General features: G+C 67.3%; 38 protein-coding genes and 1 tRNA gene. 22 read left to right on the forward strand and 17 right to left on the reverse strand.

Annotation, left to right across the window (positions count from 1 at the left end; genetic code table 11):
* Positions 1-56 precede the first annotated feature (56 nt).
* Positions 57-917 (reverse strand): PHP domain-containing protein, encoded by an 861-nt coding sequence (locus MLE27_RS16055; RefSeq protein WP_243313322.1) that lies wholly within the window; start codon positions 915-917, stop codon positions 57-59.
* A 102-nt stretch (positions 918-1,019) separates the two neighbouring features.
* Between MLE27_RS16055 and MLE27_RS16060 the strand changes: the two genes are divergently transcribed.
* The 4 genes from MLE27_RS16060 to MLE27_RS16075 all read left to right on the forward strand — a co-directional run bounded on the left by MLE27_RS16060 (position 1,020) and on the right by MLE27_RS16075 (position 3,236).
* On the forward strand, positions 1,020-1,223 hold the full coding sequence (locus MLE27_RS16060; protein ID WP_243313325.1) for a Trm112 family protein: 204 nt from the start codon (positions 1,020-1,022) through the stop codon (positions 1,221-1,223).
* Between the two features lie 86 nt (positions 1,224-1,309).
* Positions 1,310-1,762, forward strand: a complete 453-nt coding sequence (locus tag MLE27_RS16065; RefSeq protein WP_243313328.1) for an Hsp20/alpha crystallin family protein — start codon at positions 1,310-1,312, stop codon at positions 1,760-1,762.
* 109 nt (positions 1,763-1,871) lie between these two features.
* Positions 1,872-2,726, forward strand: coding sequence for a zinc metalloprotease HtpX (gene htpX, locus MLE27_RS16070; protein ID WP_243313331.1), 855 nt, complete (start codon positions 1,872-1,874; stop codon positions 2,724-2,726).
* Positions 2,727-2,786: 60 nt separating this feature from the next.
* Complete coding sequence (locus MLE27_RS16075) at positions 2,787-3,236, forward strand: SRPBCC family protein (RefSeq protein ID WP_243313334.1); 450 nt, start codon at positions 2,787-2,789, stop codon at positions 3,234-3,236.
* A 77-nt stretch (positions 3,237-3,313) separates the two neighbouring features.
* On the opposite strand, the gene MLE27_RS16080 is transcribed toward MLE27_RS16075, so the two are convergent.
* From MLE27_RS16080 to MLE27_RS16095, 4 genes are all read right to left on the reverse strand, one after another.
* On the reverse strand, positions 3,314-3,943 hold the full coding sequence (locus MLE27_RS16080) for a tetratricopeptide repeat protein (RefSeq protein WP_243313336.1): 630 nt from the start codon (positions 3,941-3,943) through the stop codon (positions 3,314-3,316).
* Between the two features lie 33 nt (positions 3,944-3,976).
* Positions 3,977-4,330 (reverse strand): hypothetical protein, encoded by a 354-nt coding sequence (locus MLE27_RS16085; RefSeq protein WP_243313337.1) that lies wholly within the window; start codon positions 4,328-4,330, stop codon positions 3,977-3,979.
* A gap of 2 nt (positions 4,331-4,332) precedes the next feature.
* Positions 4,333-5,001 carry a YkgJ family cysteine cluster protein gene (locus MLE27_RS16090; RefSeq protein WP_243313339.1) on the reverse strand — a complete coding sequence of 223 codons (669 nt, stop codon included), beginning with the start codon at positions 4,999-5,001 and terminating at the stop codon, positions 4,333-4,335.
* Between the two features lie 128 nt (positions 5,002-5,129).
* Positions 5,130-5,318 carry a ferredoxin gene (locus MLE27_RS16095; RefSeq protein ID WP_243313341.1) on the reverse strand — a complete coding sequence of 63 codons (189 nt, stop codon included), beginning with the start codon at positions 5,316-5,318 and terminating at the stop codon, positions 5,130-5,132.
* A gap of 311 nt (positions 5,319-5,629) precedes the next feature.
* Here MLE27_RS16095 and MLE27_RS16100 point away from each other — a divergent pair, with 311 nt between their 5' ends.
* The 5 genes from MLE27_RS16100 to mltG all read left to right on the forward strand — a co-directional run bounded on the left by MLE27_RS16100 (position 5,630) and on the right by mltG (position 12,345).
* Complete coding sequence (locus MLE27_RS16100; protein WP_243313342.1) at positions 5,630-6,583, forward strand: glycosyltransferase family 2 protein; 954 nt, start codon at positions 5,630-5,632, stop codon at positions 6,581-6,583.
* 153 nt (positions 6,584-6,736) lie between these two features.
* Positions 6,737-6,934 carry a hypothetical protein gene (locus tag MLE27_RS16105; protein WP_243313344.1) on the forward strand — a complete coding sequence of 66 codons (198 nt, stop codon included), beginning with the start codon at positions 6,737-6,739 and terminating at the stop codon, positions 6,932-6,934.
* Positions 6,935-7,317: 383 nt separating this feature from the next.
* On the forward strand, positions 7,318-10,893 hold the full coding sequence (locus tag MLE27_RS16110) for an FAD-binding and (Fe-S)-binding domain-containing protein (protein ID WP_243313345.1): 3,576 nt from the start codon (positions 7,318-7,320) through the stop codon (positions 10,891-10,893).
* The gene (ruvX, locus tag MLE27_RS16115) at positions 10,893-11,327 is read left to right on the forward strand and encodes a Holliday junction resolvase RuvX (RefSeq protein WP_243313348.1); all 435 of its coding nucleotides are present in this window, start codon (positions 10,893-10,895) and stop codon (positions 11,325-11,327) included. Before MLE27_RS16110 ends, ruvX begins: the two co-directional genes overlap by 1 nt.
* Before the next feature lie 4 nt (positions 11,328-11,331).
* On the forward strand, positions 11,332-12,345 hold the full coding sequence (gene mltG / locus MLE27_RS16120; RefSeq protein ID WP_243313350.1) for an endolytic transglycosylase MltG: 1,014 nt from the start codon (positions 11,332-11,334) through the stop codon (positions 12,343-12,345).
* 720 nt (positions 12,346-13,065) lie between these two features.
* Here the strand turns inward: mltG and MLE27_RS16125 are convergent.
* Positions 13,066-14,505 (reverse strand): cation-efflux pump, encoded by a 1,440-nt coding sequence (locus tag MLE27_RS16125; RefSeq protein WP_243313352.1) that lies wholly within the window; start codon positions 14,503-14,505, stop codon positions 13,066-13,068.
* Between the two features lie 118 nt (positions 14,506-14,623).
* Here MLE27_RS16125 and MLE27_RS16130 point away from each other — a divergent pair, with 118 nt between their 5' ends.
* Positions 14,624-15,511, forward strand: a complete 888-nt coding sequence (locus MLE27_RS16130) for an AraC family transcriptional regulator (RefSeq protein WP_243313355.1) — start codon at positions 14,624-14,626, stop codon at positions 15,509-15,511.
* 118 nt (positions 15,512-15,629) lie between these two features.
* Here MLE27_RS16130 and MLE27_RS16135 read toward each other — a convergent pair whose 3' ends face one another.
* The 4 genes from MLE27_RS16135 to MLE27_RS16150 all read right to left on the reverse strand — a co-directional run bounded on the left by MLE27_RS16135 (position 15,630) and on the right by MLE27_RS16150 (position 19,476).
* Complete coding sequence (locus tag MLE27_RS16135; protein ID WP_243313357.1) at positions 15,630-16,142, reverse strand: hypothetical protein; 513 nt, start codon at positions 16,140-16,142, stop codon at positions 15,630-15,632.
* A gap of 1,106 nt (positions 16,143-17,248) precedes the next feature.
* The gene (gene trpS, locus MLE27_RS16140) at positions 17,249-18,244 is read right to left on the reverse strand and encodes a tryptophan--tRNA ligase (protein ID WP_243313360.1); all 996 of its coding nucleotides are present in this window, start codon (positions 18,242-18,244) and stop codon (positions 17,249-17,251) included.
* Between the two features lie 14 nt (positions 18,245-18,258).
* Positions 18,259-18,891 (reverse strand): site-2 protease family protein, encoded by a 633-nt coding sequence (locus tag MLE27_RS16145; RefSeq protein ID WP_243313361.1) that lies wholly within the window; start codon positions 18,889-18,891, stop codon positions 18,259-18,261.
* 207 nt (positions 18,892-19,098) lie between these two features.
* Positions 19,099-19,476 carry a response regulator gene (locus MLE27_RS16150; protein ID WP_243313363.1) on the reverse strand — a complete coding sequence of 126 codons (378 nt, stop codon included), beginning with the start codon at positions 19,474-19,476 and terminating at the stop codon, positions 19,099-19,101.
* A gap of 131 nt (positions 19,477-19,607) precedes the next feature.
* On the opposite strand from MLE27_RS16150, the gene MLE27_RS16155 reads away from it, so the two are divergent.
* The 3 genes from MLE27_RS16155 to MLE27_RS16165 are packed head-to-tail and all read left to right on the forward strand — an operon-like array spanning position 19,608 to position 21,338.
* Complete coding sequence (locus tag MLE27_RS16155; RefSeq protein WP_243313366.1) at positions 19,608-19,805, forward strand: hypothetical protein; 198 nt, start codon at positions 19,608-19,610, stop codon at positions 19,803-19,805.
* 4 nt (positions 19,806-19,809) lie between these two features.
* Positions 19,810-20,706, forward strand: a complete 897-nt coding sequence (locus MLE27_RS16160; RefSeq protein ID WP_243313368.1) for a TIGR00269 family protein — start codon at positions 19,810-19,812, stop codon at positions 20,704-20,706.
* Positions 20,703-21,338 (forward strand): hypothetical protein, encoded by a 636-nt coding sequence (locus MLE27_RS16165; protein ID WP_243313370.1) that lies wholly within the window; start codon positions 20,703-20,705, stop codon positions 21,336-21,338. The genes MLE27_RS16160 and MLE27_RS16165 overlap by 4 nt, the downstream gene beginning before the upstream one ends.
* On the opposite strand, the gene pgl is transcribed toward MLE27_RS16165, so the two are convergent.
* Complete coding sequence (pgl, locus tag MLE27_RS16170; RefSeq protein WP_243313372.1) at positions 21,318-22,022, reverse strand: 6-phosphogluconolactonase; 705 nt, start codon at positions 22,020-22,022, stop codon at positions 21,318-21,320. The two genes, MLE27_RS16165 and pgl, sit on opposite strands and share 21 nt — an antisense overlap.
* Positions 22,006-23,553 carry a glucose-6-phosphate dehydrogenase gene (gene zwf / locus MLE27_RS16175; protein ID WP_243313374.1) on the reverse strand — a complete coding sequence of 516 codons (1,548 nt, stop codon included), beginning with the start codon at positions 23,551-23,553 and terminating at the stop codon, positions 22,006-22,008. The genes pgl and zwf overlap by 17 nt, the downstream gene beginning before the upstream one ends.
* A gap of 161 nt (positions 23,554-23,714) precedes the next feature.
* Here zwf and MLE27_RS18060 point away from each other — a divergent pair, with 161 nt between their 5' ends.
* Both MLE27_RS18060 and MLE27_RS16180 read left to right on the forward strand, forming a co-directional pair.
* A complete protein-coding gene (locus tag MLE27_RS18060; protein WP_279355881.1) occupies positions 23,715-23,837 on the forward strand; it encodes a hypothetical protein in 123 nt (40 codons plus the stop codon).
* Positions 23,838-23,860: 23 nt separating this feature from the next.
* Positions 23,861-24,715 (forward strand): pirin family protein, encoded by an 855-nt coding sequence (locus tag MLE27_RS16180; RefSeq protein WP_243313376.1) that lies wholly within the window; start codon positions 23,861-23,863, stop codon positions 24,713-24,715.
* 43 nt (positions 24,716-24,758) lie between these two features.
* On the opposite strand, the gene MLE27_RS16185 is transcribed toward MLE27_RS16180, so the two are convergent.
* Both MLE27_RS16185 and murA read right to left on the reverse strand, forming a co-directional pair.
* Positions 24,759-27,203: a DNA internalization-related competence protein ComEC/Rec2 gene (locus tag MLE27_RS16185; protein ID WP_243313378.1), complete on the reverse strand. Its 2,445-nt coding sequence runs from the start codon at positions 27,201-27,203 to the stop codon at positions 24,759-24,761.
* The gene (gene murA / locus MLE27_RS16190; RefSeq protein ID WP_243313380.1) at positions 27,200-28,456 is read right to left on the reverse strand and encodes a UDP-N-acetylglucosamine 1-carboxyvinyltransferase; all 1,257 of its coding nucleotides are present in this window, start codon (positions 28,454-28,456) and stop codon (positions 27,200-27,202) included. Before murA ends, MLE27_RS16185 begins: the two co-directional genes overlap by 4 nt.
* Positions 28,457-28,650: 194 nt before the next feature.
* Between murA and MLE27_RS16195 the strand changes: the two genes are divergently transcribed.
* Positions 28,651-28,726: transfer RNA gene (locus MLE27_RS16195), tRNA-His, on the forward strand.
* Positions 28,727-28,829: 103 nt separating this feature from the next.
* Here MLE27_RS16195 and MLE27_RS16200 read toward each other — a convergent pair.
* The 3 genes from MLE27_RS16200 to MLE27_RS16210 all read right to left on the reverse strand — a co-directional run bounded on the left by MLE27_RS16200 (position 28,830) and on the right by MLE27_RS16210 (position 32,389).
* The gene (locus tag MLE27_RS16200) at positions 28,830-29,246 is read right to left on the reverse strand and encodes a carboxymuconolactone decarboxylase family protein (RefSeq protein WP_243313382.1); all 417 of its coding nucleotides are present in this window, start codon (positions 29,244-29,246) and stop codon (positions 28,830-28,832) included.
* A gap of 54 nt (positions 29,247-29,300) precedes the next feature.
* Entirely contained in the window at positions 29,301-30,758 is a 1,458-nt protein-coding gene (locus tag MLE27_RS16205; RefSeq protein ID WP_243313385.1) for an outer membrane homotrimeric porin, read from the reverse strand.
* Positions 30,759-30,934: 176 nt separating this feature from the next.
* Positions 30,935-32,389 carry an outer membrane homotrimeric porin gene (locus tag MLE27_RS16210; protein ID WP_243313387.1) on the reverse strand — a complete coding sequence of 485 codons (1,455 nt, stop codon included), beginning with the start codon at positions 32,387-32,389 and terminating at the stop codon, positions 30,935-30,937.
* A 243-nt stretch (positions 32,390-32,632) separates the two neighbouring features.
* Here MLE27_RS16210 and MLE27_RS16215 point away from each other — a divergent pair, with 243 nt between their 5' ends.
* The 6 genes from MLE27_RS16215 to selB all read left to right on the forward strand — a co-directional run bounded on the left by MLE27_RS16215 (position 32,633) and on the right by selB (position 42,942).
* Positions 32,633-33,790 (forward strand): acyltransferase family protein, encoded by a 1,158-nt coding sequence (locus MLE27_RS16215; RefSeq protein WP_243313389.1) that lies wholly within the window; start codon positions 32,633-32,635, stop codon positions 33,788-33,790.
* Between the two features lie 498 nt (positions 33,791-34,288).
* On the forward strand, positions 34,289-36,154 hold the full coding sequence (locus tag MLE27_RS16220; RefSeq protein WP_243313391.1) for a methyl-accepting chemotaxis protein: 1,866 nt from the start codon (positions 34,289-34,291) through the stop codon (positions 36,152-36,154).
* Positions 36,155-36,292: 138 nt separating this feature from the next.
* Entirely contained in the window at positions 36,293-37,660 is a 1,368-nt protein-coding gene (locus MLE27_RS16225; protein ID WP_243313393.1) for an L-serine ammonia-lyase, read from the forward strand.
* 400 nt (positions 37,661-38,060) lie between these two features.
* Positions 38,061-39,464, forward strand: coding sequence for an L-seryl-tRNA(Sec) selenium transferase (selA, locus tag MLE27_RS16230; RefSeq protein WP_243313395.1), 1,404 nt, complete (start codon positions 38,061-38,063; stop codon positions 39,462-39,464).
* Between the two features lie 58 nt (positions 39,465-39,522).
* A complete protein-coding gene (locus MLE27_RS16235; RefSeq protein ID WP_243313397.1) occupies positions 39,523-40,932 on the forward strand; it encodes an aminopeptidase in 1,410 nt (469 codons plus the stop codon).
* Between the two features lie 105 nt (positions 40,933-41,037).
* Complete coding sequence (gene selB, locus MLE27_RS16240; RefSeq protein ID WP_243313401.1) at positions 41,038-42,942, forward strand: selenocysteine-specific translation elongation factor; 1,905 nt, start codon at positions 41,038-41,040, stop codon at positions 42,940-42,942.
* Positions 42,943-43,020 lie beyond the last annotated feature (78 nt).

Raw genomic sequence — 43,020 nt, forward strand, 5'->3', positions numbered from 1 at the left:
CCACAGGGAGTTCCTCCCTTTGGAATCCCATTTAGGGTGCGGGGGAGGGCGGCCGTCTAGGTCCAGAGCCCCTTGGCCTCGCGCCGGGCCTTCAAGTCCTCCAGAACTTCATAGGGAACCCGCAGCGTCCCGCGCCCGGCTCCCAGCCTCACGCCGGGCTTGGCCCGGCCGTGGAAGTCCGACCCGCCGCACACGCCCATGTCCAGCCTGCGGGCCAGCTCGATGTATTCGCGGGTGCGGGTCTGGGAGTGGTCGGTGTAGTAGGCCTCCAGGGCGTCCACGCCGATTTCCTTGCAGGCGCGGACCAACTCCTCCAGGGGGCGGCCGCTCACGCCCAGCAGGTAGGGGTGGGCCAGGGCCACGGTGGCCCGGGCCTCGTGCAGGGAGGCAACGGCCACCTCCAGGGGCAGGCTCGGCTTGGGGGCGTAGGCCAGGCCCTGGCGGCCCAGGTATTTGCGGAAGGCGGCCTCGTAGCTCTTCACCGCGCCGCGCTCCACCAGGATGCGGGCCATGTGCGGCCTGCCCACCGTGCCCTGGGCCGAGTCCAGCAGCTGCTGGTAGTCGATGTCCATGCCCAGCGAGCGCAGCTTCTCCACCATGTACTGGTTGCGCGCCTCGCGCCCGCCCAGGATGCCCGCCAGCGCGGCGCGCAGGGCGTCCGCCTCGCGGTGGCGCACCCACAGCCCGAGCACGTGCATGGTGCGGCCCTGGAAACTGACGGAAAGCTCGCACCCGGGCACCACCTCCATGCCGGTTTCGGCCCCGGCCTCCAGGGCTTCGTCAAGACCGTCCATGGTGTCGTGGTCGGTGATGGCCAGCGCGCCGAGCCCGGCCTCGGCGGCCTTGCACACCAGCTCGCCCGGCGGGAACTCGCCGTCGGAGAAGCTGGTGTGGGTGTGCAGATCGATGGGGCCCATGAGCGGAGGCTAGGGGCAAAGAACCCGGGCGTCAACGCAAGCCTTGAGCGCGGGGCGAAGCTGGAGTATGAAGCGCGTACATCACACCGGAGGCATCGTACCATGTCCATTTCGCCCCAGCTGCTCGAAATCCTGGCCTGTCCCAAATGCAAGGGCGCGCTCGCCCCGGCCGCCCAGGGCGAAGGGCTGGCCTGCGCCCCTTGCGGCGTGGTCTACCCCATCCGCGAAGACATCCCCATCATGCTGGTGGAGGAAGCCGTGGAGCTCTCCAAATGGGAAGCCGGGGAGCGCCAGGCCAAGCCCTAGCTCCTTGACACAAATAGCCAAGTGCTTACCTCACCAGAATATCGCGCGGCCTCGTCCGGGGCCGCGGTCGAACGAGGTGAAACCGGATGGCCAAGCTGAACTGGAACCCCTGGATGGGTCTGGCCGACATGAAAGCCGAGCTGGACCACATCCTCAACGAATCCGCCCGCAAGGGGCGGGCCCCCAAGTCCGTGGCGGACAAGGCCTACTTCTGGGCTCCCTCCGCCGACGTGCTTGAGACGCCCCAGGCCTTCGTCATCACCGTGGAGCTGCCCGGCGTGGAGCGCGAGGACGTGGCCGTGGAGGTCAAGACGCGCACCCTCTGGGTCTACGGCGAGCGCCGCTTCGAGAAGATCTGCGAGGGCGAGGGCGTGTACCACTCCCTGGAGCGCTCCTACGGCCCGTTCGCCAGGCGCTTCGCCCTGCCCAAGGGCGTGGACCGCGCCGGTGTGGCCGCCGTCTTCAGGAACGGCCTACTCGAGATCACCCTGCCCAAGGAAAGGCAGGAAGCCCGCTGCCGCCGCATCCACATCGCATGACACCCCTGCCTCCATTGCGGCGTTGCCCCCAGGGGGAACGCCGCAGGCGCGCTCCGCGCGTCCCCTTTTGCAAGCCAAACAGACACATTCCCTCCAGGAGGAGAGAGCAATGACCAGCCAGATCAAGACAGCCCTGCTGCTGGGCGTCCTGACCGCCGTTCTCGTGCTCATGGGCTCGGCCATGGGCGGGCGAGGCGGCATGATCATCGCCTTCGGGCTCGCCCTCGTCATGAACGTGGGCAGCTACTGGTTCTCCGACAAGATCGTGCTGCGCATGTATCAGGCCCAGGAACTCACCGAGGCCGACGCCCCGGGCCTGTTCGACCTGGTGGGCCAACTGGCCCGCAACGCCGGGCTGCCCATGCCCAAGGTCTACCTGATCCCCCAGGAGCAGCCCAACGCCTTCGCCACGGGCCGCAACCCGGAGAACGCCGCCGTGGCCGTCACCGAGGGGCTCCTGCGCCTGGTGAGCCCGGACGAGCTGGCGGGCGTGCTGGCCCACGAGATGGGCCACATCAAGAACCGCGACATCCTGGTGCAGACCGTGGCCTCGGTCGTTGCCGGGGCCATCACCAGCCTTGCCAGCATGATAAAGTGGGGCGCCATCTTCGGCATGGGGCGTTCAAGCGACGACGAGGGCGGTGGCGGCGGCCTCGGGGCCATCTTCATGGCCATCCTGGCCCCCATCGCGGCCATGCTCATCCAGATGGCCATCTCGCGCTCCCGCGAGTACCTTGCGGACGAGACCGGCGCGAAGCTGGCGGGCAACCCCCTGCCCCTGGCAGGCGCGCTCAAGAAGCTCGACGACTACGCCCACGCCGTGCCCATGCAGGGGGCCAACCCGGCCACGGAGAGCATGTTCATCGTGAACCCGCTCAGCGGCGGGGGCATCTCCGGGCTGTTCTCCACCCACCCGCCCACCGAGGAGCGCATCCGCAGGCTGCGCGCCATGGCCGGGAGGTAAGTGCGAGGAGGGGGAGTGGCGGCGGTTCGCCGCCGAAGCCTTCCAGGAAAGGAGACTATCATGACCGAGACGTTCAAGCTCGAAATGACCAGGATCTTCAAGGCTGAACCGGGCAGGGTCTACGAGGCCTGGACCGGCGCGGACCAGCTCAAGCGCTGGCTCCTGCCCCACGACAGCTTCAAGGCGGAGGCCAAGGTGGAGGCCAAGCCCGGCGGGGAGTTCCGCCTGGACATGGCCGGGCGCATCGAGAACAACGACGTGTCCGGCTACGCCACCGGCGAGTACCGCGAGCTCGTCCCAGGGGAGAGGCTCGCCTTCACCTGGAACTGGCACAACAAGCTCACCGGCGAGGTGATGCCCGAGACCCTCGTCACCGTGACCTTCGCCGCAAAGGGCGGCGGCACGGAATTGGGCCTCGTCCACGACCGCTTCATCACACCCGGCCTGCGCGACGAGTACACCTACGGCTGGCTCAACTGCTTCAAGAACCTCGACGCGCTCCTGGGCTGAGCGGCCGGCAAAGCATGAAAAAAACGGGCTCCGCCGTGTGGCGGAGCCCGTTTTTGCTTTCGGATGGAAGGAAGGCGCTAGGCCTTCAGCGCGGCCTCGATGTCCGCGATGAGCCCGGGGTGCACTTCGAAGTTGCACTCCTGGGCGCGGGCCACGAACTCCTTGGCCTTGGCGGGTTCGCCCTTCTCCAGGTAGGCCAGGGCCAGGTTGTTCCAGGCCGGGCCGAACTTGGGGTGCAGCTCCACGGCGCGGCTGCTCATTTCGATGGATTCGTCGATCTCCCCGGCCATGAACAGGGCGCTGCCCAGGGTGCCGTAGGCCTGCACGAACTGGGAGTCCAGCTTGACGGCCTGGCGCAGGGCCTTGATGGCCTTCTCCACGTCGCCCATCTGCAGCAGGCAGAAGCCGATGTTGCCGTGCGGCACGGCGAAGCGGGCGCGGGCTTTGACCGCGGCGGTGTTGTAGCGCAGGCAGGCCTCGATGTCGCCATCGTTCATGGCCAGGCCGCCCAGCTGCACGTAGGCCTCGGCCATGGTGGGGGAGCGCTCGGCCGCCCGCACGAAGCAGGTCTTGGCGTCCTCGTAGCGGCGCTTGGAGATGTAGGCCACGCCCAGGTTGTAGTGGGAGGAGGCGCACTGGTCGTTCTTGCGCAGCTTCTCTTCCAGGCCTGCGATGTGGTCGTCGATGTTGTCGGCGTATTGGACCATTGGATCACCCCGATTGTGTGTTTCCGTGAAGGCCTAGAGGCCCTTGTCGTTTTCGAGGAGCTTGGAGTACCACAGCACGAAGTCGTACATGCCCCTGAAGCGCTCCGCGTTGTTGACCACCCCAACGCACATTTCCCAGGCCCCGGCGGAGTAGTCGGTGCCGGTGGCCGTGCCCGCGGGCACGCTCTTGATGAAGTCGTTCATCAGCTGCTGCGACGTGCGCTTGGTGGTGTCGATGCGCATGTCGATGGGCTCGAAGGGTTTCTGGAAGGGGTCCCAGTTGTCGTAGCCCAGCTTGTCGATGAACTTGCGCCTGCGCGGCGGGATGCTTTCGTAGATGGCGCGTTTCTGCGCCTCTTCCTCGGGGGTGAGGGGGCTTACCGCCACGATCAGTCCTCCTTGGTCTCCTTGAGGCCGAAGAATTCCTCGTCATAGCTGCTGAGCATGGCCATGGAGACGGGCACCAGCATCTCGCCCACGTAGGCTTCCTTGCTGCCCGCGCGCTCGGCCACGCGCCTGGAGAGTTCCAGCAGCCGCTCCTGCAGCTTGGCGATGTTCACCGCCGGGTACTTGCCGCCGGGCTCGAACCCGGACTTGCCGCACACGCGCAGCTTGCCGGCCACGTTGAGCGGCGCGCCGTAGAGGCGGCAGGTCACGGGGCGGGCGTCGTACATCTGGCAGCGGTTGTCGTCGGCGAGCAGGGCGCAGCGGATGCGCTCGCGCGCGAAATCCTCGATGATGCGCTCCTCGGGCACCCCGGCCTTCACGGCCTTCCAGGCCTTGTGCTTGAGGCGGTAGTGCTCGCGGTCGGAGCGGTTGGCAGCTTCGGTGAGCAGGTAGCGGGAGTCGCCCTTGGGGAAGCGCTTGTTGAACTGGGTGTTGAGGTACAGGGCCTCAACCAGGCTCACGTCGAATGGGGCGTGGCAGCAGTCGGCGCAGGCCACTTCGCAGCGCACCTGCTCGGGGCAGGCGGCCTTGACCTTGTCGAACACGGCGTCCACTTCGGCCACCAGTGCTTCGTAATCGGCGAAGATGTCGGAAAAGTCGGCTTCTATCACGTCGTCTCCCTGCCGCGTCGGCGGCAGCCAGTGATATAAGTTCGCCCCCGGCGGGGGCAAGAGCAAACAAGCAGGCGGGAGCGCGCCGCTAGGGCGCGCTCCCGCCTGAAAGAAAACCGGGGAAGGGACTATTCTTCCTCGACGGTGATGGCGTCCTGGTCGCAGACTTCGACGCAGGATTCGCAGCCCAGGCACTCTTCTTCGTTCACGACGACGGACTTGCCGTCCTGCAGCTCGTAAACCTCAACGGGGCACACGTCCACGCATTCGCCGTCGCCGGTGCACTTTTCTTCGTCAACAGTGACCTTGTAGCCCATGGTCGTAACCTCCACTCTCACGTTTGGTTTTTTTGGCCGTATTGGCGGGAACGCCACCCCAGGGGGTAAGTGCACCCGATTATCACAATAAAATCAGACGGTTGCAAAAGCAGGCCGACCGTCCCTATCGGATGCCAAAGCCTTAGCCTCGGAACGGAAGCCCTGTCAAGCACGCCGGGAGCCACTTTTTGGCCCCGCGCGGGAAGGGCTGAAATTTTTTTTCGTCCGCCCCTAAAGTCCGGCCCTGTTGATCCGATAAGATGGGCGGAGTCGCTTGGATTGCAACCTCTCGGCCAAGGATAGGCTGAAACATGAACAAGATAGTGCCATTGCGGGCGAACCGCGCCGCCGTCCGCCCGGTGCTGATGCTGCTCACGTCGCACAGGCTCGACTGCTTCCTCCTCAGCCTGCGCTGCCTGGAACGCTTCACCAACCTGGCCCGGTTCAAGAAGATCTACATCGTGGCCAACGCCGTCAGCCCGGACCACGCCGCCATCCTCAACCGCTTCATGCACACCCACGCGGGGGTTGAGGTCATCCATTGCTCCCCGCGCGGGCTCATGCCCGCCGTGAATACCGTTCAGAACGAGATTCTTGAGCGCCACCGCGACGACGTGGTGGTCAAGCTCGACGAGGACGTCTTCGTGACCCCGCGCTGGCTGGAGCACCTGCTGGAGGGATACCGCTTCCACTCCTTCAGCCGCGACGTGCCCCTGGTCAGCGCGCTGTGCCCCGTCTCCCCCCATGGGCTCTACGCCCTGGGCCGCCACCTCAAGACCGCCTACCCGGCCGAGCGCGCCATGTACGACGGCGGCCTTGTGGAGGAGAACTGGGTCTACCACCGCTGGATGTGGGAGAAGGTCGTGCGGGAGGACTTCGTGCAGAACTTCCTGGCCGGCGACCCCCAGCCCTATTTCTACTCCGGGTTCGCCAGCATCAACTGCGTGGTCTTCGACGCGCGCCTGATGGAGGCCGTGCTGCCCCTGCCCACGCAGCCCTTGCCGGGGCTCCCCGTCTCGGACGAGCAGGCCGTGAACATGGTGCTGGCCGCCAACAAGTGCAAAACCGCCGTGGTCAGCCGCGCGGTGGCGCACCACTACAGCTTCTCCCGCTGCGAGGAGTACCTGCGCTCCCACGTGCCCCTGGACGCCGTCTGGCACTACCTGCAGGAGGTCTGGCGCGAGGAGCAGATCATCGCCAAGGCGGGCGCCCTGCGCCGTTTCCGGCTCGCCCCCGTGCAGAACGGAGCAGCCGCCTCCAGCTGAGTTTCCGCCGCGCCGGGCGCAGTTCAGGCCCGATCCAAGACGTTTCGCGCCGGGGATGATTCCTCTGGCGCATTTTTCGTTTTCGGGCGTTGTCCTGGGGGCTGATTGCGGCTAATGTGGCGTAACTTCCCTCACCGACAACGGAGGCGCAGCATGACCGACAAGAAGCCCGAATGGATATGCCCCAAATGCAACGTGTCCAACGACCCCGACTTCACCCGCTGCCGCATCTGCGGCGAGCCCAACCCCGGCAACCCTCCCGGCGAGAAGAAGTGCGCCAAATGCGGCGCCCTGGCCGGCGAGCACACCTGTTGCCCCGTGTGCGGCAGCGACTACTTCCTGAACCTGTAGGAAGGCCTTCCGCCTGACCCCGAAGGGGCGCGAACGTACCGGGCCGGGCCGCAAAGCGGTTCCGGCCCTTGTTTGCGCCCATGGCCCGGGCTGGCTGCGGTTGTTCCCCGCCATTCCGCCATTCTCCCGGTTCCCGCGTTTTCTCCCGCGACACATCGCTGGGCTGCTGATTGCGCCCCACGGGCGGGGTTTCTTCCACGGCTGTCCGCAGGGCGACGGACTGCGCGGCCCGGATGGGCCATGATCCGCCCGGCCCTCTGTTTCCCGTTTGCACAAAATCATCAAAAAACCCCGTCGGCGGGGGCCAGGAAACGCCTTGCCAACCGCGCGGAGCGGTAATACATCTACGTGCCTTCCCACCTTTGATTGCAGGTAATCTCCCCATGCCAGAAAAGCAGCCACATATATCGATCCCGCTCAGCCGTTTGGTTCCCAGGGTTCTGGGCGTCGGCGAACGCGAATTCGGCACTTGGCCCGAGGACATCCAGGAGGTCGCAGTCTCGCTGGCCAGCGAGCTCTTCCTGGTGCGCTACAACCCCTTCATCGACCCCGCCGACGTGCGCGAATCCGTGGAGAAGCGCCTGGAACAGACGCAGACCATGCTCACGCCCGAGTATTTCCGCCTGCTGGCCGGGGCCATCAAGGCCTTCTGGAAGGATTTCGACGCGGACGAGCAGTTCCGGGCGGACCTCAAGAGCCGCGTCTCCGAGTTTCTGGACGACAAGGCCATCCTGGACGGGCCGCACAACATGGTGGAGTGCTCCACCGACGCCACGGACCTGCGCATGCAGCTGCCGCTGATGGTGCTGGCCCCCGACAGGACCGAGCACGTCCAGCGCATCATGGAGCTGGCGGGCGAGATGGGCTTCGCCATCATCCCGCGCGGGGGCGGCTCGGGCTGCACCGGCGGCGCGGTGCCCTCCCGGCTGCGCACCGTGGTGCTCTCGCTGACCAGGCTCAAGCAGGTGCTCTCCGTGGACGCCGACGCCCGCACCCTGTGCGTGCAGGCGGGCGTCATCACCTTGCAGGCCATCCAGGCCGCATCGCAGAAGGGCCTGCTGCTCACGGTGGACCCGGCCTCCAAGGCCTCGTCCTCCATCGGCGGCAACATCTCGGAGAACGCGGGCGGCCCCTACGCCTTCGAATACGGCACCACGCTCGACAACCTGCTCTCCTACAAGATGGTCACGCCGGACGCCCGCGTGGTTGAGATCAGGCGCGTGGATCACCCCCGCCACAAGATCCTCCCCACCGAGACGGCGCGCTTCGAGATCGTGGACCAGCGCGGCAAGGTGCTGGACACCGTGGAGCTCGACGGCGCGGAGATCCGCGGCCCGGGCCTCGGCAAGGACGTCTCCAACAAGTACCTGGGCGGCCTGCCCGGCATGCAGAAGGAGGGCGTGGACGGCGTCATCACCGAGGCCTGCTTCATCTGCTACGAGAAGCTCAGGCACTCCAAGGTGCTGGTGCTGGAGTTCTTCGGCCGCTCCATGCACAACGCCATGCTGACCATCCAGGGCGTCGTGGGCCTGCGCGACCGCATCCGCCAGGAGGGCGACCTGGTGAAGATCTCCGCCCTGGAGGAGTTCAACGCCAAGTACGTCAAGGCCATCGAATACTCCAAGAAGTCCACCCAGTACGAGGGCGACCCCATCAGCGTGCTCACGCTCCAGCTCGACGGCAACGACCTGCCCGCCCTGGAGAAGGCCGTGGAGGAGATCGTGGCCATCGCCAACCGGCACGAGGGCGTGGACGCCTTCGTGGCCCGCGACGAGAAGGAGGCCGAACTCTTCTGGGAGGACCGCCACAAGCTCTCCGCCATCGCCAAGCGCACTTCCGGCTTCAAGATCAACGAGGACGTGGTCATCCCCCTGGACGTGATCCCCGAGTTCGCGGACTTCCTGGAGGAGCTGAACCTGCTCTACCTGGCCAAGAGCTACCGCAAGGCCCTGCAGGAGGCCACGCGCCTGCCCGGCTTCCCGGATTCCGACGAGTTCATCTCCATGGAGATGCAGTTCGCGGCCGAGATCCTGCGGGGCATCCGCACCAAGGACGAGCTCAACGACCAGGAGCTCGAGGTCCAGAGCTACTACTTCTTCACGGACCTCAAGACCCGCTACCCCAAGCTCTACAACGAGATCGAGGCCATCTACCAGGACATGCTGGCCCGGCGCATCATCGTGGCCAACCACATGCACGCCGGCGACGGCAACTGCCACGTGAACCTGCCCGTGAACTCCAACGACCCCGAGATGCTGGCTCAGGCACACGAGGCCGCGGACAAGGTGTTCGAGAAGGTCATGGAGCTGGGCGGCGCGGTCTCGGGCGAGCACGGCATCGGCATCACCAAGATCGCCTTCCTGCCCGAGGACAAGATCGCGGCCCTGCGCGCCTACAAGCAGAAGGTGGACCCCAAGAACATCCTCAACCCGGGCAAGCTCGTGACCCGCGAGCTGGACGTGGAGCCCTACACCTTCTCCTTCAACCGGCTCATCCGCGACATCAAGAAGACCGCCCTGCCGGACAAGGACAAGCTCATCAACCTGCTCACCAACGTGCAGGTCTGCACCCGCTGCGGCAAGTGCAAGCAGGTCTGCCCCATGTACCACCCGGAGAGCGGGCTGATCTATCATCCGCGCAACAAGAACATCAGCCTGGGCGCGATCATCGAGGCCATCTACTACTCCCAGGTGCACCACGGCAGGCCGAGCGCCCGCCTGCTGGACAGCCTGCGCAAGATGACCGAGCGCTGCACCACCTGCGGCAAGTGCACCGGGGCCTGCCCGGTGAAGATCAAGACCTCCGGGGCCATCCTGGACATGCGCGCCTTCATCGAGGAGAAGGGCGCGGGCGGCCACCCCATCAAGTCCAAGGTGCTGCACTTCGTGGCCGAGAAGCCCGAGGAGCGCGCGCCCAGGATGGCCAAGGCCGCCGCCTGGGGCCAGGCCGTGGGCAACCATCTGGTGGGCCTGCTTCCCGGGCCGTGGCGCAGCCGCATCAATACTCCGCTGCTGCACGGATCCGGCCCGGTGACCGGCTTCAAGAACCTGGCCGACGCCCTGCAGCTGGAGAAGGGGGGCATCTTCATCCCCGAGAAGCCCATGGGCGAGGCCGTGTTCTACTTCCCGGGCTGCGGCGCGGCCCTGTTCTGGCGCACCATCGGCATGGCCTCCGTGCACCTGCTGCTGCGCGCCGGGGTGAGCGTCATCATCCCCGAGCGCCACATGTGCTGCGGCTACCCGCTGCTGTCCTCCGGCTACCAGGACGCCTACCGCAAGAACCGCGCCCGCAACATCGAGGGCATCGGCGAGCTGTTCGTCAAGGCCGCCAACGAGGGCGTGACGCCCCAGGCCGTGCTCACCGCCTGCGGCACCTGCCGCGAGACCCTGTCGGACTACGACATCGAGGTCATCGCGGGCGGCAAGATCCCGCACTTCGACGTGGTGCAGTTCCTCATGGAGCGCATGCCCGAGCGCAGCGACACCCGCTTCGCCGTGCCTTCGCGCCTGATCTACCACGCGGCCTGCCACGCCGAATGGCAGGGCGTGCCCCTGGCCAAGGCCCCCGAGATCTATCGCCAGGCCCTGGCCACCCTGACCGGCGCCAAGGTGGACATCTCGCCCGGGTGCTGCGCCGAATCGGGCCTTGGGGCCATGACCAGCCCGGACATCTACAACCGCATCCGCCAGCGCAAGCAGGAGCAGCTGACCAAGGACCTGGGCGACGCCCCGAGCGAATCCCAGCCCATCGTGGTGGGCTGCCCCTCCTGCAAGATCGGCATCAAGCGCTGCCTCTTGCGCATGGGCCGCAAGCAGAGCGTGTACCACGCCCTGGAGTACCTGGCCGCCATGGTGGACGGGCCCAAGTGGAAGCGCATGTTCCGCAAGGCCCTGACCCACGCCAAGGTGGAGGGGCGCAAGCGCGTGCTGAGCTTCGCGGGGGTCTCGGACAACCGCTGATGCGCACCCTCGGCATCGACTTCGGGCTCAAGCGCGTGGGCCTGGCCGTCACCGACCCGAACGGCTCCATGGCCTTCCCGCTGGAAACCATCCAGCGGGAGGGCCGCGACGAGCTGTTCGCCCGGCTGGTCTCCCTGGTGGAGCGCGAAGGCGTGGAGCGCGTGGTGGTGGGCTGGCCCGCCCCGGCCGAGGGCCGCGACAGCCTGACCGCGCGCCAGGCCGTGAACTTCGCCCGCAGCCTGGCCCGGCGCGTGGCCGCGCCCGTATTGCTCATGGACGAGACGCTCTCCAGCGAATCGGCCATGGACGACCTGCGCGCCGCCGGGGTGAAGCCCCACAAGCGCAAGGCCGTGCTGGACCAGCGCGCCGCCGTGCTGATTCTGGAATCCTTCCTGGCCGCGCCGGATTGCGCGCGCCCCGCTCAAGAGGTCTGACCCCATGCTGAGGCGCATCCTGGCCGTACTTGCGCTGTTCGTCCTTGCCGCCGCCGGTTACGTGGCCTGGCAGGGCCACCGTTTCCTGACCACCCAGCCCGAGACGCCGGGGCGCGACGTGCGCGTGCAGATCGAGCAGGGCATGGGCTTCGAGCAGATCGCGGGCATGCTGCACAAGGAGGGCGTGGTCACGGACCCGTTCGCCTTCAAGCTGCTGGCGCGCTATTCCGGGCAGGACGTGAAGCTCAAGGCGGGCGAGTACCAGCTGAACACGGGCCTGACGCCCCAGAAGGTGCTGGACCTGCTGGCGAGCGGGCAGGCCATCCTCTACAAGGTTTCAGTTCCCGAAGGTTTAACCCTGCGCCAGATAGCCAAGCTGGTGGAGCAGGCGGGCATGGGCTCGGCCGAGAGCTTCGTGAAGCTCGCGCGCGACCCGGAGATTTTGGTCAAATACGGGGTGCCAGCGCAGAGCGCCGAGGGCTTCCTCTTCCCGGAGACGTACCGCTTCACGCGCAAGCCCGGCAGCGACCCGAGACAGGTGGTGGAGGCCATGCTGGCCCAGTTCCAGAAGAATTTGCCCAAGGTCTGGCCCCAGGGCGCGCCTGACGGGAAAGCCCTGTTCGACGCCGTGACCCTGGCCTCGATCGTGGAGAAGGAGACCGGGCAGGCCGGGGAGCGCGGCAGGATTGCCGGGGTGTTCGCCAACCGCCTGGCCAAGAAGATGCTCCTGCAGACCGACCCGACCATCATCTACGGCCTTGGGGAGAAGTTCGACGGCAACATCAAGCGCTCCCACCTGGACGATCCCAAGAACCTCTACAACACCTATCAGCACCCGGGCCTGCCGCCCGGACCGATCTGCAACCCCGGGCTGGAATCGCTCAAGGCGGCGGCCAACCCCGAGGCGCACGACTACCTGTATTTCGTCTCGAAAAACGACGGCACGCACCAGTTCTCCAAGACCCTGGACGAGCACAACTCGGCCGTGGCGAAGTACCAGCTCCGGCGGGGGAAGTAGGCGGGCATTTTTTTGTGATTGAGTGTATCGAATTGCCCGCATGATGGGTTATTGGGTCGGAGTTCCGTGTAGTGTTGTGCCGCTATTCAATAGATTTCGCAGTCACGATTCTCCCAGATGTACACGATATTTGCTGTTGTTTTTGGGTGGTATTGCTTGTGGTATTTAGAGATAAGCATGTGAAGGATGTGTGGATTGTCAGTTGGTTCTGTTTCAAGGTGTGAGCAATACTTTATTTCATTGCGTATTGTAGCGATGTCACATCTGTCGATGTAAATAGTTAAATCTGGTGTCATGCGAAGTTGGGCAATGGTTTCCAGAGTGCATACCCCGTCTAGGACGAACCCACCGTTGAGTTTTTTAGCCTTTAGCACTGAGTCGCGTAGCCTATTCAGATTCAGAATCTCGTAGTATTTGTCCCCGTTGCAAAGCTGCTTGGAAACGTATGAGTCGACCTCGATCCAATCTAAGGAAAGCGAGCCGCATATTTTCCTTGCTAAAGTTGATTTTCTGCATCCATTCATTCCGTCAATGGTGATTGTTTTGCACCATTTGTACTGGCTCTTTATCAGGTAGATGACTTCATCAAAATCGTAGGATGTGTGTTGCATGTCGATAGTGTGTAAAATTTGTTGTTAGAGAATGATTTCAAAGGAACGAAGTTCCTTTGGCCGCCGGCGGCATCTCTCTCCTCCTGCCCCCTTTCCTGTCTTCCTCTCCCTAGTCGATCACCACGTCCTTCTCTTCTTCCGGCTCCACGTGGATTATCACGCGCCCGATGCCCTCCACCTCGGCGCGCACCATGTTCTCCAGCCGGGCTGTCATCTCGTGGGCCTGGCTGATGGAGGACTCCGGGGCCATGCGGCAGTGGAAGCTCACCGAGTAGGAGCCGCCTACCTTGTGCACGGCCACGCCGTGGCAGTCGCTGACGCCATGCGTGTCGGCCACCAGCTTCTCCACCTTTTCCCGGATGTCCTCCGACTGGTCCGCCTCGGCGTCGGTGCGCAGGTCGCCGCCGCCCACGGGCTCGATGTGGCTGGCGATGGTAAGCCCTGGGATGCGCGCGTGCACGGCGGCCTCCAGGTCGGTCACCAACTCGTGGGCGCGGTGCAGGCTGAGGTCGTCGGGCACCTCCACGTGCATCTCCAGGTGCGTGCCCGAGGGCGTCTGGTGGGCGCGCAGCCCGTGCACGCCCATGCCCTTGGAGGCGGCCACGCCGCGCACCGTCTCGAAAAGGTCCGTCTCCTCGCTGGCCACGGGGGTCAGGCGCACCAGCACGTCCGCCCCGGGCACCACCTGCTTCACGGCGTCCTCCACGCGGGCCCCGATGCGGTGGGCCTCCTCGAAGCTGGCCTGGCGCGAGATGTCCAGGGTGAGGTCCACGAAGGCCGACGGGCCGGAGAGCCGCGCCCGCACCTGTCCGGCCCCGCGCACCCCGGCGATGTCCAGCACGGCCTGGCGGATCTGGTCCGTGAGGCTCTCGGAGCCGCCGTCCAGCAGCACGTCGATGGCCTGGCGTCCGAGCCGGATGCTGACCCAGACCACGATGGCGCACACGCCCAGCGCGGCCACGGCGTCGGCGCGCTCCAGCAGGCCGCGCACGGGCGAGCCCTCGGGCAGCAGCCGCCCGGCCCAGACGCAGCCCAGACCGAAGATGACCACCGCCGAGGACCAGACGTCCGTGGAGAAGTGCAGGGCATCGGCCTCCAGGGCCTGGCTGTTGTGCTTCTCGGCCACGGCCTTGAGCATGCGCGAGCGGGTGACGTCGATGACGATGGACACGGCCATGACCCCGAAGCTCCACCAGGTGACCTCCACGGCCTCGGGCGCGCCGAAGAGCCGTACCAGGGCCTCGCGCACGATGTAGACGCAGGTGATGAGCAGCAGGAGCGTCTCCACCAGGGCGGAAAGGTTCTCGACCTTGCCGTGGCCGTAGGGGTGCTTGCGGTCCGCCGGGCGGCTGGACTGGCGCACCGCGTACCAGGTGACGCCCGCTGCCAGCAGGTCCAGCCCCGAGTGCGCCGCCTCGGAGAGGATGCCCAGGGAGTTGGTGAGCAGCCCCACGGCGATCTTCATGCCCGTGAGGAACAGCGCCGCCACGATGGAGGAGGTGGCCGCCGCGTGTTTCTCGCGGTCGGCTTCGCTTAAGGGAGCGTTCATGGCATTGCGGTACACCCGGGCGGGGTTTTGGGGAACCTGTGAGGCTGATTTTCAGAATTATACGGATGTGAGCAAAAATCGTCAGGCGGGGCGTGATGCTTCGTGCTAGACACCCCGCATGAACGATACGGCGCGCAACTACCGCCGGGCCATCCTCGTGGTGCTGGCCCACATCCAGGGCAACCTGGACGCCACGCTGAACCTGGACGTGCTGGCGGGCGTGTCGGGCTTCTCGCCCTTCCACTTCCACAGGATTTTCCTGGGCCTCACCGGGGAGACCTTGGGCGCGCACATCCGCCGCCTGCGCCTGACCCGCGCCGCCCACAGGCTGGAGTTCGGCGCGGCCAGCGTGACCGACATCGCCCTCGAGGCCGGGTACGAGGCCCCCGAGGCCTTCACCCGGGCCTTCAAGGCCCAGTACGGCGAGGCCCCCAGCCGCTTCAGGGAGTTCTCCCGCCGGCGCCGCAGGGAGCGCGTGGGGCAGTTCTTCCCCTTTCCCGAGGATTTCATCCGCCAACAGACAGGAGGCGAGACAATGGACGTGAGCATCATCCGCAAGGAGCCCCTGCGCGTGGCCTGCATCCGCGCCGTGGGGCCGTATATGGAGTCCTCCACGATGGCTTGGGAGCGCATGGTGGCCTGGGCCGGGCCGCGCGGGCTGTTCGGGCCGCAGACGCGCTTCATCGGCGTGGGCCACGACGACCCCGGGGCCACCGCGCCGGAGCTGCTGCGCTACGACGCCTGCGTCAGCGTGGGGCCGGAGGTGGAGGGCGACGCCGAGGCCTTCGTCACGGAGCTGCCCGGCGGGGAGTACGCCACGGTGGTGCACAAGGGGCCGTATACGGGGCTGGAGAAGACGTACATGTGGCTGTACGGGGTGTGGCTGCCCCAGTCCGGCCGGGTGAGCGCGGGCAGGCCCGGCTTCGAGGTGTACCTGAACACCCCGGATAGGACCCCGCCCGATGAGTTGCTGACCGAGATCAACGTCCCGCTGGAGCCGAAATAGGGCGAAGCGGGGGAGGGGGCGCGGCTCAGGCCGCGCCCTTCTGTTTTTGGCGATGCCGTTGTTCGTGCCGATGCGGACACCGTGGCGGGCGCACGGAGCAGCGTGCCCACTGTGATGCCTATGCCCGGCCCGCTGCCCGATCCTTTCGGCGCAAGTACCAAACCACCGATCTGTTCAGGAGGGCGATGGCCACGCCGAAAACGGCGGCGTAGATTAACGTGCCTGGTATTCCACGCAAGCTATATGCCATACTGGAGCTGAATGCTTCTACTTCAAGTTTGCCTCCAGTGTTTGTAGGAACTCCGAGTACTCTCAAAATATAATGCAGCCACAGAAAGCATTGTTCAGTTGGGTTAATAAGGATTCCCCAGATTGTCATGTGCACGGCAAGGTTGCCGACGTTTTGTCTCCCTGAGAATACTTTATAAAAATCAAGCAGCCCTATGGCGATAAGGGTAGCTACGAATATAATTCCTGGCCGGACCCACGTTAACACTTCAAAGTGCTTGGTAATGAATATATCAAATATTGCACCTATGAATACGATCACAAACAATATGGCTGCGCTGACGAAGAAGTAAGGCTTGTGGGAGCAAAGCCATTGAATGGTTTTGTTCGGCAAATTATTCATTGATCCACTCTTAGCAGGCAGGGGCCGGAGTTGAGGGCACCCTGCCTGCTTGTTTTGAATTCTCGGTTGTCAGTTCACCTCAGACACTTTCTTGGCCAATCTGTCTGGCGAGGGTAAATGGTGAGTCGCTACCTCATGCGTCTAATGATTGGCGTCACCCCCCTGATCACATCTTTCCGAGGGAAAACATTGAGCCGATCCGCACCCGGCGAAATGACGAATTCATCATCCACTGCTAGCGCCGTATGATGTTCGTTGTTTTCTCCACCATGCCAGACAACGATATCACCAGGTCGAACGTCTTTGTCGCTCCCAATGTACTCCAGGGCGTCTGGCCGATAGTTCGGGTCAGCCAGGTTTTTCACCGTGGGGTAATAGTGCGCCGGGCCGCTCTCACCGCTCATCCAACGTTTGGCCTGCGTGTACACCCCCCCGTAGTTCTGTTCTCTCGGGTATTGCCAGCCTAGGGGGTCTCCAGTGCCCCTGCGCGCTTTGTCCGGTGCCGGGCCAACTGTCCGAGGGCGTCACAGGGAGGAGCCGCCCGGCCAAGCCTCCCAGGGTGTTCCCTGAACCCATGGGGTTCCCCCATATCCCGGGGGCACTGGGCCTGCGATCCGGCCCCTGCGGATCATCAGGCTCCCAGAATGGCATGAGTTCGTTGCGGCCAGGGTTCCTGTCGTCGGCCATCCCGATTGGGGTTCCAAACCCGATCGGCAGTTGCCCTGGGATTTCCTCTTCATCGTTGCTGAGCATGTTGAGCAAGCTTGCCTCGAAAGCCATGTCCTCCTCCTGCGGCGGCGCTGCCGCCTGATGTTTTTCGGACATCATATGCAGGGGGCGGAAATTTTCACCCCATATAGGGCTATGTGGGGAGAAAATAGAATATTTTATCGTGAATATCAACGCGCAATCATATATCGCCAGCCGGTATTCGTCTTGACTTTCGGCGGCGCGCGGGCCTCGGTTCCGCCTGTGTTGGCGGATGCTCCACCATGAAACATCCCGGCTGCGCGCGGGCGCTGGCTTGGCTCGATATCGCCAGTAGGCCGCAAAAAAGCCCCCCGCCTCGCGGCGGGGGGCTTTGATTCAATCGTGGGGCGAACGCGCTAGAAGTTGAAGTTCAGCTTCTCGCGCAGTTCCTCGATGGTGGCGCGGGCGGCCACGCGGGCGCGCTCGTTGCCGTCGCGCAGGATGTCCCAGGCCAGGTCCGGGTTCTTGTCCAGCTCGGCGCGGCGCTGCTGGAAGGGCTCCAGGAAGGCGCAGAGGTTGTCCGCCATGATCTTCTTGCACTCGCCGCAGCCGATGCTGGCCTCACGGCAGCTCACGGCGATCTCCTCGCACTTCTGCGGGTCCGTGAAGAGCAGGTGGTAGGGGTAGAGGTTGCATTCGTTGGGTTCGCCGGGGTCCTTGAGGCGGGCGCGCTTCACGCAAGTGAGCATGGGCGTGATGCGCTTGCGCACCCCGGCCAGGTCCTCCCCGAGGGCGATGGCGTTGCCGTAGCTCTTGGACATCTTGCGCCCGTCCAGCCCGGGGAGCTTGGAGGCCTTGGTCAGCTTGGCCTCGGGCTCGGGGAAGATCTCGCCCCAGAGGTGGTTGGCGCGCCGGGCGATTTCGCGGGTCAGCTCCAGGTGGGGCAGCTGGTCGTGGCCCACGGGCACGCGGGTGGGCTTGTAGATCAATATGTCGGAGGCCATGAGCACCGGGTAGCCCAGGAAGCCGTAGGTGGAGAGGTCCTTGGTGCCGTCGAGCTGGTCTCGCACGTCCTTGTAGGTGGGGTTGCGCTCCAGCCAGCCCACGGGCGTTATCATGGAGAGCAGCAGGTGCAGCTCGGCGTGCTCCTTCACCTGGGACTGCTGGAACATGACCACCTTGGCGGGGTCGAGCCCGGCGGCAACCCAGTCCGTGACGAGGCTGGGCACGAAGCCCTTCACCTTCTGCGGCTCGGCGTACTCGGTGGTCAGGGCGTGCCAGTCGGCCACGAAGAAGAAGCACTCGTGGTCCTTGGCCAGTTCGACCCAACTGTCCAGGACGCCGAAATAATGCCCAAGGTGCAAAGGCCCGGTGGGGCGCATGCCGGATACGATGCGTTTGTTGACGGTCATGTTCGCTCGCTCGGTCAGATCAGAAGGTTGTAGAGGTAGGTAACCACGGGGGAAAGTATGCGCCCGAGCACCCCGCTCATGGCCAGCAGGAGCACGGCGATGAAGCCCCAGCGCTCGCGCAGGGCCAGCTCGTAGGCCAGGCGCTTGGGCAGCAGGCCCAGCAGGATGTGCCCGCCGTCCAGCGGGGGGATGGGCAGCAGGTTGAACACGCCCAGCGACAGGTTCACCTGCACGCTGGCCACGCACATGTAGAGCAGCGGCGTGAGCAGGTTGGCCTGCCAGAACGGGTCGCGCCAAGCGTGGAAGGCCGCCTCCAGCCCGCCCAGGGCCAGGGCCGAAACCCCGGCCAGCAGGAAGTTGGCCGCGGGCCCCGCGATGGAGACGATCACCATGCCGCTGCGCGGGTTGCGGAAATAGCGGGAGTCCACGGGCACGGGCTTGGCCCAGCCGATCATCTGGGTGATGACGAACACGAGCAGGCCCACAGGGTCCAGGTGCTTGAACGGGTTGAGCGTCAGCCTGCCCGCAAGCCTGGCCGTGGGATCGCCCAGGGCGGCTGCCGCAACCCCGTGCGAGACCTCGTGGAAAGTGACGGCCATGAGCATAGGCGGGGCGAAGATGGCCAATTTGAGAAGGAATTGGCCCATATCGGGAAACATGGCAGGGCGCTACCACGTTGCCCGGCCAAGGGCAAGCCGGGCCGGGCTCCGGGGACGGCGGTATGGCGGCTTGCGGACCATATTGCCCGCGGGGCCTGGCGGACAGGCGCGTGATGTGTGCTGGCTGGGAGCGGTCCCGCCGCCGGCGATGGGACCGGCGGCGGGCGCTGGGAACTGCGGAACGAGAAAGAGGGATCAGGCCCCGGCGGCGGCCTTGGCCATGGCCTGGGACACCTTGGACTTGAGCTCCGTGAGGTCCACCGACTTGACCACGTAGTAGTCGGCCGCGATGGACTTGAGGTCGTGCTGGAAGGAGTCGTAGGCCGTGGAGAGGATCACCGGGATCAGCTGGTCCTTGCCGCGAATCTCCTGCAGGAGGTCAAGCCCCGAGCGCGTGGGCCCGAGCTTGATGTCCAGCACGACCACCGCCGGTTTTTCGCGTTCCAGCACTGAAAGGATGGGCTCCTCCCCGTCGGAAGTGGCCACAACGTATCCGTCGCTTTCCAGTTCTTCCTGGTAGAGCATGCGGATATGCTTTTCGTCGTCCACGACGAGAACCTTCTTGGCACCCATGGAGACCTCCGGCGGCCGGCGCGTCGCGCGCACCGGCACATTAAAAATATGCTCAAAATCAGGGGGCCGGTCAATACGTTTCGGCGCCGGGCGGGCTTGCCCTCGGCCCCGGGCCGGGATAGAGGCCGCACATGGTTCGCGTACTCATTGAATCGACAGGCGAGCAGCGGGAGTTCCGGGCGCTCAAGTCCGTGACGCAGCTGCTCAACAGGCTGGGGCTCAAGTCCACCGAGGTTTTGGTGATCCGCGGCAGGGAGCTTCTCACCCCCGACCGCATGATAGGCCACGAGGGCGACATCCGCATCCGCCACGTGGTCTCCAGGGGGTAGCGCCGTGAAGTGCCGCCGCTGCAGCGAGCTGGCGCAGGTCCGCCTGCCCAGCCATCACACCGGGTTCTGCGCCTCCTGCTTCGAAACCTATTTCCTGCGCCAGGTGGAGCGGGGCATCCACGAGCACAAGCAGTTCTCCAAGGAGGACCGCCTGCTCCTGGCCGTCTCCGGCGGCAAGGACTCGCTGGGTCTGCTGCTGGCCCTGTCCAAGCTGGAGTACGACGTCACGGCCCTGCACATCGACCTGGGCATCCCCGTCTCCTCCCAGAGCGCGCGCTCCACGGTGGAGGCCTACTGCGCCGCGCATTCCATCAAGCTGCACGTGCTGGAGACCACGGAGAAGGGCCTGCCCATCCCCGAGGTCAAGAAGCGCGTGAACCGGCCCATCTGCTCGGTCTGCGGCAAGATCAAGCGCCATTGGTTCAACCGCTTCGCCTACGAGAACGGCTACAACGTGCTGGCCACGGGCCACAACCTGGACGACGAGGTGGCCCGCCTGTTCGCCAACACCCTGCGCTGGGACCAGGCCTATCTGGCCGGGCAGGGCCCCGTGAGCCCCGCCGAGGGCAGGTTCGTGCGCAAGGTCAAGCCCCTGTGCCGCCTGACCGAATACGAGACGGCCGTGTGGTGCTTCCTGAACGGCATCGAGCACGTGCTGGCCGCCTGCCCCTATTCCGCCGGGGCCAGCTTCACCGGGCACAAGAAGCTTCTGGCCGACCTGGAGGAGCGCAGCCCGGGCATGAAGATGCAGTTCTACGAACACTTCCTGCAGCGCGGCAAGCCCGCGTTCCAGGCGATCAGGGCCGAGGCCCCGCCGCTCAACGAGTGCGCCCGCTGCGGCTACCCCTCCTCCATGGAGGTCTGCGGCGTTTGCCGCATCAAGGAGCAGTTGGAGGCGTGAGCGCGAGCCAGGCCAGCCTGTGGGCGGCGCGCAGGCGCGCGGCCCTGATGCGCCCGGCGCGCTGGTTCGCGGCCGGGGCGGCCTGCCTGGTGCTGGTGGCCGGGGGCTGGCTGGCCTTCCGCGAGGCCCGGCTGCAGCGCCTGCCGGGGCAGACTGCCCAAGCCGTGGCCGCGCTGCGTGCCGAGCAGGCCATGCTGCGCCTGAAGCACCTGGCCCTAGCCGCCAACCTGGCAAAAGTGCTGAACAATTCGCTTCTGGCGGACATCACCGGGGAGCTCAGCACCGAGCAGCCCTGCGTGCTGGAGCCCAGGCTGGACCAGGCCGGCCCGGACTCCCCCTGCGCCGCCCGCTGGGACCGCGCCCTGGGCGTGATCTGGGCCAAGGCTTTCGGGCCTCAGGCCGGGCCGCCGCCGGACTGGCTGCGACGCGACCCCTGGGGCAGGCCTGTGCTGCTCAACGAGGGCGAGAGCGTCTGCCAGTCGCCCGTGGTGAACTGCGTCAATGACACCCTGCGCAGCGCCGGGCCGGACGGGGTGGTCAACACCGCCGACGACCTGGTGGCCAGCATCCCGGCCTTCCTGGGCCCCGAACTCCACAGACGCGCCGTGGAGTCAGCCCGCCAGAATCCATAGCAGCCGCCCGGCCGGGCGCACCAGCGATGCTGGGCAGTCCGGCCGCCTCCCGGCCGCAATATCCGAAGCAAGAGCCGCCTTGTCCGCCCCCGAAGCCAGGAAGAAGGCCAGCCGCGCCGCGTTCAGCACCGGCAGGGTCAGGCTGACGCGCGGGATGGGCGGGTCCGCCCCGGCGTAGGCCACGTCCACGGCCCAGAGCGTGTGCTCCTCAAGGGCTGGCTGGCCCGGGAACAGCGAGGCCGTGTGCCCGTCCCCGCCCAGGCCCAGGTGCAGGCAGTCGAACGCGGGCGGGCCGCCCGCGCCGAAGTGCGCTGTCAGTTCCTCCCGGTAGAGCCGCGCGGCCTGGTCCGCGCTGGCCGCCTCCCCCCTGATCCTGTGCACCCCGGCCGGGGCTTCCGGCAGCCGCGCCAGCAACGCGCCCCGCGCCGCGCCGTAGTTGCTGCGCGGGTCTTCCGGGGGCGTCATGCGTTCGTCCACCCAGAAGAGGTGCGTGGCGGCCCAGGGCAGGACCTGCCCGGCCAGCAGCTCGAAGTAGCGCTCGGGGGTGGAGCCGCCGGACACGGCCAGGGCGAACGCCCCGCGCGCGGCCACGGCCTCCCGCGCGGCCTGGGCCGTGAGTTGCGCTGCGCGCAGGCTGGCGGCCTCCAGATCGGCATGGCGCTCCATTTCAGGCGATGGGATCAAGCCCGATGTCCTTCCTGAACCCATGGTGCAGCTCCTGTGCCTCCCGCGGCCCCCAGCTCCCGGCGGGGTAGACGCGCAGGTGCGCGTTGGGGTCGTCGCAGCGCTCGCACATCTCAAGCACCGGGGTCAAAAAGCCCCAGCACAGCTCCACGGCGTCCTGGCTCCAGAAGAGCATGTGGTCGCCCAGCATGCAGTCCAGCAGCACCTTCTCGTAGGAGTCCAGCGGCGGCCCGGTGTAGCCCTGCTGGAAATCGAAGCTCATGGAGGCCGTGCGCAGGCAGAAGCGCGGCCCCGGGTTCTTGACCTGGAAGCTCAGGTTGATGGACTCCTGCGGGTAGGTCTCCATGACCAGCCTGTTGGCCGAGACGTGTTCGCCCAGCACCCGGCGGTAGATGGAGTGGGGCACCTCCTTGAACTTGACCACGATGCGCGTGAGCTTGCGCGCCAGGCGCTTGCCCGAGGTGATGTAGAAGGGCACGCCCTGCCAGCGCCAGTTGTCCACGTGGGCCTTGAGCATGGCGAAGGTGGGCGTGGTGGAGTTCGGGGCCACGTTCTTCTCCTCCCGGTAGCCGGGCAGCGCGCCCTCCTTGCCGGGGCCGTACTGCCCGAGCACCAGCTGGCCGAAGCCCACGGCCGGGTCGAAGGGCCGCAGGCACTTGTATACCTTCACCTTTTCGTCGAGCACCTCCCCCGCGTGGAACAGGGTGGGCGGCTCCATGGCGGCCAGGGCCAGCAGTTGCATCATGTGGTTCTGGAACATGTCGCGCAGCACGCCCGCCTGCTCGTAGTAGCCCGCGCGATGCTCCACGCCCAGGTCCTCGGCGGCCACGATGGAGACGTACTCCACGTAGTTGCGGTTCCACACCGGCTCGAACACGGCGTTGGCGAAGCGGAACAGCAGGATGTTCTGGATTGTCTCCTTGGCGAGGTAGTGGTCGATCCGGAAGATCTGCTCCTCGCGGAAATGGGCGTGCAGGGCCTCGTCCAGGGTGCGGGCCGAGGCCAGGTCGCTGCCGAAGGGCTTCTCCACCACCAGGCGGGTCCAGGCGTGCTCCACGCCGCGCCCAGAGAGCCCGGAGGCACCGAGCATCCCGGCCACGGTCTCGTAGAGCGTGGGCGGTATGGCCAGGTAGAACATGCGGTTGCCGGGCAGGCCCAGGCGTTCCTCCAGGCCGGTTATGAAGCGGGAGAGCTCCAGGTAGCCGCCCAGGGCGTCGTACTCCAGGGCCTGGTAGTGGATGCGCTGGGACAGCTCGCCCCAGTCCAGCTCCAGGAGGTGCCCGGAGCGGGCCAGGGCCTCGCGCATGGATTCGCGGAACTCCTCCGTGGCCATCCTGGAGCGGGCCGCGCCCACGATGGCGAAGTTGCGGGGCAGGTCGCCCACCTGGAACAGGCGGGCCAGGGCGGGAAAGAGCTTGCGGGCGGAGAGGTCGCCCGAGGCTCCGAATATGACGATCACGCAGTCCTCGGGGCGGGTGTCCATGCGGCACTCGCCCTGGGGTGCGCTTGTTGGCTTGGCGTTTTCTTCCACTGGGGATGCCTCCTGGGGGATGGCCCAGCATAGCCCAATTCGGCGGGCGTAGCCAGGGGCGGGGCGATGCGTCTTTTGCGTTGAACATTGCGCGGGAAGCGGCCATAGGAGGATGGGGGCCGGACATTCCCGGCCCGGCGGCCATCACAGGAGGGGACCCCATGAGCGGCGACGCAGACAAGCCCGCACAGGGCGAGACGCGCCAGGTGCACATCGGCTGGCTGGTGCTGTTCTGCCTGGCGGTGGCGCTGGCCTACGCCTTCATGCGCGGGGCTTTTTCCTGATCGGCAGCGAGGAGGAATCAATCATGAGAAGAAGCGTTCTGAAAATGTTCACGGGCCAGCCCGTCATCGAGGGGGCCGGGGTGCGCCTGCGCCGGGTGTTCGGCTCGACCGAGGTGCCCAACTTCGACCCCTTCCTGATGCTGGACGACTTCCGCGCCCACAAGGTGGAGGATTTCATCAAGGGCTTCCCCTGGCACCCGCACCGGGGCATCGAGACCATCACCTACGTGCTCTCCGGCGACGTGGAGCACGGCGACAGCATGGGCAACTCCGGGGTGATCGGCGCGGGCGACGTGCAGTGGATGACGGCTGGCAGCGGCATCATCCACCAGGAGATGCCCAAGGGCGACGAGACCGGCTCCATGCTGGGCTTCCAGCTCTGGGCCAACCTGCCCGCCGACCAGAAGATGATGCCCCCGCGCTACCGGGGCCTCACCGCGGCGGACATCCCCGAGGTGCGCCGCGCCGACGGCACCGTGGTCAAGGTCATCGCGGGCAAGGTTGACGGCGTGCACGGACCCATGCGCGACATCGTCATCGACCCCGAATACCTGGACTGCGCCGTGCCCCAAGGGGTGGAGTTCGTGCACCCCACGCCCAGGGGCCACAAGGCCTTCATCTATGTGATCGGGGGCAAGGGAACGGTTGAGGGCGCTGCGGTGGAGAACCGCATGCTAGCGCTCTTCGGCGACGGCGACGAGCTGGCAGTTACCGGCGGGGAGGGCGGCGTGCGCTTCCTGCTGCTCACGGGCGCGCCCCTGGGCGAGCCTGTGGCCTGGGGCGGCCCCATCGTCATGAACACCGAGGAGGAGCTTGAGCTTGCCTTCCGCGAGCTGCGCGACGGCACCTTCATCAAGCACAAGTCTACGGGGATTTAGGGGGATATAAGCGGGAATCCAGGCCGGGAATTTGGCCGGGGAGCTACTCCGGCCCGCAGGGGCGCGCGGTCTCCACGCGGGGCGCGGCCCCGGGGGAATCCCAGGTGAGGCGCACGGCCCCGCAGCGGTCCGTGCCGAACACACGCGCCCCGGCCTTGCCCAGCGCGTCCAGCACGGCCGGGGCCGGGAAGCCGTAGCTGTTGCCGGACCCGGCGCTGACCAGGGCCACGGAGGGCGACACGGCCTCGTAGAGCTCCGGCGAGAGGGACCTGACACTGCCGTGGTGTGGCGCCACCAGGGCGTCGGCCGTCAGCGCGCGCCCGCTCCCCGAGACGTGCCCCAAGATGTAGGCCAGAGCGTGCGGCCCGGCGTCCCCGGGCAGCAGGGCCAGGCCCCGGCCCTTCCAGGTCAGGCGCAGCACCAGCGAGCCTTCGTTGCCGTGCGCGGCTCCCGAGACAGGCGGATGGAGCACCTCCAGGCCCAAATTCTGACCCGGATTTTGGCCCAGGTCGTGAAATTCTCCCTCGCGCCACGTTTCCGGGGCGAGCCCGCTGGCGGCCATACCGGCCAGGAAATCCCCCGCTCGGGGCAGCTCCCCGTTGCCCGCCAGGAAACCCACCCTGAACGACCCCAACAGATAGGCGAAGCCGCCGGTGTGATCGCGGTCCGGATGGGACATGACGAGCCCCTCGACCCTTGGCGCGCGGCCCCAGGTCAGGGCCGGGGCCAGCACGGCCCGCCCCATGTCGAACGTGCCCGAGAGCGCGCCGCCTCCGTCGACCATATAACGCCCCCCGCCCGGAACCTCGATCAGCGCGGACTGACCCTGGCCCACGTCCAGAAGCGTCAGGCTCACGCGCTCGCGCTGTTGGTCCCAGGCGCGCCAAAGCGGCGGGGCGGCGAGCAGCAGCAGGCAGAGGCAGGCCCAGCCCGCGCGGGCCTTGCGCTCCAGGGAGGCGAAGGCCGAGGCCAGGCCAAGCAGGGCGAACCAGCCCATAGCCTCGGGCCACCAGGGCCGCTGGATGGGGTAGGTGGCCAGCCAGCCGCGCGCGTCCATGGCCTCCAGGCTGCCGAGCATCCAGGAGCACACCGTGGCCGAGCCCGCCAGCAGGGGCTCGCCCACGATGGGCAGCCAGGTCACGGTCAGGGCTCCCAAATAGGCCAGGGGCTGCGCGGCCCACTCCACCACGGGCACCCAGAGCAGGTTCAGGTAGAGGTGCGGGCTGGCCTCCCCGAACAAGCTGGCCTGGATGGGGAACACCGCCAGTTGCGAGGCCAGGGTCACGCAGGCCCAGCCCACGGGCACGGCCAGCAGCAGGCTCCAGCGGGTGCGGCCGCCCAGGGCGCGCAGCCGCGTGAGCGCCGGGGCGGCCAGGGGCATGAGCAGCACCAGCCCGGCCACGGCGGCGGCCGAGAGCTGCAGGCCCACGTCGAACACGCAGAGCGGATTCCAGAGGAACATGGCGGCCAGGGCGATGAACAGGCCGTCGAGCAGCACGCGGCTCCTGCCCATGAGCACCAGCAGGCCCCAGGTGCCGAACATGATGGCCGCGCGCATGAGCGAGGGCTCGAAGCGGCCCAGCCAGAGGTAACAGGCCGTGAGCGGCAGCCCGATGAGCACGGCCAGCTTGGCCCTGGGCAGCGTCAGGCAGAGCCTGGGGCGCAGGGCGCAGGCCAGCCAGGCCGCGCACCAGCCCAAAGCGGCCACGGCCGCCAGGTTCATGCCCGAGACCGCCAGCAGGTGCGCCAGGGAGGCCCGGCGCACGCGCTCCAGGTCGGCCTGGGCGATGGCGAAGCGCTCTCCCGTGACCAGGCCCAGCACCATGCCCCCGGGGGAGCCCGGCCCTGCTCCGCGCAGAATCGCCTCGCGCAGTTCCAGCCGCCAGCGCTCCCAGTGGTCGTCCGGAGGCGGCCCGGCCAGGGCCACGCCTTTGGGGCCGAGGGTGTAGGCCCGCAGGAAGACCCCGCGCAGCCGCCAGCGCCAGCCCCAGCCGTCCACGCCGAAGTTGTCGAAGCCCTGGGCCGGGCGGGGCCGTGCGTCCAGGTCCACGCGGGAGCCGGGCTCGGGGCGGAAGGCCGGGTCCTGCCAGGTCCAGGCCATAAGGCCGGGAAGGCGGCCGGGAAGGGTTTCGTCCGTGGAGTCCCCATCGCGCAGCCGCACGTCCGAGAGCATGACCTCCAGCCGGTTGCCGGGGCGCTCCTGCACGGAGTCCACCAGGGCGTTCAGGTGGCTGCGGGTGCGCGGGGCGCTCCATTGGTCGAGATCGGGGGGGATTTCAGGAAGGCGCAGGCTGGCGTAGCCGAAGCCCAGCAGGGCGGCCAGGGCGAAGGCCGCCGGGTGGGGGAATCTCCTGCCCGCCAGCCGCCAGAGCGCGGCGGCCAGGATCGCGGCCCCGACGCCCGGGGCCGGATCGTGCGCGGCCCAGGCTCCGGCCGCGCAGGCCAGGAAGAGGGCCTGCCAGGGCAGCAGGCCCGGGCTCGGGGTCACTCCTTGGCGCGGGTGATGCGGGCGCCCAGGGCCTGGAGCTTGACCTCCATGGCCTCGTAGCCCCGGTCCAGGTGGTAGATGCGCGCCACCTCGGTGGTGCCCTTGGCCGCGAGGCCCGCCACCACCAGGGAGGCCGAGGCCCGCAGGTCGGAGGCCATCACGGGCGCGCCGGTGAGGCGCGGCACCCCGCGCACGAAGGCGCTCTGGGAGGTGACGGTGATCTTCGCGCCCAGGCGCACCAGCTCCTGCACGTGCATGAAGCGGTTCTCGAAGATGGTCTCGCGGATGGTGCCCGCCCCGGAGGAGACGCACATCAGGGCCATGAGCTGGGCCTGCATGTCGGTGGGGAAACCGGGGTAGGGGCGGGTGGTCACGTCCATGCAGGCCAGCTCGCCGCCGCGGCGGGCGCGCACCAGGCCGCCCTCGGCCTCCTCGATGGAAACGCCCATCTCGCGCAGCTTGCTGCACACGGCGTCCAGCGCGCCCATGGGGCAGTTCTCCAGCAGCAGGTCGCCGTCGGTCATGGCGGCGGCCACCAGGTAGGTGCCCGCCTCGATGCGGTCGGGCATGATGGCGTATTCGCAGCCCGAGAGCGACTCCACGCCCTCGATGCGGATCACGGGCGAGCCGTGCCCGGTGATCCTGGCCCCGCAGGCGTTGAGGAACTCGGCCAGGTCCATGATCTCGGGCTCGCGCGCGGCGTTCTCCAGGATGGTCTCGCCCTCGGCCAGGGCTGCGGCCATGAGCAGGTTCTCGGTGCCGCCCACGGTGACCTGGTCGAAGAGGATCTTGGCCCCGCGCAGGCGGTCGGCCTTGCCCTCGATGTAGCCCGAGTCCAGGTCGAACTGCGCGCCCATCTTCTCCAGGGCGGTGAGGTGCAGGTTCACCGGGCGCGCGCCGATGGCGCAGCCGCCGGGCAGGGCCACCCGGGCCTCGCCCAGGCGGGCCAGCAGCGGCCCCAGGCAGAGCACGGAGGCGCGCATGGTCTTCACCAGGTCGTAGGGGGCCTCGGGGTTGAGGCCCGCGCCGGGCTTCACGACGGCCGCGCCGTCCTCGAAGGAGGTCTCCATGCCCAGGATGTTCAGGAGCTTGAGCGTGGTGTTGATGTCGCGCAGCCGGGGCACGTTGGTGTAGGTGACGGGGCTGTCCAGCAGGATGGCGGCCATGAGGATGGGCAGGGCCGCGTTCTTGGAGCCGGAGACGCGCACGCGCCCTTTGAGGGGCGTGCCGCCTTCGATGACCAGTTTGTCCATGAATATCCTCGCGCTATGGGGGATGGCCCGAAGCATACGCCCGCGGCCATGCGCTGTGTTGTGGTTTGGGGCCGCAGGGCGGGCCTGCGGTCCGGCTTCCCTGTAGCGTGAAGCGGGCGCGTGCTCAAGGGATAGAAACGGGCGAAAGATGCTTGACCGCACACCGGGCTTGGGATAAGTCCCTTGGTTCGACGGTGGCTGTAGCTCAGTTGGCAGAGCACCAGGTTGTGGCCCTGGGGGCCGTGGGTTCAAGCCCCATCAGCCACCCCATCGAGCGAATGAAACCCCGGAAGCAAATGCTTCCGGGGTTTTTTGCGTCATCGCTCCCGGCGTGGGGCAGGCCCTCCGGCCATGCCCCGTCCAGTCGGGAACCTCAATCCCGGCCGCACTCGGACTCGCAGCCCGGGGTGGGGCCGGGGGCGGCGTGCCTGCAGGCCTGCCTGACCTCCCGCTTGAAGAGCTCGAAATCCACCTGCATGCCGTTGATGTAGGCGCTCCAGCCAGCGCTGGACTTGGCGTAGTGCACGGCGTCCTCGATTTCGGCCTCGGTGGCGCCGTTGAGCCGGGCCATCTCGGTGTGGAAGAACGCGCAGTACTTGCACTTTGTGGCCGCTGACAGGGCCACCCCGATCAGCTCGCGGTACTTGTTGGGGATGGGCCCCGGCACGAGCTGCACCCGCTTGAAGAGGTTCCACTCCAGCTCCAGCGATCCGTCGGGAATGGACTTGAACATGGTGGGCACCAGCCCGAACATCTCCTCCATTTCCTTGTAGATTTCGTCCCTGGTCATGGGGTCCTCCTTGCCATTTTCTCCGCTGTCCGCATCCCGCGCCGGGTAAGCGATCTAGAACCTGTAGTTCAGGCCGAAGGCCACCTTCACGGCGTCGCCGCCCTTGGCCTCGTTGACCAGGCGCGAGCCCCAGACGCTCTTCAGGAAGGAGCCGTGCGCCCAGCCGGCCTCCACGATGGCCGCGAGGTTCTCGTAGATGGCGTACTGGTTGTCGAAGTTGACGCCCAGGACGTATTCGCCCACGGCCAGATCGCGGCCCATCTGCACGTAGTTGCCGGTGCCGGTCAGCAACGTGGCGTTGCGCAGCGCCCGGCCGCTGTTGTTGCCCTGGGCGTAGGTGAAGGTCAGCCGGTGGGTGAGGTTCTCGATGAAGGAGACCTTGTTCAGCGAGGCGGCCAAGCCCCAGGAGCCCATGGCGTTGAGCCCCATGTTGCCCGCGCCGAAGGCCTGGTTCGAGTCGAACAGGAAGGAGGTGGACGGCCCCCAGGAGCCGACAACGGAGGGCATGCGCTCGGAGCCGTTGCGGGTGGAGCCGTCTTCGCCGGTGCCGTACCAGAAGCTGACCTGCGGGGTGAGCGCGGAGAACCCGGTGTATTCGGCGGCCAGGTCGAAGAACATGCCCGAGCGCCGGTTGGCGCTCTTGTCGGAGGCGTTGCCCTCGCCGTAGATCACGTCGCCGTAGAACTTGAAGGGGTCCAGGGCGGTGACGGCGACGGATGCGCCCACCCACCAAAAGGCGTTCTGGGCGTTGCGGAAGGTGGCCCCGGGAGCGAGCGAGGCGGCGGAGAGCAGGTTGGTGGCCAGGCTCTGGTTGGAATAACGGGGGGAGGCGCCGACGAAGGTGCTGGCGTAGCCCGCCGCGCGCCCGGCCACTGCGAGCATGGCCCACGGAGTGGCCTTGAAGCCGTCGAGGGTCACGGGCAGGGTCAGGAAGTAGCCGTCGAACTCGTCGGCCACCTGGGTCGTGGTGGTGTCGAAATCCTTGTTGGTGTCAAGGAAGCGGATGAAGCCGCCGTTGACCTTGAACTGCTCGGTCACGGGCGCGGAGAAGGTGGCTCCCGCCGCGCGGGTGCCGCCGAACACCGGGCTTGTGTTGAGCACGCTGGGGCCGGATATGGGCAGGTCGATGTCCTGCAGGCCGACGGTGAACTCCAGGTCGGTCCCGGGCCATTTGAACTGCAGGTAGGCCTGGTAGACGTCGATGGCGGTGGTGGGGTTGTCCACGGTGAAGGTGTCGTTGCCCCAGGCCCGGTTGTTGACCCGGATGCCGAACCGGAACTTGAGCCCCTCGTTGGCGATGAAGTCGGTGCGCAGGCGCAGGCGCTCCCATATCGTCAGGGGGTCGCCGGTGGTCGTGGCCTTGTAGTTCCACCCGGTGTAGTTCACGTGGCTCCAGGCGTTCCCCCATACGCGGGCCTCGCCGGTCATCCGTACTTCTGTGGCGGCCATGGCCGCCGTGGCGCAGCCCAGGGCGAGGGCAGCCAGCACTGCCAGGCTTGCAAGACGCTTCATTGTTCCCGACTCCTTTGCCGTTGATGGTTGTACACGGGCCGCAAACCAGCCCTGTCTGTGCGGAAGGATGTACAGAGAGGATAGCGTATCTTCCGCTTTCGCGGCAAGTGGCGCGGTCACTATTCTTAAGCTTGGGGTGGCTTTCGGGCCGGGCGAAGGCGTCCGCCCGCAGCCGCCTAGAACGTGTACTGCAGGCCGAAGGCCACCTTCCAGGCGTCCCCGTTCCTGGCCTGGTTCACGAAACGATGCCCCCAGACGCTCTGCTGGAACTGGCCATGGGCCCAGCCGGTCTCCGCAATGAGCGCCAGGTTGCCGTACAGGTCGTACCTGGTGTCGAAGTTGAGGCCCATAACATGTTCGTTGGCGGTCAGATCGCGGCCCATCTGCGCGTAGGTCCCCACACCCGTGAGCAGGTTGGCGTTGCGCAGGGCCCGGGGGCTGTTGGTGCCCCAGGCGTAGGCGAAGGTCAGGCGGTGGATCATGCTCTGCAGGAAGGAGATGGCGTTCAGGGAGAGGGCGAACCCCGCCGAGCCCATGGGGTTCAGGCCCATGGAGCCCTCGCCGAAGGCCTGGCTGGAGTCGAACAGGAAGGAGGTGGACGGCCCCCAGGAGCCCACCACGCTGGGCATGCGCTCGGAGCCGTTGGTGGTGGAGCCGTCCTCGCCGGTGGAATACCAGAAGGCCGCCTGGGGGGTGAAGTACAGCAGGTTGGTGTACTCGGCGGCCACGTCCAGGAAGAGGCCTCCGCGCCTGTTGGCCTTCCTGTCGCCGGCGTTGCCCTGGCCGTAGATCAGGTCGGCGTAGAACTTGAACGGGTCCGCGCTGGTGAGGGCCACCGAGGCCCCCGCCCACCAGTAGAGGTTCTGGGCGTTGCGGAACGTGGCCCCGGGGGCCAGGGAGGCCGCCGGGAACAGGTTGGTGGCCAGGCTCTGGTTGGTGGAGCGCGGGGTGTTCCCCACCGGGACGGCGTAGTTCGCGTTCCTGCCAGTTACGCCGAGCATGGCCCAGGGGGTGGCCAGGAAACCGTCCAGGGGGATGGGCAGGGTCATGAGGTAGCCGTCGAACTCGTCGGCCACCTGGGTGGTCGTGGTGTCGAAATCCTTGTTGGTGTCGAGGAAGCGGATGAACCCGCCGGTGAGCTTGAGCCCCGCGCCGCCCGGGATGGTGACCAGGGCCGCGGCGGCCCGTGTGCCGCCGAACACCGGGCTGGAGTTCAGCAGGCCCGGAGCGGAGACGGGCAGGTCGACATCCTGCAGGCCGATGGTGAACTCCACGTCCGAGCCGGGGCATTTGAACTGCAGGTATGCCTGATAGACGTCGATGGCGACGGAGGGGTTGTCCACCGTGAAAGTGTCGTTGCCCCAGGCCCTGTTGTTGACCCGTATGCCGGCGCGGAACTTCAGGTTGCCGTTGGCGATGAAGTCGGTGCGCAGGCGGTAGCGCTCCCAGATGGTCAGAGGGTCGCCGGTGGTCGTTCCCCGGGCGTTCCAGCCGGTGTAGTTGATGCGCGTCCAGGAGTTGCCCCAGATCCGCGCGTCGCCGGCCACCTTGACGGAGGTCGCCCCGAAGGCGGCAGCGGCGCTACAGGCAACAAAGGCTGCGATCAGGGCCATGCTGACGAGTCGCTTCATCATCATTCGCTCCTTGGGCGTCGCAGTGTCGCGGGCGGAGATCAGAAAACCTGGATCATGCAAGAGAAAATGGTTTGCACCCATCGATACCCCGATTCGGGTTCATGGGGCAAGCGACGGCAGGCCGGCGGCGCAGCCCCCCGATAAGGGATCAGGCCGCGCCGGCCTTGCCATTCATCGGGTTTAGTATGATAGCAGCCTCACCCGCACGCGCGGGGGATTGTTTTTCCATCGGGGCGGGGCATGGGCAAAAGCGGCGGCAGGCGGATCATCTCCGTGGATTTTCTCCGGGGTCTTACGGTGGCCTTCATGGTGGTGGCCAACAACCCCGGGGACACCATGTACATCTACCGCGAGATGGTGCACTCCCACTGGCACGGCTGGACCGCCGTGGACTTCATCTTTCCCATGTTCCTCTTCCTCGTGGGGGTCTCGGTGGCGCTGGCCGTCCGGCGGGATCCGCCGCCCCAGGGCCTCTGGCCGGGCGCGGTCAGGCGCGCGCTGGTCATCTTCTTCACGGGCCTCTTCGTCAACGGCTTCCCCACCTTCAACCTGGAGACACTGCGCATACCCGGCGTGCTGCAGCGCATCGCCGTGGTCTATCTGGCAACGCTCTGGCTGCACCTGAAGCTCTCGCGTGACGGGGTTCTCGGGGTGGCGCTGGGCATCCTGGTGGGCTACTGGCTGCTCTGGGCCTTCGTGCCGGTGCCGGGGCTGGGCTACCCGACCCTGGACATGGAGTACAACCTGGAAGGCTGGCTGGACCAGACGCTCCTGCGCGGCCACATCTGGGAATACGACACCTCCTGGGACCCCGAGGGCCTGCTCTCCACGCTGCCCTGCGTGGCGCTGGCCCTGTTCGGGGTGCTCGCCGGGCGCTGGCTCAGGCGCGGCGGCGACAACCCCGGCTGGGGCTCCGTGTTCCTGATCGGGTTCTGGCTGCACCTGGGCGGGCTGGCCTGGGACGAATGGTTCCCCATCAACAAGGTCATCACCACCAGCTCCTTCGTGATGTTCGTGGGCGGCTTCGGCCTGATGCTCACCGCCCTGGCCCACCGCCTGCTGGACAGGGCGGAGGGCAAGCCATGGATGGCCCCGGTTCTGGCGTTGGGCAGGCACGCCCTGCCCGTGTATGTGATCTCGCAGGTCGTGACCCAGGTGCTCTACGTCACCCGGCTGCCCGGCGGCAGGCGGGGGCTCGGCAAGAGCCTGCACTTCTGGCTGTTCGACGGGTTCTTCGGCTTCGTGGGGGACAGGCACGCCGCCTCCCTGGCCTGGGGGGTGGGGCTGCTCCTGGCGCTGACGCTCGTGGTGATGGCCTGGGATTACCTCGTGTCGCGCCACGCCGCCAGGACCAGCGACTGGCCCCCCACCGAAGGGCGCTACGGCGTCCGCAGGTAGCTTGGGGCTTGTTTGGCGCGGGGGGGGGCGAGTTTTTTTTCGCCACGGCGTTTTTCTCCTTTCCTCGAAGTCCCTCGCCTGATAGAGGTCGTGTGCCTTAATCACTGCCACAGGGCGGCGGGGTTCCAACCAACCCAACCTCGCCGCCCTTTAACTCGCCCAAGCGACTGTAAATAAGAATGGTTCCTTTGTTTGTGTCTTTCGCCACTAAAGCTTTGGCGTGACTAGTCGATGAGCGGGTGTTGGACTTTGATCCGGGCATGTGTCCGAGGTGGGGTTGCCCGTCTGGGGAGAGATTGGCGTCGGGGTGTCTGAAAGGATGACGGTGCCCCCGGAAAGCATACTGATTTGGTAGTGTATCAAATTTGCCAATCTCTCGATGCTGATTAATTATGATTTATGGTGCTGTTTCACGCATCCGTAGCGGACACCCTTGGAAATCGGGCGCACGGATCGGCTTGGTCCCAGAAGTCACACGCGGGGCCGCAAGGAGGGGTTGTGAACAACATTCGCGTAGGCGTCAGGCTGGTGGCGGCGTTCATTGTGGTGTCGGTGCTCACGTCCGTGGTCGGGCTCGTGGGGTATCTCGGGCTCAATTCGGCCAAAAAAGATCTTGATGCGAGCACGAGGCTGTACATTCCGGCCATCGAGAATCTGACCACCATCCGCTTCAATCTGCGCAACATCGTGGTCGCGCAGCGCACGATGCTGACGGAATCCATCCTGCCGCAGGAGCGCCAGCGTCAGAAGGACAACATCCAGAACGCCCGCAAGAACTACCGGGAGGCCCTGGAGCGCTTCGAGAAGCTTGACCATTCCAAGGATGCCCTGGCCGCCTGGGGCGAGTTCAAGAAGGTCCTGCCTGAAACGCGCGAGATCAATGACAAGATCACTGAGGTCGTTGAGGCCTGGGAAAAGAATCCCGATAACAAGTCCCTGGCGCTCGAAGCAGAGAAGGCCGTGATCGAGCGCGGCGGCGAGAACAACCGCAAGCTCAACGACGCCCTGGGCAAGGTCATAGCTATCTACACCGCGAACGCCGAGCGGGATTCCCTCGCGGCCGAGGCCACCATCAGCTGGCAGACCAAGCTGCTCATGTCGCTGGCCATCGCCGCGCCCATCCTCTCCGTGCTGGTGGGCGTGTTCGTGACCCGCACCATCGTGCGCCCGCTCAAGGGCGCCATGAATTTCTCTGGGGCCGTGGCGGAAGGCAACCTCAACGCCAGCCTGGATGTGCACCAGAGGGACGAGGTGGGCAGGCTGGCCGACGGGCTGCGCGCCATGGTGGGCGCCTTGAAGGAGAAGATCGCCGAGGCCGACCAGAAGAGCGCCCAGGCCGAGCGCGAGGCCGAGGCCGCGCGCGTGGCCACCGCCGAGGCCCAGGAGGCCAAGGCCCAGGCCGAGCGCGCCAAGGCCGAGGGCATGCTCCAGGCCGCCAACGAGCTCGAGGGCGTGGTGGAGATCGTCACCAGCGCTTCGGAGCAGCTCTCCGCGCAGGTGGAGCAGTCCAGCCGGGGCGCCGAGCACCAGGCCCAGCGCGTGGGTGAAACCGCCACCGCCATGGAGGAGATGAACGCCACCGTTCTGGAGGTTGCCCGCAACGCCTCCCAGGCCGCCGAGACCTCCGACCGGGCCAGGATGAAGGCCGAGGAGGGCTCGCAGGTGGTGGGCCGCGTGGTGGAGGGCATCGGCGAGGTGCAGAGGAACTCGCTCAAGCTCAAAGAGGACATGACCGAGCTGGGCCAGCAGGCCGAGGGCATCGGCAGGATCATGAGCGTCATCTCCGACATCGCGGACCAGACCAACCTCCTGGCGCTCAACGCCGCCATCGAGGCGGCCCGCGCGGGCGACGCCGGTCGCGGCTTCGCGGTGGTCGCGGACGAGGTGCGCAAGCTGGCCGAGAAGACCATGACCGCCACCAAGGAAGTGGGCGACGCCATCCGGGGCATCCAGCAGGGCACCCAGAGCAACGTCGTCAACGTGGAGAAGGCCGCCGGGATCATCGCCGAGGCCACGGAGCTGGCCGCCAGGTCCGGCGAGGCACTGCGCGAGATCGTCACCCTGGTGGACCTCTCCTCCGACCAGGTGCGCGCCATCGCCACTGCCTCCGAGCAGCAGTCCGCCGCCAGCGAGGAGATCAACCGCTCCATCGAGGACATCAGCCGCATCTCCTCCGAGACTTCGGAGGGCATGCGCCAGTCCGCACTGGCCGTGGAGGAGCTGGCCAACCAGGCCCAGGTGCTCAAGAACCTCATCGGGCAGATGCAGGCCGAAGGCTCGGGCCAGGCCCTGCCTGCCGGCGGAGGCTCGCAAGCCCGCCTGACCTCTGTGGCTCACAAGAAGCCCCGGGCCTTGGCAGCCTAGCCCTACCCCGCGAACGTCTTGACCGGACCGGCGCGCAAAGCTGCGCGCCGGTCTTTTTTTCGCCACCGGAAGGGCGCGGGGGCCTCGGGAGGCGCTCACCAGTGGCAATTGACGGGGTTTTAGGCTAGCGGAGGCTCCATGAATCCCGTGACCACCTCCATTTTCGAGCTGTTCAAGGTCGGGCCCGGCCCGTCGAGTTCTCACACCATCGGCCCCATGCTCGCTTCGGTGGAGTTCATGGCCCAGGCCGCCGAACTTCCCAGCCAGACCCTGGACCGGGCCACGGGCCTGCGCGTGACGCTGCTCGGCTCCCTGGCGGCCACGGGCCGGGGCCACGGCACCGTGCGGGCCGTGCTGGCCGGGCTTCTGGGCAACCGGCCCCAGAGCTGCCCGCCCGACATCCTGGACAGCCTCGCCGGGTTCGAGTCCGGCACGGTGCTGCTCGCCGGGAGGACCCTGCCCCTGCGCGAGGCCGACATCGTGTTCGACATGCTGGCCAAGGCGGAGCGCCACCCCAACACCATGGTCTTCCGCCTGCTGGACGCCGACGGCGCGGCCCTGTTCGAGCGCGAGGCCTACTCCGTGGGCGGCGGGTTCATCGAATGGCGGGACCAAGCCCCGGCCCAGCGCCCGGCCCCGGCCTATCCTTACGACTCCATGACCGGCTTCAGGGAGGTGCTTGCAGCCACGGGCCTGAGCCTGCCCGAGGTGATGATCGCCAACGAGGCCGCCCTCACCGGGCAGACCCCCAAGCAGATCGAGGCCCGCATCGAGGACGTGATGCGCGCCATGGAGGACGCCGTGGAGCGCGGCCTGGAGACCGAGGGCGTGCTGCCCGGGCCTCTGGGGCTCAACCGCAAGGCCAAGGCCCTGTTCGAGCGCTACCGGCAGGACCCCCAGATGCAGGACAGGCCCATCCTGGCCCTGTGCGCCTGCGCCTTCGCCGCCTCGGAGGAGAACGCCGCCGGGCACACCATCGTCACCGCGCCCACCTCGGGCGGGTCGGGCGTGCTGGCCTCGGTGCTCTACGTCACCAAGAACCTGCGCCCCACTGCGGGCGTGTTCCGCAAGGCCCTGCGCGAGGGCATGTTCGCCGCTGCCCTGGTTGGGATGCTCGCAAAGCACAACGCCTCGGTGAGCGGGGCGGAGGTGGGCTGCCAGGGCGAGGTGGGGGTGGCCTCGGCCATGTCCGCCGCGTTCCTGGCCCAAGTCTACGGCCACGAGGCCAAGCTGGTGGAGAACGCGGCGGAGACCGCCCTGGAGCACCACCTGGGCCTCACCTGCGACCCGGTGCAGGGCTACGTGCAGATTCCCTGCATCGAGCGCAACGCCATGGGCGCGGTGAAGGCCTACGCCGCCTACCAGATCGCTGCAGCGGTGGTGTCGTCCCACCACATGGTGGGGCTGGACCAGGCCATCAGGGCCATGGCCGAGACCGGGCGGGACATGTGCGCCAAATACAAGGAGACCGCCCAGGGCGGGCTGGCCACCACGGTGCGCTGCTAAGAAATTTGGGTTGTAGTCTCCCAGGGGTGTCCGCGCCGGGCCGGGCATGACGACATATCGGAAGAATATCGCCATGCCCGGCCCGGCGCGGGGCGGGCCCGGCCGACTTAGGGTACTATCACCGCCAGCCCCGGCCCGGCGCGGAGACCCCTGGGAGACGGCCCGGACCAGGGCGGCAGGCCTGCGGTCAGGAATAACCGCCGGACATCTGGTACGCGTTGCCGAACCCGGCCTCCGAACGCGATGTCACCCGGCGCGACGCAATGCGGAAAGGGATTGCAAAGGGAGGAACTCCCTTTGCCCGCCGGAGGCCTTCCCTCAGGCCGTCCCCCAGTCCCACCTTGATTGCCATCAGTCCGGATGTAAGCTAATTCCCCGTATCTTTGCGGGGAGAGCCACCATGTCCAACACCCTTTTCCGTCTGCTGCCCTCCATGGACCGCGTGCTGGCCGCGCTGGACGGCCGCCCGGAGCTTTCCGGCGCGCCCAGGGCCCTGGTGCGCGAGGCGGCCCAGGCCTTTCTGGACGCCCAGCGGGAGGAGATCCGCTCCGGCCTGGTCGCCGACCCCGCCCATCTGGAGTGGGAGCGCCTGGCCCCACGCCTGGAGTGCTTCGTGCGCTCCTACGTGCGCCCGCGCTTCCGCCGGGTGCTCAACGGCACGGGCGTGGTGGTGCACACCAACCTGGGCCGCTCCATCCTGGCCGAGAGCGCTTCCCGCGCCGTGCAGAGCGCCTGCGCGCACTACTCCAACCTGGAGTTCGACTTGGAGACCGGCCAGCGCGGCAGCCGCTACAGCCACGTGGAAGGCCTGCTGACGCAGCTGACCGGTGCCGAGGCCGCCGTGGTGGTCAACAACAACGCCGCCGCCGTGCTCCTGGTGCTTTCGAGCCTGTGCGAGGGCCGCGAAGTGGTGGTCTCGCGCGGGCAGCTGGTGGAGATCGGCGGCTCGTTCCGCGTTCCCGAGGTGATGGCCAAGTCCGGTGCCATCCTCAAGGAGGTGGGGGCCACCAACCGCACCCACCTGCGCGACTACCGCCAGGCCGTCGGCCCGGACACGGCCGCGCTCATGCGCGTGCACACCTCGAATTTCCGCATCATCGGCTTCACCAAGGAGGTTCCTCTCGAGGAACTGGCCGAACTGGGCCGGGAGCTCGGCCTGCCCGTCATCGAGGATCTGGGCAGCGGCACCCTCTTCGACTTCGCCCAGGCCGGGCTGCCCGGCGAGCCCACCGTGCGCGAGGTGGTGGCCCAGGGGGCGGACGTGGTCTGCTTCAGCGGGGACAAGGTGCTGGGCGGGCCGCAGGCTGGCATCATCGTGGGCCGCAGGGAATACATCGACGTCATCCGGCGCAACCAGTTGAACCGGGCGCTACGCATCGACAAGATGACCCTGGCCGCCCTGGAGGCAACGCTGCGCCTCTACCTGGACCCGGAGCTGGCCCGCGCCCAGGTGCCCACACTGTCCATGATCTGCGCCACCCCCAAGGAGCTGGCCGCCAAGGCCCGCGCCCTGGCCGGGCTGCTGCGCCGCAGGCTGGGCCACACGCTGGAGGCCACGACGGTGCCCGGAGCCTCGCGCGTGGGCGGGGGGGCCTTCCCCGAGCGCGACCTGCCCACCACCCTGGTGCGCCTCGAGCCACGCGACGCCTCCATCGGGGCCGACGCCCTGCGCGAGCGCCTGCTCGGCACGGACCCGCCCCTGGTGGGCCGCATCGAGGACGGCCGCTTCTGCCTGGACCCGCGCACCCTGGACAGGAACGAATTTCCCCTGGCGGCTCAGGCATTGGCGCAAGCGCTGGCCTGAAACCCGGCCCAGACTCTGGACTGAACCGCTACGGATCATCACGCCTCAAGGAGTGAGCATGAAAAGCCTCGAACACGAATCCAAGAACTGCTGGGACGTCTACGCCTCCGAGCAGGACCGCGCCGCCATGGACGCCCTGGCCGCCGGATACGTCTCCTTCCTCTCCACCTGCAAGACCGAACGCGAGGTCATGCGCTACGTGCGCGAGCGCCTGGCGGCCGCTGGCTACGCCGAGAGCCCCAACGGCGACTTCACGGGCGACGCCTGCTTCCGCATCTTCAAGGGCAAGACCGTGTTCATCGCCCGCAAGGGCAAGAAGCCCCTGTCCGAGGGCTTCCGCCTGCTGGGCGCCCACGCGGACTCCCCCCGCCTGGACCTCAAGCAGCGCCCCCTCTACGAGGACTGCAGCGTCTCCCAGGCCAAGACCCACTACTACGGCGGCATCCGCAAGCACCAGTGGCTGGCGCGCGCCCTGGCCCTGCACGGGGTGGTGGTCAAGGCCGACGGCACCGCCGTGGAGGTCGTCATCGGCGAGGACCCGGCCGACCCGGTGTTCACCATCCCGGACCTGCTGCCCCACCTGGCCTACAAGCAGATGGAGCAGAAGCTGGCCGACGCCTTCGAGGCCGAGAAGCTCAACATCATCATGGGCCACGCCCCGGCGGGCTCTGACAGCATCCCCGTGGACGGCAAGGCCTGCGACCCCTCCGACGCCAAGTGCAAGCTCAAGTCCCAGGTGCTGACGCTGCTCAACAAGCGCTACGGCATCACCGAGTCCGACCTGTACTCGGCGGAGCTGCAGGCCGTGCCCGCCGGGCCGGCGCGCTACGTGGGCCTGGATTCGGCGCTCATCGGCGGCTACGGCCACGACGACCGTATCTGCGTCTACGCCGGGCTGGAGGCCCTGCTGGCCGCCGAGCAGCCCGAGCACACCCAGATCGTGCTCTTCTGGGACAAGGAGGAGATCGGCTCCGAAGGCTCCACCGGGGCCAGCTCCAAGTTCTTCGAGTACTGCCTGGAGGACCTGATCCACGCCTGGGAGCCGGGTGCGCGCCCCTCGCGCGTGCTGGACGCCTCCAAGGCCGTGTCCGCCGACGTCAACGCCGCCCTGGACCCCGACTACCAGGACGTGCACGAGAAGCTCAACGCCTGCCTGATCGGGCACGGCCCCACGCTCAACAAGTTCACCGGCCATCGCGGCAAGGTTGGCGCCAGCGACGCCCACCCCGAGTACGTGGCCTGGGTCAGGAACGTTCTCGACGGCGCGGGCGTGCCCTGGCAGATGGCGGAGCTCGGCAAGGTGGACCTGGGCGGCGGCGGCACCGTGGCCAAGTTCCTGGCCAAGTACGGCATGGACATCATCGACTTCGGCCCGCCCGTGCTCTCCATGCACAGCCCGCTGGAGCTGGCCAGCAAGGCCGACCTGTACGCCACCATGCTCGCCTACAAGGCGTTCCTGGAGAGCTAGGGGACGCCGCCGGGGAGCGCATCCGCGTTCTCCGGCCGCAGTGCGAACGGTTCCGCCGGAGCGGGCTCCAAAGGGCCTCTCCGGGGACGCGACACGAGGAGCATCATGCCGGTCATCATGGGCACAGCCGGTCACATCGACCACGGCAAGACCACGCTGGTGAAGGCGCTCACGGGCGTGGACTGCGACCGCCTGGCCGAAGAGAAAAAGCGCGGCATCACCATCGAGCTGGGCTTCGCCTCCATGGAGCTGCCGGGCGGCCAGACGCTCGGCGTGGTGGACGTGCCCGGGCACGAACGCTTCGTGAAGAACATGGTGGCCGGGGCCGCGGGCATCGACTTCGTGGTCCTGGTGATCGCGGCGGACGAGGGCGTCATGCCCCAGACCCGCGAGCACCTGGAAATATGCACCCTGCTTGGCGTCACCGACGGCGTGGTGGCCCTGACCAAGGTGGACGCCGTGGACGAGGAGTGGCTGGCCCTGGTCACGGAGGACGTGCGGGCCTACCTTTCGTCCTCCTTCCTGGCCGAGGCTCCGCTCATCCCCGTGTCCGCGCACACCGGCCAGGGGCTCGACGCGCTGAGCGCCGAGCTGGCCCGCCTGGCCGGGGACCATGCGCCCAAGCGTCGCTCCGACCTGGCCCGGCTGCCCATCGACCGCGTGTTCACAATGCGCGGGCACGGCACCGTGGTCACGGGCACGCTCATCTCCGGCGCGCTCCACGCGGGCGACGAGGTGGCGCTCTATCCCTCGGGCAAGGTCAGCAAGGTGCGCGGCCTGCAGGTGCACGGCCACACGGACGACACGGCCCGCGCCGGGCAGCGCACCGCCGTGAACCTCATGGGCCTGGAAGTGGAGGACGTGGAGCGCGGCGAGGTGCTGGCCCGGCCCGGCACCCTGTTCCCCTCCCTGGCCTGGAACATGGAGGTCACCTGCCTGCCCTCGGCCCACCGGGGCCTGCGCCACAGGGGCGAGGTGCACTTCCACCACGGCACGCGCGAGGTCATGGCGCGGCTCTACTTCCTGGACCGCGACAAGCTGGAGCCAGGGCAGACCGCCCTGTGCCAGGCGCGGTTCGAGTCGCCCCTGGCGGGCGTCACCGGGGACCGCTGCGTCATGCGGGCCTTCTCCCCCCTGCGCACCGTGGCGGGCGGCACCATCATCTCGCCCCTGGCCGGGCGCGTGAAGCGCCACGGGCCGGAGCTGGCCCTGCTGGGCGCGCTGCCCGCCGCCGGGCCCGAGGAACGCGTGGCCCTGCACCTCAAGCTGCGCGGACGCGAGGGCGCGAGCTTCGCCGCGCTCATGGTGCTCACCGGGCTCGAGAGCCGCGAGCTGGACAAGGCCCTGCAAGGCTTTTCCGGCAAGGGCAAGGCCAGCCTGTGGGACAAGGAGTCGCGCCAGTGGATCTCGGGCGAGGTGCTGGACGAGCTCTCCGCCGGGCTGCTCGAACACCTGGCCGCATTCCACAAGCGCGAGCCGCTCAAGCAGGGCGTGGCCCGGGGCGAGCTGGCCTCCACCTGGGGCAGGGGGCTGCACCCCAAGCTCATGCACTTCCTGGCCGAGCGGCTCATCAAGGCGGGCAGGATCGCGCAGGAGCAGGAGCTCATGCGCCTGCCGGAGCACAGCGTGAGCCTGGGCACGGACCAGGCCGACCTGCGTAAGCGCCTGCTGGACGTCTACGAGCTGGGCGGGCTGACGCCCCCCAACTACAAGGACGTGCTGGAGCTTTTGGGCGTGGGGCAGAAGGAGGCCCAGCCCGTGTACAAGCTCCTGCAGGACCAGGGCCTGATCTCCCGCATCAAGGAGGACATGTACTTCGCCGTGTCCGCCCTGGAGGGGCTCAAGAAGACCGTGGCCGCCTACTTCGCGGAGCACAAGGAGCTCGGCCCCCAGGATTTCCGGGAGCTCACCAACCTGACGCGCAAGTTCTCCATTCCGCTGTTGGAATACCTGGACAAGGAGAAGGTGACCATGCGCGTGGGGGACAAGCGCCTGCCCAGAGCCTTATAAATTGCAGCGCCAGCCTTGGGGAGGGGCCAGCGCGGCGGGGAGCCTGCCGATGGATTTGAACAACATCGGCCGGCTCCC

The organism is Fundidesulfovibrio agrisoli, from assembly GCF_022808715.1.
Lineage (GTDB): Bacteria > Desulfobacterota > Desulfovibrionia > Desulfovibrionales > Desulfovibrionaceae > Fundidesulfovibrio > Fundidesulfovibrio agrisoli.

Coding starts and splice junctions, on each gene's coding strand:
- MLE27_RS16235 (WP_243313397.1), top strand. CDS start 39,523: ATGAAAAGCCTCGAACACGAATCCAAGAACTGCTGGGACGTCTACGCC.
- MLE27_RS16155 (WP_243313366.1), top strand. CDS start 19,608: ATGGTTCGCGTACTCATTGAATCGACAGGCGAGCAGCGGGAGTTCCGG.
- MLE27_RS16075 (WP_243313334.1), top strand. CDS start 2,787: ATGACCGAGACGTTCAAGCTCGAAATGACCAGGATCTTCAAGGCTGAA.
- MLE27_RS16145 (WP_243313361.1), bottom strand. CDS start 18,891: ATGGGCCAATTCCTTCTCAAATTGGCCATCTTCGCCCCGCCTATGCTC.
- MLE27_RS16110 (WP_243313345.1), top strand. CDS start 7,318: ATGCCAGAAAAGCAGCCACATATATCGATCCCGCTCAGCCGTTTGGTT.
- selB (WP_243313401.1), top strand. CDS start 41,038: ATGCCGGTCATCATGGGCACAGCCGGTCACATCGACCACGGCAAGACC.
- MLE27_RS16200 (WP_243313382.1), bottom strand. CDS start 29,246: ATGACCAGGGACGAAATCTACAAGGAAATGGAGGAGATGTTCGGGCTG.
- MLE27_RS16100 (WP_243313342.1), top strand. CDS start 5,630: ATGAACAAGATAGTGCCATTGCGGGCGAACCGCGCCGCCGTCCGCCCG.
- MLE27_RS16065 (WP_243313328.1), top strand. CDS start 1,310: ATGGCCAAGCTGAACTGGAACCCCTGGATGGGTCTGGCCGACATGAAA.
- MLE27_RS16210 (WP_243313387.1), bottom strand. CDS start 32,389: ATGAAGCGACTCGTCAGCATGGCCCTGATCGCAGCCTTTGTTGCCTGT.
- MLE27_RS16125 (WP_243313352.1), bottom strand. CDS start 14,505: ATGAACGCTCCCTTAAGCGAAGCCGACCGCGAGAAACACGCGGCGGCC.
- ruvX (WP_243313348.1), top strand. CDS start 10,893: ATGCGCACCCTCGGCATCGACTTCGGGCTCAAGCGCGTGGGCCTGGCC.
- MLE27_RS18060 (WP_279355881.1), top strand. CDS start 23,715: ATGAGCGGCGACGCAGACAAGCCCGCACAGGGCGAGACGCGCCAGGTG.
- MLE27_RS16150 (WP_243313363.1), bottom strand. CDS start 19,476: ATGGGTGCCAAGAAGGTTCTCGTCGTGGACGACGAAAAGCATATCCGC.
- MLE27_RS16135 (WP_243313357.1), bottom strand. CDS start 16,142: ATGAATAATTTGCCGAACAAAACCATTCAATGGCTTTGCTCCCACAAG.
- mltG (WP_243313350.1), top strand. CDS start 11,332: ATGCTGAGGCGCATCCTGGCCGTACTTGCGCTGTTCGTCCTTGCCGCC.
- MLE27_RS16105 (WP_243313344.1), top strand. CDS start 6,737: ATGACCGACAAGAAGCCCGAATGGATATGCCCCAAATGCAACGTGTCC.
- trpS (WP_243313360.1), bottom strand. CDS start 18,244: ATGACCGTCAACAAACGCATCGTATCCGGCATGCGCCCCACCGGGCCT.
- MLE27_RS16060 (WP_243313325.1), top strand. CDS start 1,020: ATGTCCATTTCGCCCCAGCTGCTCGAAATCCTGGCCTGTCCCAAATGC.
- MLE27_RS16080 (WP_243313336.1), bottom strand. CDS start 3,943: ATGGTCCAATACGCCGACAACATCGACGACCACATCGCAGGCCTGGAA.
- MLE27_RS16215 (WP_243313389.1), top strand. CDS start 32,633: ATGGGCAAAAGCGGCGGCAGGCGGATCATCTCCGTGGATTTTCTCCGG.
- MLE27_RS16225 (WP_243313393.1), top strand. CDS start 36,293: ATGAATCCCGTGACCACCTCCATTTTCGAGCTGTTCAAGGTCGGGCCC.
- MLE27_RS16095 (WP_243313341.1), bottom strand. CDS start 5,318: ATGGGCTACAAGGTCACTGTTGACGAAGAAAAGTGCACCGGCGACGGC.
- murA (WP_243313380.1), bottom strand. CDS start 28,456: ATGGACAAACTGGTCATCGAAGGCGGCACGCCCCTCAAAGGGCGCGTG.
- selA (WP_243313395.1), top strand. CDS start 38,061: ATGTCCAACACCCTTTTCCGTCTGCTGCCCTCCATGGACCGCGTGCTG.
- htpX (WP_243313331.1), top strand. CDS start 1,872: ATGACCAGCCAGATCAAGACAGCCCTGCTGCTGGGCGTCCTGACCGCC.
- MLE27_RS16180 (WP_243313376.1), top strand. CDS start 23,861: ATGAGAAGAAGCGTTCTGAAAATGTTCACGGGCCAGCCCGTCATCGAG.
- MLE27_RS16130 (WP_243313355.1), top strand. CDS start 14,624: ATGAACGATACGGCGCGCAACTACCGCCGGGCCATCCTCGTGGTGCTG.
- MLE27_RS16055 (WP_243313322.1), bottom strand. CDS start 917: ATGGGCCCCATCGATCTGCACACCCACACCAGCTTCTCCGACGGCGAG.
- MLE27_RS16205 (WP_243313385.1), bottom strand. CDS start 30,758: ATGAAGCGTCTTGCAAGCCTGGCAGTGCTGGCTGCCCTCGCCCTGGGC.